Below are 57671 nucleotides of genomic sequence, written 5' to 3' on the forward strand. Positions count from 1 at the left end.
GGGAAGTGAGAGGTAAAGTTTGGTCGCTTTATCCTTCAACAAACCTGGATGGCTTCATAGTTTTATAATCGCAACTTGAGTTACTTAGTAGCACTTGCTTTCTTCACCACCAATTGCACCTCTACGGCCCCTGCCTTCGGCAAGCGTGGCTACACCGAGAACGGCAAAGCCTCTTATTATTCTGATAAACTAAAGGGAAACAAAATGGCCAATGGCCAGCGCTACCGGCCTGGCAAGCGCACGGCAGCCCACAAGAAATTACCCTTCGGTACCAAGGTTAGGGTCACTAACCCCAGAAACGGCAGGTCTGTCAAAGTCCTCATCACCGACCGCGGCCCTTTCACCCCCGGCCGCATCATAGACCTCTCCAAATCGGCGGCCCGCAAGTTAGACATGGTGAAAAGCGGGGTGGTGCCGGTGCAGATGAAGGTCTTGAAGGAAGGGAAGAGGTAAGTCTGTTTATCTTGATGGCTCTTTGTTTGTTCACGCCTTTTGCTGTTCCCTTGGCTTGGCTGCTTAGAGCTTGGATTTTAGTTTGTGCATGCCTTCCGGTGTTCCCTTGGCTTATCAGTTCGTTGCGTGAGTGCAAGTGCTGTATTGTTTCATCTTTGGCGGTAAGCGCTCACGGCCGCGGGGCCCCGTCTTCCCCTCTCGCACTGCCCTTTCGGCCTGAGAAGATATTCGCTCTTAGTTTTGCCTGTCCAGGGCCAAAAGCGAGGCGCGCTCAGGGAAGACTGGAACTGGGGAAAGTAGCAAAGAGTATTGGCTTAACGTTACCTCTAGTATTTACCCCTCCATAGCAGATACTCCCCCTTTGAAGGGGGCGAAGGGGGATGTTTACACCTGCCGATCACACGTATTGCTGACCGCCTGCTCCCAAGACCTCGTAGTGTCTACGCCCATGGCCGATAAATCACAAAGATCTACTGGCGGGATTTGATCCAGTCGTAAATCTCTTCCACGTCTGGTTTGCGGCAGAGTTCGGAGCCGGGGGTCATGGTGGTGGCGGTGCCGGTGGCCACGCCGTAGCGAACCACATCGGGCCAAGACCAGCCTTGGGTTAGTTTTAAGACCATGCCCCCTACCATGCTGTCGCCGGCGCCTACGGCACTCTCTGGTTTGACGGTGGGCGGCGTGACATAGTCAAAGCCGTCTTTGGTAGCCAGCATGGCACCACGGGGGCCCAGCGAGACTACCAGTATCTGGCTTTTCTCTTCCTGTAACACCTGGGTGGCCAGCTCTTCCTGTTCTTTGGCGGTGATTCTCTCTTTCCCGGCCAGGGCAGCCAGTTCGTTCAGGTTGGGTTTGAGCAGGTAAATGCCTTTTCCGGCGGCTTTCATGAGGCCTGCGCCGGAGGTGTCCACTACTAGCTTAAAGCCTTTCCGTAGCGCTATTTCGGCAATCTGGGCGTAGAAATCATCGGGGACACCCGGGCAGAGGCTGCCGCTGGCTACCACAAACTCGGGGGTTTCTTCCAGATCTTCCAACGCCTGTAGAATCTGCCGCCACTCCGGTTCAGAGATGTGGGGGCCCGGCATCCCGAAGCGGTATTGGTCGCCGGTGGCATTCTCAAACACCATCAGGTTTTCGCGAGTCCAGTTCTGGCACCTGAATTCCCGGTAACTTACGCCTTCGGCCCGCAATAGATGCCCGAGGCGTTCGCCCGCCCCGCCCCCCGACAGGTACCACGCGCAGGACTCGCCTCCCAGTTTTTTGATGGCCCTGGAAACGTTGATGCCGCCGCCGCCCGGTTCAAAGGTGGGTGCTTCGCAGCGCAGTTTCTTTTCTGGGGCCAGTTTCTGTACCCGGGTACTTTTGTCTAAAGCAGGATTGATGGTAATGGTGATGATTTTCATAGTAGGTCAATCAAGGGTGCTATTCTGAAAGGTAGGTTTCTCAGAAGGTATAAACGGGAAAGTCTGTTTTACGGCTACTTTTAAAGAAACAGGCCTAAAACAGACCGTTATGGAAAGCCATGGCCTGTCTCTTCAAAGAAAAGCCAGAAAGTTTGCGCCGTTCAAGCGTTCCCCGGCCGGGTGAAGTTTCTACTCAAAACAGCCAATCTTCAGATTGGCGTCACAGTTCTGCCGATGTAAACGGCATGACGAAGCCTTAGAAGGCGTTGCTTTTAGGTGAGTCTTTCCTGTTTTAGGGCTGTTTTCCTAAAGATAGCCCTAAAACAGAAGGCATTAAGCCAGTTTCACCTCCACGCCGTCTACCCACACGTGCTGCAACTGCAATTCCTGATCCAACACCACCAGATTGGCCGCGGCCCTAGAGATCAGTTGCCCTACTTTGTGTTCCAGTTTCAGAACCTGTGCCGGATACAGAGTAGCCATCCTGATGGCTTCGTCCAACGGCAGGCCTACCATGTGCACGGTATTCTGCACGGCCTGCAACATGGTCAACGCTGAACCAGCCAAACGGCCATCTTCCGTTTCGCAGCGGCCGTTGCGGTAATAGGCTTTGAAATTCCCGAAGTCGGTGAACGGAATGTCTGAGCCTACGCAGGCGGCGCAGTCAGAGACAAGCAGAAGTTTCTCGCCCAGCATCTTTTTGGCCAGGCGCACGGCGTACGGGTGGCAGTGCTCGCCGTCTACAATAATGCCCGTCCAGGCTTGGCCGTAATCCAGGGTTGCCGCCGCCAGGCCGGGCTGTTTGGTATCCAGGCCGCTCATGGCGTTGTAGAGGTGGGTGACGGCGGTTACCCCATTCTGGAAGAAGTGCAGGGCTTGGTCATACGTAGCCAAACTGTGCCCCGCCGAGAGCACGATGCCGCTCTCTACCAACCGTTGCAGCACGCTTTCCTCCACGCATTCCGGGGCCAGGGTTAGGTACGTGATCACATCCTTTCCGGCTTCCAGCAAGACATCCAGTTCTTCGTGCGTGGCCGTCCGGATGCAGGCGGGGTCATGGGCACCGGCTTTGCCGGGGTTGAAGTACGGCCCTTCCAGGTGCATGCCCAGAAAAACGCTGGGTTGCTGTTGCATGGCTTCCCGCACGGCCGAGATGGTTTCCAGTATCTTTTCCTGAAACGCCGAGATAACCGTAGGCAGAAAACTGGTGGTGCCAAACTGCAGGTGCGCGTCTCTAATGGTGTTCAGGCTCTCCAGCGTAGGGTATTGGGTAAAGTACACGCCCCCGCCGCCGTTCACCTGCAAGTCCACGAAACCGGGGCAGATGATGCCGCCTTTCACATCCAGTACGGGAACATCCGCAGGAATTTCATCGGCTTGGATGATGTCCAGAATTTGATCGTCTTCGATTAGAACCGCGTAGCCTTGGGCGGTGGTATAGCCAGAGTAGATGGTGCCGTTGGTAAGAGCAAAGCGCATGCGGGAGTTTTTTTTGTTTCGGGGCTAATTTGGGAAAAAGGGCCCAGAAACAAATGATTCACTTTTCTCTTTTCCGCCTCTTTTTCCAAAAATCGGTCTAAAACGGAGGGGTTCTTTTGCAGAATGCGGGGGCAACCACCAGGGGTGCCCCTACTTGATCCAAGCGAGGAATCATAACAGGGCGACGACCTGGTTTTGAGCCTATTTTCCGAAAATCAGGCCTAAAACGGGCTTACTTCTTTTGGCGGAAGTAGATGTTGTTGCTGATGGTTTCCAATTTGATGCTGGGGCCGCCGTTGTGCACGTTGCCTTTAAGTTGGTAACCCACTATGGGAGCTGCTTTCTGCTTTTCAGGGAGGTCAATGGCTACGTCTGAGTACACTTCGCCGGTGATGGTTTTGAGGGCCACAGTGGCGCCGTTCTGGTTTGACCAGTCCATGTCCACAAAGCCGCTGATGGATTTGGCGTTCACGGTGCCGCCGAAGCCGCGCAGTTCAATGTTTCCGTTAATGGTCTCCAGGGTAAGGTTTGCATGGCGGGGCAGGAAGATTTCATAGTTAATCTGGACGCAGGCGCCGTTGCTGGCTTTGCCTTTGGTGTAGTTCACGAAGTTCCGGCTGTAGCCCTCTGGGCAGTCTCCTGCTGTTGGAGAGCTGTTTTTGATGAGCTCTTCGTTCAGGCCGGCGGTGACGTTCAGTTGGTCTTGGCTTGCGTCAAAGGTGAGTTGAAAGGCTTCGTTCAGTTTACCGCCATTGATTTCATAGGTTACTTTCACGTAGGCTTCCTTTTTGTCCCAGGCAGTTACCTTTACATCGTTCCCGAACGTCAGTTTCAGGTTTACGTTGTTGGAGGCGGGCACGGCCAAGGTTTTCTCCACGGTTTTTCTCTGGGCGTGGAGGTTCCCTATGCCCCACAGGAGCAGGGCCATTGTCAATAGCTTTTTCATAAGAGAGAATGTATTTAGGTGAGGGTGGGCTTACTTTTTCTTCCGGATAAAGATGTCACTGGTAATGGACTGCACACTTATCTCCACGCCGCCACCGTTGACTTTGCCGGCAATGTCGCCGCCGCCGCCCACCAACGCCAATCCTTCGTCGTCGTTTTTGCTGCGCTGCATCTCCAGGTCAAAATCGGTGTAGATCTCGCCTTGCAGGGACTTAAGCTTGAAATTGGCTTTGTCTTTGGCGGGTAGGGTGATGTCAATGTCACCGCTCACGGTAGAAATAGCACTGGGCTTGCTCTGGTCTAGCGATGAAAAAACCACCTTGATGGAGCCGTTGGTGTTGTTGGCCACTACCGGCCCAGACACATTGGTTAAGGTTGCCTCTGAATTGTTCAGCTTCAATTCAACCTCGCCGTCTACATCAGAGATAGAGAGGTCGCCTCCTTCCCAGTTGGTTTCTTTGTACACCACCGCGGCATTTCTGGGGATTCTGATGAGGTACTCTCCGCTGGCCCGTGAAGCTTTGGCAATAGTGAGGGTGTTGTTGTTTTTGGTGACCGACAAGCCCAGATTGGTATTATCCTCCACCTGGTTGTAGAGTGGTTTCAGCCCTTCGGCCCGCTTGGGAGGAGCAATGTAATCCCTGGTTTCAATGATTACCTCGTCGCCGGTGTGCCCTACAATCTTCACGTTGCTGTTGAACATGGAAAGCTGCACCCGTTTGTCTTTGCCGTTGCCCAGTTTCACCTTGTAGGTGCGTGGGGCATCTTGTCGCCCGCTTTGAGAAGAGGCCGGAGCAGACGGTTTATGGGTGGCGGTTGCTTTTTCTGAGACAAGGCAGGCCATGGCAAGCATGAGAATGGCCCATGCCAGTACAAATGGTTTTTTCATAAAAGTAGACGTATATGCGTGGTTAGATAAGGGTTCCAAGGCCCTCTTGTGCTTTGTATTTTACAATAGGTAAAAGGTCTTCTTTGTGCATCAGCATCTCTAGCTGCGGTACGGCGGTTGCCTCTTTCAGCTTGACCACCATCTCAATGAGAGTGAGTTGCATGAGCGGTTCGGTCTGGGTGCCCAAGGCATGGATGAACGCTTTCCGGACTTCTTTGTGGTCTCTGAACTGGTAGAGTGCCTCGCAGGCGGCCAGACGCACGTTCAGGTTGCCGTCCTGGTTCATGGTTTTCACCAGCAGTTTGATCACCCTCTTGCTTTCCTGCGGCGTAAGCCCCTCCGTTTTGATTCCTTGTTTCACCAACTGTAACCGGTCACTCGCCGATGAACTTCTGACAGAAGAACCAGCCACCAGTACTTGTCTTGCCGGTTGTTTTCTGGAAGGAGTAAAGGCTTCTTCTTTAGGTTCTTGGTTTACGGTTTCAGGAGTGGTATTCACCGGGCGCTCTACCGGGGCAAAGGGTTCTGGTTTGACTTCCGGGACTTTCGGTTGCAGGGTGACTACCTGAGCATTGTTGGCAGCTACGTTTGCAGTCTGCTTAAAGTAATTCCCGGCCCAGAACGCCACTACCAGTAAACTGATGCTGGCGGCTATCTGCCACGAGTACGTCTTGAAGAAGTTGGTGTTCTTCGGCTTTGAGGCAACGCCACCGGCAGACATTGCCGGATTTTCTATCTTCTCAAACAGCCAGTCATCTGCTAAGAACTTATCTAGTTGCACGTCTTGCTCCTGGGTGTAGAACTGAAACTGTACGGCGTAGGCCTTCAGGTTTTCTGGCAACAATCTGGTCTGCCCGAAGAAGTCCTTCAGTTGGTCTTCCTCTTCTAAAGAGGTGTCGCCGCTGTAGTATTTCTCCAGTAAGGTTTCTATCTGTTCAAAGGGCATAGTTTTCCATTTTTAAAAGTCCGTCGCGCACACTTTTGCGGGCCCTGCTCAGCGCCACCCTAATGGCATTGACGTTGATTCCCGTTATTTGCTCAATCTCTTCGTAGGCGTAACCTTCCACATCGCGCAGGTGCAAAATCAGCCGCTGCTGCTCAGGTAAGAGTTTCAGGAGTTCCTGCACCTTGCTCACCTGGTCGGCGAGTTCGTAGCGCTGGTACGGGTTCGCCTCCAGCGAGTCCAGTTCCATGCCTACCACATCTACCATGTACTTGTGCTTTCGGCTTTTGAGCTTGTCCAGGCACAGGTTTTTGGTGATGCTCATGGCAAACGCCTCAATGCTGGCGTAGGCGTGGAGTTTGTGTTTATTGGCCCAGAGTTTCAGGAAAACGTCCTGCAAGATATCCTCGGCCTCCTCCTTGTTCTGCAACAGGAACAGCGCCATTCTGTACAGCTTCTGCTTGGCCGGGAGTACCCTGGTTTTAAACTCTTGTAAGTCCATTCAATAACAGAGACGACTGAGGGAGGAAGTCATTACAGCATTTTTTGAAAATAGTCCTGAGTTCTGAGTCTTGAGTCCTGAGTTAAGCAAAGAGAGGCTGTTTTGGGGGTGATTTCTGGAAAGCAGGGCAAAAACGTTAAAAGTAACTGAGATGGAATCAATTTGGGAAAATGACTCAGGACTATAGACTCAGAACTCAGGACTTTTCGTGAGACTTTTTGCAGGACTATTCTATAGACGAAACGCCTGTTGGTTTCTGGGTAAAATAGAAATAATAGGCTTAAAACGCAGTAATCCTGCTATAACGGAGCAGCTTGACAGGAGGGCAATTCTAAAAACTGTGGTTTTCCCATTCATAAGAACAGCCTTCTTCCGAAGTAATCTCACCTGTTTCCCGCTGTTTTTCACCAAAACAAGCCTAAAACAGATTACACCCACAGCCGCCGCACCAGGTAGCCAGACAAGGCGCTCACCCCGCCCACAACCCCACCAATGAGCACCGTGGCTGCCATCAAAATCCAGGGAGAGTTCACGGTAAACATGGCGGCTACGCGGCTACTCAGAACCCCATTGGTGACCAGGTGCCAGAAGAGTGCCGCGCCTAACCACGTGAGGCCAATGGCTAGAAAGCCCGAGAGAAACGCCTGCCCGCCGTACCGCGCTTTCCAGAAGGCCAGCCCGAAGCAGACCAAGGCAATGCTCCACCACGGCAGAAAAAACTGGGCCAGCAGGCTAACGAGAAGAATAAGGACGAAGAGCATGGTTAATTTTTGGTTAGAGTCCAGTGTACTGAGGTGGCCCCAGGCCGGTCTGCCCCCGAACGCAGAAACAGCAGCGGGTGCAGTTTCCCGGTTTGCCAGTCATTCAGCATATTGTCAAAGAAACGGCTGCCGGGGTTACCGCTCTGCCCACCCGGGTACACGCCCCAGGCCTGCACCTGCGGCCCCATCTGCACCACCATCCGCCACGACGGGCCATGGCTGTTATTGAGGGCATTAATGGAATTGGCACTTCCGCCGGCATACAATTGCTGCCCGAAGCCCGGGAGTTGCGCCATGTGCCGGATGTGCGAGTCCCGGGCGTTGCCCCAGCGCCATTTTTCGCCTCCTTCGCCCAAACTGTCGGTTACTTCTTTGAAAGTGGCATTCACCAAGCCAGCCAACGTCTCTCTTTGCGGTGTGGTCACGTTATCATACCAGCGGGCATTAGGCTCAGCCAAAAGCATCTGCACCAAGCGGTCGCGGGCGGGTGCTTTGAATCTCTCCGGCGGAAACTCATCATTCCAGATGGCGCGGGCCAAGGTTTGCCACCATTCCTCAAAAACCGAAGGAGCCATTTTATCTGGGTCATAGCGGTAGTCCCAGGCGGCTACTAATTGATAGTGCTTTTGCTGGGCGGCGGAAAGGGAGGCCTGATCTACCAGCTTCAGCATGATAGGCAATACGTTTTTAGGGACAAAGCTGTAATTGTCCATCTGCATCCGTTGGAAGGAATCTGGGGTGGCCTGGGTCATGGCCGAGAGGCGTTGGTTGATGTGGGCACTCCGCTCATACCCGGCAAAGCTGGAACCAAGGTAATAGGGATAATCCTTCGGGCTGGCCGGGGTTTGATTGGCCGAACTCACGTAGCCCCGTTGCGGATTGAGAACCTGCGGCACCTGATTCATGGGCACCCAGCCTTGCCAGTCATGCGCGGGATTGGAGCCGTCTAGCAGGAACTTGCCTTGTCCGGGCCACTTGAGGGGAAACTGTCCGTTGGAGACAAGGGCAATGTTCTGCGTATCGGCGTACACGAAGTTGAAGGCCGGAGCCGCCCAGGTAGTCAATGCTTGCCTGAACTCTGGGTAATTTTTGGCTCTGCTGATCTGGAGAAGGGTTTTCAGTTCATTCTGCGGGTCATGGGCCGTCCAGCGCAAGGCATGGCCCGTAGGCGTGTTTCCGCTCCGGAAAGCCGTTTCATGGGGCAGGTACGCCACCGGGCCGTGGTGCGTGTACAACACCGTATCTAAGATGTGTGGCCCGCCTTTTACCTTGATTTCCTCCACCACGCGCCGCACCGGTTTCCACTGATTGTCATGCCAATACTGCTGCCGTTTCTGGTCTCTGAAGTTGATTTCGTACCAATCCAGCACATCGGCGCCTACGTTGGTGATGCCCCAGGAAATGTGCTCGTTGAACCCAATGCCAACGCCCGGCGCACCCGGAATAACCACGCCGTACGTATTGATGCCCGGCGCATGCAACTGCACCGCGTGCCAGATGGAAGGCAAACTCAAGCCCAGATGCGGGTCTGAGGCCAACAGCGGATACCCACTGGCGGTACGGGCACCAATAATCGCCCAGTTGTTACTACCCAGGTTCTCGGGTTTCTGACGCTCCAAGGTATGAAAGGCCACGCCCGCCATAAACTCCGCCGGGGCGGGCGGAATAGGAAGCGGTTCAAAGTCTGCGCGCGTACCTAGCGGCACAATAGGTTCCTCACGGAAAGGGTAATCAGGGAATAGGTCTTGGGTGATGGCGGCTCCGTATTTGCGGAGGTTATTGGTCATGCGCAGATCGTCTGAGTACCCGGTCATGTCATTGGCCAACATCTTGAGCAATAGCGCAATCTTGAGGGTGCTCCACGCCTCTGGGGCATAATGCAGCAACTTGTACTCAAACGGATAGTCCTTCGGCGAAAGCTGGGAAATGTAGGCATTCACGCCTGCGGTATAAGCCTCCATGACGGCCCGGGTCTGCGGGTCGGCCAGCATCTTCGCCAAAGACTTTTTAGCCGAGGTCACCATGCCTATCCGCCGCTGGTAGCGATCCATCTCCAGGGTACGGTCACCCAAGATTTCAGACAATCGGCCAGCGGCCGCGTGCGTCATAAACTCCATCTGCCACAACCGGTCTTTGGCCGTGAGATAGCCCTGGGCATAATAGAGGTCATGGTCATTCTGCGCGAAGATGTGCGGCACCCGCAACGAATCGAACCTTACCTGCACCGGTGCCTGCAACCCTTCCAGGGTGAGTTCCTCAGACACAATATTATCAGTGCCGCTTCGCCAGAACCCCTCATACGGGCTAAGAAATGGCCCCAGCGCCGGTACAATCCCGTACGTGCGGTTTAGGGCATAGATGATGGAAAGAGTCAGGAAAACAGCAACAATGGCTTTGATCCATTTCATAGAGGCAGCGGTGGAATCTTTGTGTAAGATAGGTGCTTCTCCAGGCAATGGCAAACAGCTGCATTGAATGAATGTGTGATTGAATGATGGAGTGATTTGGATGATGTAGGGGCAATCCCTTGTGGTTGCCCTAAAGGTTAGCGGATTGGTGCTTTCTGCCGTTGCAGGACAGGTCGCGACCTGTCCGTACTTTTTCTGGAAAATAGCATGGGGAATGGAAGAGGGCAACCACAAGGGATTGCCCCTACATTTTCAAAATGAACAGACACAAAAAAGCCGGAATTTTGACTCCGGCTTTCTGACTTCAAAAGGAAAGGCTTACTGGTTGCCTTGGCTGTTCTGGCGGCGTTGACCGCCTTGGCCTTGTCCACCGCTGTTCTGTCTCTCTAATTGTTCGGCTAAAATCTTGGCAAATTTCTCTTGCTGGGCCGGGGTTAAAATGGCGTTGATTTCTGTGGCACGTTTCTGCGCTTCGGCTTGCATGGCGGCCCGGTCAGGACGTCCGCCAGCGGCACGCATTTTTTCCATGTCCTGCACCGAGGCCATTACAATCGCTTTGATTTTGGTGCTTTGGTCTGGGGTCAAATCCAGTTGTTTCTGGTAACGCTCCAGTTGCATGGCCGCTCTTTCTTCGGCAGAAAGTCTGGCGCGACCTTGTCCTTGACCTCCCTGGGTTTGCTGGGCAAACGCCGAGGTACCGGCCAACAGAGTAATGAACAGGAAAGCGAGTTGGGTTAATTTTTGCAGGGTTTTCATACGATGGATTTGTTTAGTGGGTTTACCTATTAGAGGTGGTTTTAGGCCTTTGGTTTAACAACCGTTTAAAAAAAGAAAAACTATCTGCTAGGCAATCAGGCAAATGGAACAGTTTTTGGGAAAAATGCCTTATTTTTAAGGATGTTTTTTGGAAACAATGCCAAAAACGCGCCATACTTTACAAACGGCCCTTTATATTTTTAATGCTTTTTGAATGAAACGTAAATTTTTGAGTATCCTGTTGCTGGGTGCCAGCTTAACGGCAGCTGCGCAGAGCAACAAAATTGAGTTCACGGAGTACGACCTGCCCAATGGCCTGCACGTGATTCTGCACCAGGACAAAACCACGCCTACGGTAGCCGTGACCATGATGTACCATGTGGGTTCCAAGAACGAGAACGCCGACCGTACCGGTTTCGCGCACTTCTTTGAACATTTGATGTTTGAAGGCTCAGAAAACGTGGAGCGCGGCAAGTACATCAACATGATCCAGAGCGCGGGCGGGGCCGTGAATGCCAACACTTCTTTTGACCGCACCTACTACTACCAGATTCTGCCGTCTAACCAACTGGCTCTAGGCCTCTGGATGGAAGCTGACCGCTTGCGGGCCGCTAAAATTGACCAGCAGGGCATAGAGACGCAGCGCCAGGTAGTGAAAGAAGAGAAGAAACAGCGCATTGACAACCAACCTTACGGTTCTTTGCTGGAGAATACCTTCGCTACGGCGTACTCGGTGCATCCGTACCGCTGGGTGCCTATTGGGTCTGCGCAGTACATAGACCGGGCATCGGCCCAGGAATTCGCGCAGTTTTACAAGACGTTCTACGTGCCTAACAATGCTACTTTGACCATTGCCGGTGACCTAGACATCAACCAGACCAAACAGTGGGTAGAGCAGTATTTTGCGGCTATTCCTAAAGGAACAGCCGCCATTCCGCGGCCTACGGTGGTGGAACCCGCCCAGGTAGAGGAAGGCCGCAAAGTAGTTTTTGACAACATCCAGCTACCGGCCGTGGTGCAGGCGTACCACATTCCGGCGCAGGGTTCTGAGGATTCTTACGCCATCAATATGCTCACTACCTTGCTTTCTGGTGGGCAAAGTTCCCGCCTGAACAAAGCACTGGTAGACAAGCAGCAGAAAGCGGTGACTGCGGCTTCTATCCCGGTGTCACTGGAAGATCCGGGCCTGTTTATCAACCTGGCCATTGCCAACCAGGGCGTAGACGTGCATGACCTGGAGCGCGCCATGGATGCCGAGATTGAGCGCGTGAAAAACGAGACCATCTCTGACCAGGAGTTCCAGAAACTGCGCAACAAAATGGAGACCGACTACATCAACGGCATCTCTACCCTGGAAGGCCGCACCGAAAAACTGGCCTCTTACCACGCGCTGTACGGCAACACCAACCTCATCAACACCGAGCTGGACAAAATTCTGGCCGTGACCAAAGATGACCTCATGCGGGTAGCCAAGAAATACTTCACCAAAGAGAACCGTGCCGTGTTGCATTACCTGCCCAAGGCGGCACAAGCCAGATAAATTTGGAGATTTAAAGATTTGAAAATGTGCCGCGCCTCTTTTCTCCTCCTGCCCTTCGCGGGAGCAGGGGGAATCTTCCCGAAGCGGTTTTTAGCCTTATTTTAAGAGTTACATGAAAAAATATATTTCGATTTTCTTTTTGGCGCTGGCGGTCTCTTTGGGCACCTCGGCCCAAACCACCAAGCAAACGCCGCCGCCTGCGGGCCCGGCCCCTACCATTGAGTTGGGCAAACACGAGTTCTTCACGCTTTCCAACGGCCTGAAGGTGTACGTGGTAGAGAACCACAACTTGCCTACCGTGGCCATGAGCCTGGTGCTGGATCGTGCCCCCGTGCTGGAAGGCGAGAAAGCTGGCCTTACCAGTGCCGCCGGGTATTTGCTGCGCACCGGAACCACCACCCGCACCAAAGACCAGTTAGACGAGCAGATTGACTTCATTGGTGCCTCTCTGAACACTTCTTCTTCCGGTGTTTCGGCCTCTGGCCTAAAGAAACACTTCCCTAAACTGCTGGAACTTACCGCTGATGTGGTGTTGCGCCCCAAGTTCACCCAGGAAGAACTGGACAAGTTCAAGAAGCAGATGGCCTCTAACCTGGCCTCGTCTAAAGACGATCCGGCTACCCTGGAAGGCAACGTGCAGCAGGCGCTTCTCTATGGCAAAAACCACCCGTACGGCGAAGTGCTCACGGAGAAAACCGTGAACAACATTGCGTTGGCCGATGTGCAGACCTACTACAATGCATACTTCAGACCGAACATAGGATACCTGGCCATTGTGGGAGACATTACCCCCAAAGACGCTAAGAAGCTGGTGAAGCAGTATTTTGGCAAGTGGAAGAAAGCCGATGTGCCGCAAAACACCTATCCGGCCCCGGCTCCGTTGGCGGCCAATCAGGTTGCCATCGTGGATCGTCCTAACTCGGTGCAGTCAAATATTTCGGTGGCTTACACGGTTGACTTGAAGCCCGGCAGCCCAGATGCCATCGCGGCCAGTTTGATGAACAGCATCTTAGGCGGATCTTTCGCCCGCTTAGATGCCAACCTGCGCGAGAAACACGCCTACACCTACGGTTCCAATTCCTCGCTCTCCAGTGACCGCCTTACCGGCCGCTTCAGTGCCTTCGCCAGCGTACGGAATACGGTAACGGATAGTGCTTTCACGCAGATCATGTTTGAGATGGATCGTCTGCGCAAAGAGCCCGTACCGGCGCAGGAACTGCAGAAAGTGAAGAACATGATCATTGGTTCTTTCGCCCGCTCTCTGGAGAACCCGCTTACCGCGGCTATGTTCGCCATCAACACCGCGCGCTACAACCTGCCCAAAGATTACTACGCCAATTACCTGAAGAACGTAGCCGCCGTGACGCCCGCCGATATCCAGCGCGTGGCCCAGCAGTACCTTCAGCCCGAGAAAGCCTATCTGGTAGCCGTAGGAAACGCCCGCGAGATCACCGATAAGCTGAAACGGTTCAATGCCAGCCAACCTATTGCCTATTTCAATGCGTTCGGGGAGAAAACCGAGGCTCCTATGATGTCCCTGCCTTCTGGCGTGAACGTGCAGACAGTACTGGCCGCGTACATCAACGCCATTGGCGGAAAGGCCAACGTGGAGAAAGTGAAAGACCTCACCATTAAGCGCACCATGAACATGCCCGGCGCGCAACTGGCGGTAACCGTACTCCAAAAAGGCGTAGACAAATCTTTGCTGACCGTGAGTTATAATGAAAACCAGATTAACCGTGTGGCCATTAACGGCTCCAAAGGCACCATCATCACCCAAGGCCAGGTAAAGGAAATGTCTCCGCCTGAGCTGCAGGATCAGAAGCTGGACAATTGGCTGAGCTTCCTGAACTATGACCAACTGGGCGTGAAACTCGCCTTGAACCAGGTAGAAAAGGTAGACGGCCGCGACGCCTACAAACTGGAGCTTACGTTGCCCAGCGGCAAGAGGGCGTACCACTACTTTGACAAGGAAACCGGCCTGAAAATACGCGAAGTGGCCACCGAACAGACCTCCGTAGGTACTGCCAGCCAAACCACCGACTTCAAAGACTACCGCGAGGTGAACGGCATCAGATTCCCGCACCAGATTGACCTGCACATTGGCAGCCAGGTGATTTCCTCTACCGTGCACAGCGTGGAGATCAACAAGAACCTGAAAGACGATGTCTTCAAACTGAAATAGATGTTCTTCCTTTTTTGTACCGTCCCCGTTTCCGGGCTCTTTTTCAGAAAAGAGCCCGGAAACGGGGACGGCCTTTTTAGGTCATTGCCGACGTGGAAAGTGCTTTTGTTTTTAGCCTGTTTTAGGAAAAACAGGCAAGAAACAGCCAATGGCACAGACACTCGCAGATTCTCCGGGTGCCCTAAGGTCTTTTAAGGGAGCGCAGGTGCGAAGCAACGAAAACGGGAAAGCAGATGAACTCTTATGCAGGAAAACGTTGGAAAGGGTTTTACTTCTGTGTCCTGAGTCTGGCTACTCGCCGCATCCCAAGTCACGAGACTAAAGCCGCGCGCCAGTAAACGCTTGACTGCCCTATCACTTGCCCCACAGCCCTCGCAGCGTCTTCCATACCTGCGGGGGCTGTGCCAATACCCATTCACTCACAACCGCTGTTTTAAACCTCTTTTCTGAAAATCACGGCCTAAACGCACCACTCCACCATAAACTCAGAACTCTGGACTCAAGACTCAGCACTACCTTCTATTGCCTGGCCCGGCTCATCAAGAAAGCCCGCAGTGCTTTGTCCAAAGGCTCATGCAGGTGGAACCGTTCGTAATGGATCTGCTTTTTGCGGGTGTCGGTTTCCAACGTACGGAGCCATTCCTGCAAGCGGGCAAGATACTCCGTTCGGTGGGTTTCAGAACTGACTTGAATGACCTGGCCGGTCTCCAGGTCTTGAAAGGAAACCTGGCCTTGGTAAGTGAACTCCAATTCGTTCTTCCCCATGAGGTGAAACAAGAGCGTATCTTTCTCGCGGGCGCCAATCTTGCGCAGCGCCTCGGTAATCTCTGAGGTCTGCTCGTACATATCCGTCACCAGCACCGTCACCTCTTTTTGCCGTTTTTTTGCGAAAACAGGCGCTAAACGATCAGCGGCCGGGAAATGGCCATTGGGTTTTACGTGCTCTAACTGATGGAAGAACCGCTGCAGGTGCTGGCTACCCTGCTGCGGCGCGAGCTGCACCACTTGATTCTCTTGTAGCAAGAACAGTCCCACGGCATCGCCCTGCTGCGTGGCTAAATAAGCTAAGGTCGCTACCAGATAGCGGGCATAGTCCAGCTTGGTCAGGTTCCCGTCTAGATGGCCCATGGAACCGCTGGCATCCACCACAAACCGCACGGCCACGCTGCTGTCCACCTCAGACTCCCGGATGTAGTACCGGTCTGACCGCGCGAACATCTTCCAGTCCAGTTGCCGCAAGTCATCACCGGGCTGATAACTGCGGTACTGCGCAAACTCAATCCCCGCGCCCCGCCTTATGCTTTGGTTCTGCCCCAACAGAAACCCATCCACCACCGCCTTCGCAATCAAGCGCAGGTCTTTGATAGCGGCAAACGTTTGTGGGTTTAAGAGACGGTGGGGCATTTCTTTTGATTCTTTGTTGATAAAATAGGTACTTCTTCGTCCCCCTTTGAAGGGGGTAGGGGGATGATTACTCGTGCTGATAATGGCGTTCCCGAGAATCAATTTTGCTTGCTGAATTTTGTAGCTGACCGCTCTTCAACTGCCTTGGTCATCTCCCTACCCCCTTCAAAGGGGGAAAAAATGCGTGCATCAAAACTAGGTTGGGGGGTTTGGTTTCCTTTCTGCTATCCAACTCTCCAAGGTTCGCTGCACGTTGCGATTTATTGATGATGAAGTCATGCATGACTTCATCATCAATAAATCGCAACGTGGTGAAGCCTAGTTCAGACAGTGCTTTGTCTCTTTCGGCATCTTCTTCCAATTTAAATTTATGCGAATAGCCGTCTACTTCAACAATCAACTTCAACTCCTTGCAAAGGAAATCGGCAATGCAGTTTCCAACTGGCCGCTGTCGCAGAAAGGAGACACCCAGTTTGCCTTTGCTCAACAACTCACCCCAAAGCCTGATTTCGGCTTTAGTAGAATCTGCCCGATGCCCTTTTGCCAGCGGTTTCAGCCTTTTATTATAGTGGTGATTGTCTGGCATGACAAGAATAGATTTCCATCTACCGCCACCCTTCCCTCGGCAGTTCCACTCCTTTCAGCAGTTCCTCCACCACTTTGTCGGTGGTAATGTTATCCGCCTCGGCGGAGAAGTTCACGAGAATTCGGTGCCGAAGCACCGGATAGGCCATGGTCTGCAAGTCTGGCAAGGTCACCGCGAAACGGCCTTGCAGCAGCGCACGGGCTTTGGCGGTGAGAATAAGTGCCTGCCCGGCCCGCGGCCCAGCTCCCCAGCGCACAAACTCCTGCACAAACGGCACCGGGCTCTCTGCCGGACGGGTGGCACGCACCACACGGGCCACGAAGGCCACCAACTCATCTGAAACAGTTACTTCGCGCACCAGACTTTGCAAGGCCAGAACCTCGGCACCGGACAATATAGGCTGCACGGTTTCACGCTTGCCGCCGGTGGTGTTTTTTAAGACGGAGATTTCCTCCAGTTCCGTAGGGTACTTGATTTTGATGTAGAGCAGGAAACGGTCTAACTGGGCCTCTGGCAAGGGATAGGTGCCGCTCTGCTCAATGGGGTTCTGTGTAGCAAGCAAGAAGAACGGGCGCGGCAGCGGGTAGGTTTTACCGGCGTAGGTTACCTCAAATTCCTGCATGGCCTCCAGCAACGCCGCCTGCGTTTTAGGCGGTGTCCGGTTAATCTCATCCGCCAAGACAATGCTGGCGAAGATGGGGCCTTCATTGAACTGGAAAAAGCGCTTGCCCGTGGTGTGGTCTTCCTCCAGCACTTCGGTACCCAGAATATCGGTGGGCATGAGGTCTGGGGTGAACTGGATGCGGCGGAACGGCAAGTCTACCGCACTGGCCAGGGTGCGCACCAACAGCGTTTTTGCCAGGCCTGGCACGCCTTCCAACAGTCCGTGTCCACCGGCTAGCAGCGTGATAAGCACCTCATCCAGTACTTCCTGCTGGCCTACAATGATTTTACTTATTTCCTGCCGAAGCGCGGGCAGCTTTGCTAACAGTTGGGTTACTTCTTGTGCAGTCACGGGGTGCGGAAGCTATGATTTTGGGTATTAAGTAAGCGATTGTTGGTGAATAATCTTTGCGTTTTAGGCCTGTTTCTCTAAAAACAGGCCTAAAACGCAAAGGCGGCTAATCTCTTACCTTTTCATTATGGCACGGAAGTTACGCCGTGCCTTCGCTTACAATTAGCAGTTTGGCATGGATTAACTTTAGCGTCATGCTGGCAATTTCCGTTTTGAGCCTGTTTTTAGAGAAACAGGCTCAAAACGGCATCAGCTGGTGAGCGCGTACATTAGGATATTCACCCCGAATTTGGTGTTATCCTCGGCGAGCCAACGCTTGTTCCTAAAGTCATAGTCCCACTCGCAGCCGTAGTCTTTGTTGCTGTACAAAACCGCAATGCGGCCGTTCACCTCGTAGGCTTTGAGGTAGTCATGCACCAGGTCATCGCCCCAACCATTCAACTCGAAGGAGGTGGTAGGCGGGCCTTCCTCAAACTTGAAAAAGGAACGGTACAGCGCATGGCTGTTCGGGATTTTACGCAAGGCCTTCGGGCCAAAACAGACGCGCATCTGCTCTTCAAACGACCGCGCGAAAAGCCCGTCAATGTCATGGTTGCAGTCATCCACGAACACGAAGCCGCCGTTCTGCACGTAGCGCTCAAAGTTGACCCGTTCCTTGGCATTGAATTGCACCAGTTTGTGGCCGCTCAGGTAGCAGAACGGGTGCCTGAACAACTCCGCACTTTCCAGAGAGATGACTTTCTCCTGTTCTACCACGGGCACGGTGGTGTACTCCACCAAGGAATGCAGTAGGTTAGAAGGCATCCGCTGGTCGGTGTCCCAGTTGCCGGAGCGGTATTGCAGGCGTACGAAGGTGAAAGGGGTAGGCATGGAAGGTACTACAGAAGGCCAGCCACAGATAAGTCTTCATCCAGCTCTTCCCAATGAATACCGATGCCGTTTCCTATCAAACGCCAGTTCATTCTCTGAGCCTCGGTGCCAGCTCTCAAGGCAGGAAACCATTCCAGCGGAACCCCTAACTCACGCCCGTCTGAGAGAAGAACATACATCTTGGCATCAGTAAACCAGACTTTCTGGGCTTGCGGAGATATATGCTTAACTAAAGTATTCATGCCACTTTTGCTCAAACAGAGCCTTATGTTCTAAAACTAATTTACGCAGTTCATTCAATTCCTTTGCGTTGAACTGGTACGAACTCGCCAACTCTACTGGGCTAAGCCAAAATTTTGCATGGGCTTCAGCCTTCTCTACGTGGATATGCGGTGGTTCTGATCCTTCATTGCTGAAGAAAAAGAACCTGTACCCCAGTATTCTTAAAATAGTTGGCATGCCAGATTAAAGCTGTAGAACAGTTTGAAATACAATCTCGTTTCTGGCCTGTTTTCCGCTAAACAGGCTCAAAACGGAAACCCCCTTTCCATAGGAAAGGGGGTTAAGTTGCTATTACACCGCGTCTGACAAACTGGTGAACGTGAAGTCCCTGATTTTCATGGGCGGCACCAGGTTACCGCCGATGCGCTGCGGTTTGCCCATGGCTTCCAGGTTGTTGAGCATGATCACGGGGCTTTCATTAAACCGGAAGTTTTTGACCGGGTGCTTGATCTTGCCGTTCTCAATGTAGAAGGTTCCGTCGCGGGTGAGGCCGGTGTAGAGCAGGGTCTGCGGATCTACGGCCCTGATGTACCATAAGCGGGTCACCAGAATGCCTTTCTGGGTGCCTTTGATGAGGTCTTCCAGGCTTTGGTTGCCCCCGGCCATGATGAAGCCGCCCGGCGAAGGAAGGCCTTTCACCCTTTTTTTCTCGGCCCAGAAACGGGAATAGGGAATATTCTTGATGACGCCCTTGTCAATCCAGGTCACTTTCTCGTGCGGACGGCCATCGCCAGACCAGGTAGAAGACGGAACCTCTGGGTTGGTAGGGTCTGAGGTGATGGTCACCCGCTCGTCAAACATTTTCTCGCCCAGTTTGATCTTGCCGCCGGGCCTGCTCAGGAAAGAGCGGCCTTCCTCGGCAGAGCGGGCATCCATGCTCCGGAACATGTTCTCCAGCAAATCCACGGCGGCGGTAGGCTCCAGAATGACGGTGTACTTGCCGGGCTCCACGGCTTTCGCGTTCATGGAGCTCAAGGCTTTCTGCGCCGCAATGTTTGAGGCCGCGGCCGCATCCAGCTTGCTTACGTCGCTCACGTCGCGGGTCACGTAGCCCGAGCCGGTGCCGTCTGCGGTGCGCATGGTCACGGAGAAGTCTACGCCTGAGCTTTGGGTATAGGCGAACAGGCCCTTGGAGTTCATCTTGGCACTGAACCCGCTGCGGTCTTCCCAGAAACCGGCGGCCGTCAGTTTCTGGCTGTCGGCGAGCTGCATGCTTTTCCCGGCGGCCTCGGCGCGGTACTCGGGGTTGATGTCATGGGTGGACTTGAACCAGGCGTTGCTGGGCAGATAGGTCTGTGGGCCGAGCAAGGGCACGTATTCCGGGCTCTCCGGGGCAATGCGGGCCACCTCTTCGGCACGGCGCACTACTTTCTCCAGCGAGGCATCGTCAAACTCATTGATGGTGGCCACCCCGCTGCGTTTCCCGAACCGGGATTCCACGGCCAGCGACATATTCTCTTCCTCGCCGCTGGTAGAAACCGTGCTGCGGGCGTAGCGGATGTTGCCGCCCTTGTAGCCGCTGAGGTTTACCTCGCACTCATCGGCTTTTGAATAGCTCAGGGCCTTTTTGAGGAGCGCCTGCGCTTGGTCTTTACTTAGTATTGCCATTTGATAGATACGTCTGATGTTGGTTGAAACTGCTTGATTGAGTTCTGAGTCTAGAGTTCTGAGTCCTGAGTGGGGGTGTTAACCCTTTCTTCTCGTTCTTTTTTGAGGTTAGGATAATGCTTTTCAGGATTTTGATGAGTTCTTGGCAATCGCTATGAATGCTGTCAAAAGAAGCGACTGAGATGATTTCTGAGTCTTTCATCAGTCTGAGCCAGTAGCTGGTTTCACGGGCTTCTTTCAGAGCTATGGTTAGCTTGTTTCTGAAATCTGCCCCAGATGGGCTGCCTAAGGCTTCCTCCACATTTGCACCAATGGAAGTTCCACTCCTCAATACCTGCTTTGTGAGAACATAAAACTCCCCCTGTTCTTTCTGCAGATGCTTGTACAACTTAATCATCCGCAGGGCGAAACTGTAAGACTTAGAAGCAATAATACTTTCAGCCATGAAAAACTTTTTTACTTTTTCAACTCAGGACTCAAGACTAAAAAACCTTTAGATTTTCCGTCCCGTGTTGATCACATTCACGCCATTAAACCGCGTGTGCGAAGAGCCGTGCGAAACGGCACTGACCTGGCTGGGCTGGCCTTTTCCGTCAAAGAACGAGCCGAACATGCGGTAGTCGCTCTCGTCGCAGACGGCGGCGCAGGAGTTCCAGAATTCCTGGGTGTTACTCTGGTAGGCCACATCTTCCAGCGGGCCCACAATCTTGCCGTCTTTGATCTCGTAGAACAGCTGCCCGCCAAACTGGAAGTTGTAGCGCTGCTGGTCAATGGAGTAAGAGCCGCGTCCCGCGATGTAAATGCCGCGCTTCACGTCCTTGATCATGTCGTCCACGCTCAGCTTCGTTTTGCCGGGGGCTAGCGACACGTTGGGCATGCGCTGGAACTGCACCGAGCTCCAGTTGTCGGCGTACGAGCAGCCGTGCGATTCTTTCTCCCCGATGATGTGGGCCTGGTCGCGGGTGGCCTGGTAGTTCACCAGCGTACCGTCTTTGATCAAATCCCAGCGTTTGGTTTTCACGCCTTCATCATCGTAGCCTACCGCGCCCAAGGAACCTTCCTGCACCTTGTCGGCGAAGATGTTGACCAGTTTGCTGCCGTAGGGGAAGTTCTTGGTTTTCCATTTGTCCAGCGTGGCGAAAGAGGTACCGGCGTAGTTGGCTTCGTAGCCCAGCACGCGATCCAGCTCCAGCGGGTGACCCACACTTTCATGGATAGTTAACCCCAGGTGGTTAGGATCAAGAACTAAATCGTATTTACCAGCCATTACCGATTTAGCGGTCAGTTTCTCGCGGGCTTGCTTGGCGGCCAGACCTGCATCGGCGACAATGTCAAAGTATTTGTCATAACCTACCAAACCGGTGCCGGCGGGGCCTTTCATGGTGGGGGCTTTCACGGTGAGGTACTCAAAGCCCATGCCCATGGGCGCGCTCAGCGCATCGCGGGTTTTGAACTTGCCGCTCGCTTTGTCTACGGCGGTCACCGTGAAGTTGGGCCAGATGCGGTGGATGTCCTGGTCAATGTAGGAACCGTCTGTGGAGGCGAAGTATTTCTGCTCGTTTATCTGGAACAGCGCCGAGTTCACGAAATTGGCCCCGTTGGCCAGGGCGGCGGCGTTGGCAGCTAGCAGCAGATCGGCTTTCTCGGTCACGGGCACCTCAAAGGCGTTTTTTTGGATGGGGGTTCTCCAGCTTACTTCGCCGTAGCCGCGCTGCGGAGCCAGCTGCACTGGTTCTTTCTGGAGTCTGGAATTCGCCTTGGCGATGGCCACGGCCTGCTCGGCGGCTTTGGCGATGCCTTTGTCGCTCACGTCTGAGGTGGCCGCGAAGCCCCAGGTGCCGTTCGCGATCACGCGCACGCCCACGCCGTAGCTCTCCGTGGTGCTGATGCCTTGTACCTGCTTTTCGCGGGTGAACATGTTCTGGGCCAGGTAACGGCCAATGCGCACATCGGTGTAGGTGGCGCCTTTGCTTTTGGCGGCGTTGAGGGCCACATCGGCCAGGCGTTTCTTCAGGGCCACGTCCACCGTCTCCAGGGCGCGGGCCGGATCAATCTCATGACCGAACGTGGGCACGTTGGAAAGCAAGAGCCCTCCTACGCCCATGGCGGTCAGTCCTATAAAATCACGTCTTTTCAAGGGGTTTGTTTGTTAGGTAAGCGAGAGTTTAAGGGAGCAGTGACATTTGCTCCATTAAGTTTAGGGGTTGTTTGGCAGGAATGCAAGAATTTCCGCCGGGAATTCACGAAAAGAGCTTTGCAGGGAACAGCCGAAGGAGCGTTTCGGCGCTGTTTTCAGGAAATAAGGGCAGAAACCGGTTTCTGCCGTTTTGTTACTGGGAGGATAGCATCTGGAAGGCCAGCAAGGGCAACCACAAGGGCTTGCCCCTACATCTGCAATCGTAGAGACCAGGTATGCCTGGTCTCTACGTGACTATAAATATGTATCTTGCGTTTTCAGCTTTGAAACAGAACTTTGGGCTGTGCCCGTGGTTTAGGCGCGGTCTACGCCGTTTGCCCCAAATTGGAGACTTTCTTTTGAGCCAGTATTGCTGAAAAGACGCCAGAAACAGGCGGAGTTTTCCAGCACTCCCTGGCTGGGACTTACGCGCAGCATTCGGTTCCCTTCCAGGGCAATAGTCAGTTCACCTTCCGGCGAGGCGGTTATCTGCCAGACGCGTAATTGCTCTTTTTGCGCGCGCACCAGTTCCTGCAGTTTCCGGTCTCTGAGGTTGCTGCCGGGCACCTGCGGGTCAAAGTCAGGGTTGGCCAAGGTTTGCGTATCTCTGGGAATTTCTACCTCTTCAAACCGAATGGCTACCGCGCCCGCTTCTTCCAGTTGCCAGTGGCAGGCCACCTCCAGCGTCCAGGCACCCACGTCCAGAATAAGCCCGGTCGCGTTCATGACATGCGCCTTCCCGAAGTGGAAGAACTGCACGTGTCCCAGCCGGGTAGTTTTGGTTAACGGCAGCCCCAGCAAATGCTGCATTTCGGGAAAGGTATTCTCGCTCATGGATTTACTCTTCAATACAAACGCGAAGATACCAATTTACCTGTGTTAGGAGTGATGTGTTTTAAGGCTAGTTTGGAAAAAGAAGGCTGAAAACAGGTGCACTCCGGCTGCTTTCTAGTATGGCTGCTAAGAGCATGTTTAAATTTCATCTTTGCGCTACAAACGACCATAAAAAGAACCTGCGTTCACCTTTTTCTCGCACCGTAGTGCTGCTACGCTGCGAGAAAAACGCTTCCGCAGAACCTTTCTCTAGTTAGTTGAGCCAGCAAACCTCAAATGTAAACAAGCTCTAAAGTGTATCTTGGGTAGGCGAGTTCTGGTGACCTGTATATTTAATATGGATAACCGGAATGAGTTTAGGTTATCTAAATAGTGATGCTTCATTGATGAGACTCATGATGCCCACAATTGCATTCTTTGTACTCACCGTTCAACAGGTAGTTGCTTGTTCATGCCTCAAAGCACCCTCTATCAAGGATAATTCACGCAAAAATCCCCTGCTGATCTGTTTAGGCCATATTCTCAGAAAAACAGCCCGCAAACAGACAAGCAGGGGATTCTTATTTTCAGCTACAAGGCTGAACGGTTACTTAGCCTTCTTGGTGTTTCTGTTTGACTGGATAGTGAAATTAGCCCCATCCTTCTTTAGCATCAGCTCCACGTCTTCGTCGGTGGTTGCCTGCACAATCCTCTTATACTTATCAAACAGGGCATCAGACTGCTTCTTACCATCCACGAACAGCCCGTTTTTGCTTAGTTTGAAGTCATAGTCGGCTTCAGCAGATTTGATGAGGCCGTCAGCGACCAGCGCAGACATCAATTCTTTCATCATGGCGTCATGTTTCTCGCGGCGCTCCTCGTGCTCTTTCATACGCACCTCATGCTCGGCCCGGCGTTTCTCCTGCTCCTGCAACCGTACGGCGTGCTCGGCTAGTCGGCGGTTGTGGTCTTCCATCCGGCGGGTGTGGTCTGCCATACGGGTTTCCTGGCTGGCCTGCAGTCTGGCTTGAAACTCCGCCTGTCTCGCGCTAAAGTCGTCTACTTTAGCCTCGTATTCCTTCATGCGGGCTTCGTACTCTTTCATCGCCTTCTTGTAGCGCTTGTTTCCGGCCCCATCGTCTGGCAAAGGAGCTAACGGCACCCCTGGCGGTACTGGCGGAACAGGTGCCCGCAACAGTCCTGGGGCGTGAGGCGCGCGCGGAGTTGGGGGCATAGGCGGCATGGGAGCAGGAGGAGCTGGTGGCGCGAAGCCTTCCCCGGTATGAAGGTCTTCCAGAGAGGCTTCTACCCGGCTCATGGCTCTACTCACTTCTTCCTCGGTTCTAAGCCTTTTCCCTATCTTGGTGCTAGCCAGTTGTTGTTGAATGCGCTCCTGGTATTTACCCAATTCGCTTTTAGGAATACGCTGGCCGTTCACATACACCTCCACTACCTTGCCTTTCTTGTTCTGCACAATCACCAACCCATCTTCCAACTGTTGCAGCGTGAGATCTTCTTCTTGTAGTTCCAGCTCTTCTTGGGGAGCAGCGGCGCTAAAAGAGGACTTGGCTGGGGCAGGTTGTTGTGCTGGTTCCTGGCTTTGGGTAGGGTTGGCAGGCACCGTGTAATTGGCCCAGGCGCTGGCAGAGAAGACCAGCACTCCGGCAATCACGGCACAGCTGGCCAAGAAGCCTTCAGAGAAAGAAGGCCGAAGGGTAGATTTCTGCACCAACCTGGTGATGCGGCCTAACAAAGACCTACTACGGTGCCCCGAAAAGGCAACGGCCAGGCGCGGAGGGGTTACATTCGTTTTCATGAGCAGTTCTTCTAAATTGGTTAAAGCGTAAGCGTAGGTGAGCGGATCACCGCAAAGGGCCAGGGCGAGGTCATCGCAGGCGTGTTCCCGCTCGGTGCGGGCGCAGTCAGAAATCCACCACACGGCCGGGTGAAAGAAAAACAGGGTTTCCACCATGCTTTGCAGCAAGTTCAGGAGATAGTCGCGGCGGTAGATGTGCGCCAGTTCATGCGCCAGAATGGCTTCCACCTGGGCGGTAGACAAGCCCGTTAAGGCCCCCAGCGGCAACAGGATCAACGGCTTAAAATGGCCTATCACCATGGGCACCTGCACCAAGGCAGATTCCGCTACCTGAACCAGTTGGTTCATTCCCAACGCAAGGGATAACTCCTGGGCTTTCTGCTGCCACCCTTCGGGCACCGCCCTAGTACGGTAAGACCTTAGCCGTTGCACGTACACCCAGCCGCCCAGCACGCGCAGCCCCATCAGCAGCATGCCCATCAACCACAGAATGACCACCGCCGGAAGGTGTTGGTTCAGGTACTCCTGCCCCTTCGTAAGGGCGTTCTCCCAGAACGAAGGAGGAGCCGTTTTCAGGACGATGGTGTGCAGGGACGGTTCAGAATTCATTACTGCCACTGTGCTCACTTCGCCTGCGGCGATGTTTGAACTGTAGAGCTTGCCGTACGTGACCACAGAGATGAGCAGCAGCGCCATAAGGCTACTCCAGGTGACCCAATAGCGGATGGTGGCGGAGTGCCGGTGCATTAACCTGAGCAAGACCCCCACCAACAGGGCCATCAATGCTCCTTGCCAGAGCGCGTGCAGGAGCGTGTACCCCAACGCGTGGGTCACCGCGGGCGGGAGTACATCATGAATCAGCGTGTGAGGAGTCATCTTCCAGTTTTTTCAAAAGGTGGCGGATTTGGTTTAATTCATCTGGGGTAGTGCGATGGTTGCCCAGGGCCTGCATGACCAGTTTCATGGCCGAGCCCCGGAAAGTGGTGTCCAGGAAACGGCCCAACAGGTGCTGCTGGGTTTCTTCCTCGGTGACGGCGGCGCGGTACACGTGGGAGCGGCTTTCCTCATCACGGGAAACCAGGTTTTTCTCGTACATGATTTGCAGCAGCTTGAGGGTGGTGGTGTAACCGGTTTCCTTTGCTTTGTTCTGTTCTTCGTTCACCAACCGCACGGTGCTGGGGCCGTGCTGCCACAGAATCTGCAGAATCTCCAGTTCGGTTTCGGTGGGTTTGATGGGGGCTGTATTCTCCATGCTTTCTCTTCTGGCCTCTAGTCTACGACTTATTTCGTAGGCAAGTATACGAAGCTTTTCGTAAAAAGAAAATAGTAACACGAAATTTTTCGTAGATCAAGATAAATTTATTCTTATTAACATGTAGTAAGCTGATTTAAAGCATTATCAATGGGAAAGACTGCATAAGGAATGGTCAATGACAGATAGCCTATAAAAGAAAACCTACCTGCGGGCCGTTCTGGAGAAAAAGCAGATGTCTACTTTTGAGCAGCCGTTTGGCTTTCTCTTCCGTACTTTACCCCATGAAGAAAATATTCCTGTTAGGGCTTTGCCTGAGTTTTCTGAGTTGCCTACCGGCTCTGGCCCAACGCTACAAAACCGCCGCCGGTCTGCGCATTGGCAATGATGAGTTTGGCGGCACCATCCAGCAAAAGATTTTGGAGAAAACCACCATAGAAGGAATTCTTACCGCCGCCCCCAGAGAAGTAGTGGGAACGGTTCTAGCCGAACAGCACTTCCCTATGCTGGGACAGCGCTTTAATTACTACCTGGGTGGTGGCGTACACGCCGGTCACCTGAAAGATTACGGCGCCATTTACGGCGTAGACGCCATTGTGGGCCTTGAGTACAAAGTAAACGGCCTCCCGTTCCTACTATCCGCCGACCTGAAACCAGCCATTCACCTGCGGCACGAGGAATGGTTCAACATGGGCGGCGCCTTTTCTATCCGCTACGTGATAATCAAGGAGAAACCACCCACTCCCGGGCAGATTATCAAGGGCATCTTCAGTCCTTCAGACAAAAAGAAGAAAAAGAAAAAAGAGGGTTCGTCCATCTTCAACTTCTAGCGGAGCAAGGTATTTCTGTTTTAGGCTTGTTTTCTGTAAAACAGACCTAAATCAGAAAACAGCTACCGTTTTTTAGGCGGTAAAGGTCACTTTACCGACCAGAGCAGAGATAGATGGCGCTGCAGTTGCGTACCTCCTGCTATCTCAGAGGGCAAAGGCATATCGCGCTTCTGCGCCCTTACGTATTCTTGTTATGCTCCCAGATTTAACCCCTGAACTAACCTTCCAGACCTCGCGCAGCAGCGGCCCCGGCGGCCAGAACGTGAACAAAGTAGCCAGCAGGGTAGAAGTGTGGTTTTCCATTGAAAACTCCGCCCTCCTGACACAGGAACAAAAAGACCTGCTCCTGGAAAAGCTCACGCCCCGTCTCAACAAAGAAGGATTTCTGCACCTGGCCAGCCAGGAAGACCGCAGCCAGTTGGCCAACAAAGAACTGGTGGTGCAGAAACTGTACGAAGTCCTGGCACAAGCTCTGCACCGCCCCAAGCCCCGCAAGAAAACCAGGCCCTCTAAAGCAGCCGTGCAAAAACGCCTGGTGGCGAAGCAAAAGCAAGGGCAGAAAAAAGCAAACCGCCGGGCGGGTGGCGGAGAGGAGTGAGCTGTTTGGGGGCTGTTTTTGCAAAAGTAGGCTTAAAACCGCGCTACTCTGGCAAGGGAATGCAGTTTGCTGTTGCTGGCGTAGCGGCGGGTTGATGCGGTGCCCTTATGCTGGGTTGTTGCATGGTTTCTCTCCGTGCGCTCACGGCCGCGGGGCCCCGTCTTCCCCTCGCGCACTGCCCTTTCGGCCTGCACAGTTTATTTCTCTTAGTTGGTGTTGGTCTATGGCCAAAAGCGAGGCGCGCTCGGGGAAGACTGGAATTGGGTAAAGTTGTAGAAATGATATCTATTCAAGCAGCGTGTTTCTTGTCAGGCAAGAAGAGGAAGTAGCCTTTAATTCGTTTTCTATAAACGAATAAGTAGCAAGACTAAATTAGTTTAAACTACCCCCTTTCTGTCCTCCTGGAAGGATCTTGGTGGCGAACGGTAATTACGCTTATTCAGAAGCTTTTCTAGTTCGCCCACAAGATCCTTTCAGGAGGACAAAATGATAAAATGTATTTGTGTTCAATTACCTATCAACCGTAATTAAGGGTGCGCATTGGAAGGAGATGGAAATGGTGCAAAACCCACCCCTGCCCCTCCTAGGAGGGGAATAGACCTTTGCAGGAGAAGGGAATGCGTGGCAGAGACAAGGCAGTGCCTGGTCTCTACAGGTACTTATTGAAACATTATCGAAAGTCACGGAAGTAAATCCGCGCCATAGTGCCATAGAGAAAGCGAGCTTACTTACTTTCCCAGTTCCAGTCTTCCCCGAGCGCGCCTCGCTTTTGGCCCTGGATAGACATCAGCTAAGAGAAAATACCTTCTCAGGCCGAAAGGGCAGTGCGAGAGGGGAAGACGGGGCCCCGCGGCCGTGAGCGCATACCGCCAAAGATGAAACAATACAGCACTTGCACCCACGTAACGAACTGATAAGCCAAGGGAACAGCATAAGGCATGCACAAACTAATATCCACGCAAAAGCGGGCAAGCCAGGGGAACAGCGTAAGGCATGCACAAACCTAATCATTCCACAAAAGCCAACACTAGGCAGAGGCTAAAGCACTAAAAGGAACCAATGGTGGCCTAAACCTTGTCCTTGGAAGGCAACTCCCAACTTGGCCTTTCCCCCTAAAAACTTAGTTGTATGCCGTTGGTGAGATTGTACAGGTAATTGGGAATGGGTACAATAGGCCGGTTCTCATACGTATGCGAGAAGTTGGTAGTAAGTTGGAAGCGGGAGTTTATCTTCATCACAATAGAGACGTCACCGCTGAACCGGTGCCGCCCCATGCCTGCCGCACGGTCATACCCCACCTGATAGTAGTGAATGGTGCTTAGTTCCAGAAACGGGTTCAGGGGTAACCGGATGCTGGCGTAATTAGAGAGCTTAGGAATATTCTTGTTGATGTACCGGTTTTCCTCCAAGTTGCGCCAACGCTCATGCTCGTACATGAGACCGGTGCCCAAGTGAAACTTAAGGTTCTCTTTGTGCACCACCGCAAACCTAATACCAGCCCCAGCCAACACTCTCAATTCAAGACCGCGGTTATAGTCATATTGCCCCTGGGTGAAAGCCTCGTAAGATAGGCGCGCCTTCCGACGGAAAGTGACGCGGCCGTGCACATAACCGGTTTCTATCTGGGTTTCACCTTTTAAGCGCACGTAATTATAGGAAGCCAGCAATAAGTACGTGTTATGCTCAGACACATAGCCAATATTCCCATTGCCGGTAAGCCCCAGGAAATGGTCGGTTTCCCCTTCTTTACCAATAGCACTATTGAAGAGGTTCAGGTTAACGCCTAATTTACCGGTAAAGTAATGGGAGGAATCTTTTTCTACCCTGGCTTTTTCCACATTCAGGATTTGGGCCGAGGCGGAGACAACGCAAAGAGAAAAGGAGAGGCAAAAGAGAAAAAGACGCGGAAAAGAAAGCATACGCAAAAGTAGTGACCCACCAGAACTGGCCTTGTGTCATTTCGAAATAAAAGAAGCTCCTAAGATAGTTTCTGCTCAAGGCAAAATACGCCCACCAGAAAATGCTTCTTTCCCGAAGGTATAAATTTAGAGGTAAACCACCAGCCACTTTAGGCTATAAATTGGATTTTCGGCTCAGAAACGGCCCCTACCTATTCCAGAAATTGGAAAAGCCGCCGCAAACTTTATATACAGAACAGGGGCTTTGAAAAAGAGGGCGTTTGTTTTAGGGCTGATTTTCTGAAAACAACTCTAAAACCAAACGCGCGCCCCTACTAGAATGTCTGTCACCACTGACCTTCTATGGCAGGTAGCCCTGGAAAAGTAATGATTTCACTCGCGGGACGCGAGCGAGTGGGCTGTTTTAGTGTACGCCAGTGAATTCTTTGATGGCATCACCTAAGTCATAGATGGGCACTTCGGTAATGGCCTGGGCCACAATGCTCACGCCTGCCGCCGACCGGTACCCGGCGGCACAGTGCACCACTATGGGCTTATCAACGGGAATCTCATCTATGCGCTCGCGAAGTTCAGGCAACGGCACGGTCACCGCATTAGCGAATATCGGTTTTTCCTTTACTTCGTTGCTGTTTCTCACGTCTACAATGGTAAAGGCCTCTGGGTTGGCCTTGAATTGCGCCAGATCCAGCAGCGGTACTTGCGCTGTACCCACCGGTGCCACGGGCAGGGCCCCGGAAATCAAGGGTTCATACCCAATGCTGGCGATTCTGCAAATCAATTCACGGATGGTTTCTTCGTCCTCGCCAATTAGGTAAAATCCTTCCTCGGGGCCTACAATAGAGCCTAGCCAGGTCTCAAATTGGGGGCCTTCCTGCAGGTTGATGGCTCCGGGCAAATGCCCTTGCTTGAACCTGTCCTGGGGGCGCGTGTCTATGATCAGGCAATCTTTATCCAGTTTATAGTTTTGCTCCAAAAAAGGCACCTGCTTCACCGATGTCTGGAATTTAGGCGCTCCTTTGCGGTTCAGGCGCACGTCATAGGCAAAATATTTAGGAACAAAGGGCAGGTCTGTGGTGAGAAAGGTCACAAAATCCTCTTCGGTCATTTCCTGCAAGGCGGGATTGGTCTGTTTCTCGTCGCCCATGGTGCTGCACTTGGCATCACTTAGGGCTTTGCCGCAGAGGCTTCCGGCCCCGTGCGCCGGGTACACCAGCACCTGGTCTGGCAGGGGCATGAGTTTCTGGCGGGTGGAGCGGTACAGTTGCCGGGCCAGTTCTTGGCGGGCAGACGCCTCGTGCCCTTCGTTTTCCCTCAAATCTGGTCGGCCTACGTCTCCTATAAACAGCGTGTCACCGGTGAAGACCGCGTGCTCTCTGCCGTTCTCATCGCGCAGCAGAAGAGAGAGGCTGTCTGGCGAGTGGCCGGGCGTGTTCAGGGCTTCTAAGGTGACATTTCCTATGCGCAGCGTATTTCCCTCGTCAAAGGGCGTATGCTTGTATTTTGCCCCGGCACGTTGGCTCACGTAAATAGGGACTTGCTTGGCCTCGGACAACTCCAGGTGCCCACTCACAAAATCGGCGTGCAGATGCGTCTCAATGATAGCGGTGATTTTGGCGTCATGAATCATGGCGTACTCTTCGTACTGCCGGGGGTCACGCGTGGGGTCAATGACCGCTATCTCAAAATCATCCATGATGATGTAAGAGAAATGGGCGAGGTTTTTGTCTTCAAATTGCTCAATCTTCATATCTCTAGCAGGTACGTATTCAAGACAGACATCGTTGGAGAGAAGGTAGGCGGCTTCTGCCCTCTCTGGCGGGCCCGTTTGTTTCCTTTTCTGCTTTATTTTAACCCCTTTGCGCTGGGCCCGTACGTTGATACCGTATGGTTCTGCCTAAGAGCATGTTTAAAATTTGTCTTTGGTGCTGCAACTGGCCATAGCAAGAACCTGAGAAAGCACTTTTATCACCTTCGTAGCGTTGCTACGAGGCTCAAAAACTGCTTTCTCAGAACCTTACTCTTGCCAGTTGAGCTTACCAATCCAAAATTTGATGCCGCAGCGATGGCCTGCCACCATGAGCATCCAACCCTTTAACACCCCTGACTTATGCAAGTACCCAACGGAACCCTGATAGCCCTGGGCGGCGGCGATGACGATGGTTTGCTACGCCTAATCCGGTCTGAGCTGTGCAGCAGCAATTCCCATATTGAGGTGATTACCACGGCCACCCTGGAACCCATGGAGTCTGGCCAGGCGTACAAAGAGGCGTTTGAAGAACTGGGCTGCCAAAGCGTGCGGTTCATGCACATTGACGAAGACAACGAACCCGACAAACCGGAATACCTTTCCCGCATTGCCAAGGCCGAGGTCATTTTCTTTACCGGTGGCAACCAGTTACGCCTGAAAGAGTTTCTGGCCGGTTCCCAACTGCACCAACTCATGCAGCGCCGTTACCAGGAAGAGGAAATTACCATTGCCGGCACCAGCGCCGGGGCCGCCGCCATGTCTGACCGCATGATCTATGAAGGCCATAGCTATCACTCCCTACAGAAAGGCGAGGTAAAGACCACGAACGGTCTTTCCTTCATCCAGAACGTTTTCATTGACACGCACTTCACCGAACGCGGCCGTTTTGGCCGTCTGGCCCACGTGGTCACCAAACGACCTGAGTTTATTGGCATTGGCTTGGGCGAGGAAACCGGCATCATTATTACCGGCGGAAACCACGTAGAAGTGTTCGGCAACGGGGTGGTCACCATCATGGACGGTTCCCACGTGCGGTATTCCAACTTAGACGAAGTAGAGGAAGGCGAGCCTATCGCTATTGAGAACCTGGTCATGCACCTGCTGGTGGAAGGCCACGAGTACTGCCTCTCTGACCGCCATTTCCGGAAGATTTCCCAACAGAAACGCAAAACCTCCAGCGAAACGTAAGCTTAGATGCGGCTTTCAGCCGAGTGACAATGGTAAACAAGGTTCGTTTTCAGGCTACTTTCTGAGAAACTGCCCTAAAACGCTAATCGCGATTATTAGGTGCACGCCTTATGCTGTTCCCTCGGCTTGTCCGCTCTTTGCGTGGGTGCAGGTGCTGTATTGTTTCATCTTAGGCGGTATGCGCTCGGGGAAGACTGGAAAGGGAAAGTGGTAAAGAGTATTGGCTCTAGTATTTAATTCTTCTAGTATTTACCCTTACGTTAGCAGATACTCCCCCTTTGAAGGGGGCGAAGGGGGATGTTTACACCTGCCGGTTCACGCGTTCCTATTTTCTTGCAAAGGCGTATTCCCCTCCTGGGAGGGGCAGGGGTGGGTTCTGCATCATTCTTAAGAATACATGGTTTAAGTTTTGAACTTGCCCTAACAATGACCGGAAGTTTGAACCTTCCGTAAGACGAAAGCCTTAAGCCTGCTTTTGCTGAGAAAGGGTCGGTTTTACACCATCTCCTATGCATAATAGCGCAAAAATCTTCTGATATACGATTTCCCTCTTCACGCAAAAAGGTGCGTTTCAAGGCTATTTTCTAAGAAGTAGACCTAAAACGCACCTTCGGTACTTTACAAGAGAGATGACCAGGATTACAGCCTGAACTCTTTCTGCAGTTCCATGTTGATGGCGACACCGGCTTTGGTGCCTTCGGCGGCGGCTACAATCACGAGTTGCATGTCACGGGCGGCGTCTCCGGCTACGTAGAGGCCGGGCACGTTGGTCTGTTGGTGCTTGTAGGTTCTGACCACGCCTTTGCTGGTGAAGTCGCACTGGAGTTGGCGGGCCAGGTCTGAGCGTTGGTCTGCACCGGTGGAGAAAAACATGACCTCGCGGTTCTCTACCTGTCCGTTCCTGAGCACAATGCGCTGCATGTGCTTGCCTTCGCCCTCTATCCGTTCAATACCGGCGGTGTTTATCTGCACTTTGTTGCGGGCCAGGAGCTCGCGGTCTTCGCGGGTGAGGCGGTTGGTGCCGTCTGTGAACAGCATCACGTCACTGCTCCAGGTTTTGAGGGACAGCGAGAGACCAATGGCATCGCGGTTTTTGCCGTAGGCCGCCAAGGGCTTGTTTCGGGACTCAAACCCATCACAGTACGGGCAATGGTGGATGCTGCCGCCGTAGAACGGTTCTGCCCCCGGTATTTTAGGCCAGCGGTCACTTACCCCCGTGGCCAGCAGCACCTTTCTGGAAAGATACACCTGGTCATGCTCATCGGTGGCTTTGAACAGGTCGGCCTCCTTGGTGATCTGCACAATGCGGGTATGCTTGAAGGCTACCTCGTACTTTTCCAGGTCTTCGCGCCCCAGGCGCAGAAACTCTTGCGGCGGGGTTCCGTCGCGGCTTATGAAACCGTTCATGTTATGGGCATAGTGGTTCCGGTATTCGCCGGAATCAAACAGGGCTACCTTTCGCATGCAACGCCCCAGCAACATGGCTGCACTTAGCCCAGCCGGGCCTCCGCCCACAATCAATACATCATACATAGATATCTATCGCTTAACCAGTCATGGCTAAACGCATCTGGCAAAAAAGGGATGGCTTCTTAGGTGCTTTTTTTCGTTAGCTTGCCTGGTTTCTGGCTCATAGCAGGATTCAGACACCAAAACTTATCGCTTGTACTTGCCGGGGCATTGAGATTTATAAAAAATATAGTGCTTATGCATAACATTATCTAAATATCAATTCAATTTTTCTATATTTGGTTAGCAAATTCACACGAACCAAATACACTTATCCTTAACTAGCAAACGCATGAAAAGTAGATTTTTAGCCTTACTGGGCAGTGCTGTGCTCTCAGCGGGCGTCGCCAACGCAGGGGGCTTCCAGGCCAACCTACAGGGGCAGAAGCAAATAGGCATGGGGCACGTGGGTACTGGGCTGGTCTTAGACCAGAGCAGCATTTTCTTTAACCCCGGGGCGTTGGCCCACCTGCGCCAGAATGGTATTCAGCTAGGGGTGAGTGCGTTGAATGCCAAGATTGCGTACCGAGCACCTGCCCCGGCAATCAATGAGTCTTACACAGACAATCCGCTCAGCACGCCTTTTCAGGCGTATGCTTCTTTTGGGAAAGAGGATAGCCCGCTCCGTTTCGGGATTGGGGTGTATACGCCCTATGGCTCTTCTGTGAATTGGGGCAAGTCATGGCAGGGGCGCTTTGGCCTGAATGAACTGACGCTCCAGGCCATCTTCATTCAGCCTACCATCAGTTACCGGGTGTCTGATAAGTTGGGCATTGGGGCTGGTTTTGTGTACTCTACCGGTAGCGTGAACCTGCAGAGAAGCATTCCGCTGACCACCCAGTTGCCTTCTGGTTATTATGCCGAAGGTGGGGTAGAACTGGACGGTGCGGCCAGCGGCTTCGGGTTCAACGTGGGGGTTTTCTTCCAGCCTACCGAAAAGCTTTCCTTGGGCCTTACCTACCGGTCTAAGGTAGAAATGGAAGTAAAAGAGGGCGATGTTACCTTCGCGCTTCCGTCTTCCCCGTTGGTGACCAGCCAGTTCCAGGCCACTCAGTTTGACGCCAAACTTCCGTTGCCGGCCAACATTACCCTGGGGATTGGCTTTAAACCCACCGAGGCCCTTACCATTGGCGTTGACGTGCAGCGCGTGGCTTGGAGTGCCTACGAATCTCTGCGCTTTGACTACAATGCCGCCGTACGCGGGGAGATGTTTTCTGAAAGTCTCCGCAACTATGAAGATTCTTACATTTACCGCTTGGGAGCCCAGTACCGGGTTTCAGACATCTTGACCGTACGGGCCGGTGCCTACTATGACAACTCGCCGGTAGAGGCGGGTTACCTTACCCCAGAAACCCCAGATGCTGATTCAAGGGGAGTTTCTGCCGGTCTAACCCTGGCCCTCAGCGAGAAAGTAGACCTTGACGCTTCTTTTCTGTACATCAACAAGAAAGAGCGCACCGATGACGCCAGCAAGTCTGGTGGCGTGCCTGGTACTTACAAATCTGTGGCGTATATCCCTGGCGTAGGCCTCAATTACAAGTTTTAATTTAAAGTAACATGAAGAACGTATTCTATAGATGGGGCGCGACCGCGCTTCTTTCCAGCGCTTTCCTTTTTACCGGCTGTGAACCTGAGTTTGAGGACGACATTACCGTTAGCCGCGGCGACTTAGATTTAAGCAAGTACGTAGCCGTAGGAAACTCGCTTACCGCCGGTTACCAGGACAACGGCCTTTATTTGGAGGGACAGGCCTATTCCTACCCAAATATTTTGGCCAATCAGTTCAGTTACGCGGGCGGAGGGCCATTTGCGCAGCCTCTGTTCTCGCAGGCGCAAGGCAACGGTTCTGGTTATTTACGCTTGGCAGGCTTCACTGCTACTGGTTCTCCACTTCTGGTGCCGGTGACAGATTTCCTAGCCACTGAATCTGCGACAAGCCCCTTTTTCAAAGATGAGTTCACTACTGAGGTACAAAACTTCGGGATACCCGGCATTAGATTATCTGACATTAAAACGCCTGGTTACGGCAGCGCACAGGGCAACCCGTATTTTGAGCGGATTACGCCAGATGCCAATCAATTCCAAACGTACCTTGCCCGTGTTTCTGCCAGTAACCCCACCTTCTTCAGCTCTTGGTTAGGCAACAATGACGTGTTAGGGTATGCTACCGCTGGTGGCTTTTCCGGGACTATTACCCCAGTGGCAACGTTTACCTCTCTCTACACAGAGTTAATCACGGCCATGACCGCTAATGGTGCCGAAGGCATTGTGGCTACTATTCCAGATGTACGGTCAGTTCCTTTCTTTACCACAGTTGGGCCAACCGCAAAACCGCTGCTGACCGCCGCTGTGGCGGCGGCCCAAGCCCAGGGACTTCCCATTACGGGTGTATCGGCGCTTACCAAGAATACTCCTGCCCGCATTACTATTACTCCGGCCTCTATCAAAGATGCGTCTGGCGGAAGTATCCTGCTCACATTAACGTCTAGCGCCTACCTTCCCTTGATTGGACAGCCAACCGGCAGATACTGGCGCGAACTGGCCGCTTCGCAAAGCCCAACCAACGCAGCGGCAACACTACGGGGCTATCTTACCACTTTCCAGATTGACACCACCAGAGCGTTTGGGCTAGACCCAAGAAACCCAGTTCCTAGTGCCTTTGTGTTAGATGACACGGAACAAGCGGAAATCAACACGGCTACTATTGCCTATAACAATGCCATCAAGGCGCAGGCAACGGCTAAGAACCTGGCGGTATTTGACGCTTATGAGTTCTTCAACTCTATCCAAGGCGGGTTCATGCTGAATGGCGTGGCGTATTCTCCGGCTTTTATTACCGGTAATCTCTTCTCTTTAGATGGTGTACACCCTACGCAACGTGGGTATGCCATTATTGCCAATAGAATGATAGAAGCCATCAATGCGAAATACGGTGCTACCATTCCCACCATTGATGTCACTCAGTTTAGGGCGGTGCTTATCCCGTAGTTTGGCTTTTACTTATGCTCTTGTGAAAAGACCAGCCGTAGGGCTGGTCTTTTCTGTTGGCGGCCAAGAATGCGTCACAATCCCCTAAAAAAATCCTCGCTCTTATCTTCGCAATAGCATAACTTCGTATACCATCTACCTTAACGCTGAAATTATGAAAAACTACCCCTTACTTCTTCTCTTATTCTGCTGCGCCCTCTTCTTCAACGCCTGCAGCGACGATGACGATGCAACTCCTAACAAAGAGGATATGCTAATGAACAAGCGTTGGCAGATTACGGCTCTGGATGTAACTCTCCCATTTGTTGGCCCCCAAGATTTATATGCAGGTTTTGAGAACTGTGAGAAAGATAGCTTTGTAGAATTCAGGGGTAACGGAGTTCTAGTGGTAGACGAAGGAGCCATCAAGTGCAACAGTTCTGGCCCGCAACAGGTTACTGGTTCCTGGAAGTTGGAAGGAGATGTGTTGACCATTATGGGTGCCGGAGCCTCTTTTGGCTTACCTGTCAATGACTTGGAAGTCACCATAACAGACCTGTCAAGCACCCGCCTTGATGGAGAATTCTCCCAAAGTATTATTGATGGTACAGTCACCCTGGAGACCATGTAAGGCTACTTACGTTTCATCATACTTTATTTTAAAACAGAAGAGGGAGCCTAGGCTCCCTCTTCTGTTTTAAAGGCGTTTTTAGAAATCTAGCCGTAAAACGTCTAAGATCCTTACCGCTGTTTTCCTTCCATCTAAATCTTGCAGGTAGCAAACTCGCTTCTTTTTAGAAAAACAGCCCCAAAACGCTTAGTGCGCCTGCAACCAATTTTCGCCGGTACCCAAACCCACTTCCATAGGTACAGTAAGCGGGAAGGCGTTTTTCATGAGTTCTTCAATCTTGGGCTGCACCACGGTTAGTTCGTCTTTGAGCACGTCAAATACCAGTTCATCATGCACCTGTAGAATCATGCGGCTGGCTAGTTGCTCGTCGCGCAGCCACTGGTCTATGTGGATCATGGCAATCTTGATGATATCGGCAGCGGTGCCCTGGATGGGCGCGTTGATGGCGTTTCGTTCGGCGTAGCCCCTAATGTTCTGGTTCCGCGAGTTGATGTCGCGCAGGTACCGGCGGCGGCCCAGCAAGGTCTCTACAAATTCCTGGTCGCGGGCCTGGTTGATGGCGCTGTCCATGTACTCCTTTACGGCCGGGAACTCCTGGAAATAGGCTTCTATGATCTCAGCGGCCTCGCGGCGCGGAATGGCTAGACGCTCTGCCAGCCCGAAAGCGGAGATGCCGTAGATAATCCCGAAGTTGATGGTCTTGGCCTTGCGGCGCATGTCAGAATCTACCTGGTCAACGGGCACGTGGAACACCTTGGCCGCGGTAGAAGCGTGAATGTCCAGGCCGTTTTGGAAAGCCTCTTTCATGGTGGCGTCATTGCTGAAGTGCGCCATGATTCTTAGCTCAATCTGCGAGTAATCTGCGGAAAGCAGCACGTGGTTCTCGTCCCTCGGCACGAAGGCTTTTCTAATCTCACGGCCTTTCTCCGTCCGGATGGGAATGTTCTGCAGGTTGGGATTGGTGGAGCTCAAACGACCAGTAGCGGCCACGGCCTGGTTGTACGAGGTGTGCAGGCGGTTGTCTTCGTTGCACACCAAAGCCGGAAGCGCGTCTACGTACGTACTCTTCAATTTGGTTAACTGCCGATGATCCAGGATCAGCTGCACAATCTCGTGCTCAAAAGCCAGTTTAGATAGAATCTCTTCGCCAGTGGCGTATTGGCCGGTTTTGGTTTTCTTGATTTTGCTTCCGCCCAGGCCCATACGGTCAAACAGCACCTCGCCCAACTGCTTGGGAGACCCGATGTTGAATTCCATACCCGCCAGGTGGAAGATTTTCTGCTCAATTTCCTGGATGCTGGTTTGCAGCACAATGGAAGACTCAGCCAGCGCCTCGGCATCAATGCTCACGCCTTCGCGCTCCATGTGGCCCAGCACGCGCAGGAGCGGGTTCTCCACCTCATTGAATAGGCGTTTCAGGCCTTGTTTCTCTAAAAGAGGGTCAAAGTAGTTCTTGAGTTGCAGGGTGATGTCGGCATCCTCACAGGCGTACTCGTAAATCTGAAGGGCGGGCAATTTGTCCATGGTGAGTTGGTTCTTGCCTTTGCCCAGCAGCGTCTCAATGGCAATGGGGGTATAGTGCAGGTACGTTTCCGCGAGCAAATCCATGTTATGGCGCATGTCGGGCTCCAGAAGGTAATGGGCCAGCATGGTGTCATAAAGCGGCCCCTGCACGTCAATGCCGTAGCGTTGCAGCACCACCAGGTCATACTTGATGTTCTGCCCGATTTTGGTGATGGTGGGGCTTTCCAGTACTTCCTTGAACTCCTGCACAATGGCACGGGCCGCTTCCTCATCTTTGGGCGGAACCGGGATGTAATACGCCTCGCCGGGCAGATAACAGAACGAGATGCCTACCAAACGGGCCGTGATGGCGTCAATGCTGGTGGTCTCAGTATCAAAGGAAACCTCTTTCTGCAGTTTCAAATATTTGAGTAGCTGCGCGCGCTGTTCTGGAGTGGTGAGCAGGTGGTATTCGTGCAGGGTAGTATCAATGGTTCTGCGGGTGCCGGTCACGTATTCGCCCCCGGCGGTCTCCCCAGCCACGCCTTCTTCGGGAGCCATGGTTTCTGCTACCGGCATCTCAAACAGCGAGGTTTGCCCCATGGGTTTGTCAGACTTGAAGCCTTTGCCTACGGTAGGTTTGTTGGGCACGGGCTTGGGAACGGCGGGCGAGGCGGTGCCCAACACGCGCGTGGCCAGTTGCCGGAACTCCAACTCGTCAAACAAGGCGGCCAGCTTGTCCATGTCGGGGCCATCATAGCGTAAGCCTTCTTCGTCGAAGTCAATGGGCACGTCCAGGTGAATGGTGGCCAGTTCTTTGGACATGAGGCCCTGCTCCGCGAAGTTCACCACGTTCTCTTTCTGCTTGCCTTTGAGCTCGTGTGCGTTCGCGATCAGGTTCTCCACCGAGCCGTATTTCTGGATGAGCGTTTTCGCGGTCTTTTCGCCAATACCGGGTATTCCGGGGATGTTGTCCACGGCATCGCCCTGCAGGCCCAGAATGTCAATGACCTGCTTCACGTCGCTGATTTCCCAGCGCTCCAATACCTTGGGTTTGTCAATCACCTCAATGGCGTTGCCCAGAAAAGCCGGTTTGTAGACGAACACGTGGTCGGTGACCAGTTGGTAGTAGTCCTTGTCAGGCGTCATCATGAAGACATCGTAGCCGGCTTTCTCGGCTTTGCAGGAGAGGGTGCCAATGATGTCATCGGCCTCAAAGCCGTCCAGCATCATACCGGGGATTCCGAACGCCTCCACAATCTTCTTCACGTACGGAATGGCGATGGAGATGTCCTCGGGCATGGCCTGCCGGTTGGCCTTGTACTCCACAAAGCTATCGTGCCGGAACGTCTTGGAAGGTCCATCATAGCAGACGCCAATGTGGGTGGGCTTCTCGCGGTTGAGCAGGTCTACCAAGGTGTTGGTGAAGCCCAGGGCGGCCCCGGTGTTCATGCCTTTGGAGTTGATTCTGGGGTTCTTGCTGAAGGCGAAGTGGGCGCGGTAAATGAGCGCCATGGCGTCTAGCAGAAACAGGCGTTTGTCTGGTGTACTCATAGGGTAGCGAAGGTACGGGCAAAGCCGCGGCTGTGCAACGGTGTCTTTTATATTACTGCCGTACCCGCAGAAAGTTTGCGAGGTTCGTTTCAAGCCTATTTTTGAGAAAACAGGCCCAAAACGGATGCAGTGGAAGAACCCAAGACCTCACAGGTTTTCAAAACCTGTGAGGTCTCTCCGCTTAACTGCGCAATTACGCCAGATCCAAAGACCTCGTAGTGTCTGCCAGACCTACGAGGGTCTACGCCAGTTCCGTTTCAAGCCTGTTTTCCCCAAAACACCCTTAAAACTGGTTCCTGCCGGAGCGCCGCAAATGCCTGACCGTTCCGGCGACAAGAATCTTTAGAACTAACCAATTTATTAGTTAGTTTTGCTTATAGACCAAACCTAGCGATTCCATGCCTAAATTTAGATCTGGGGTTCTGTACGGAGACGAAGTGCAGGACTTATTCAAGTACGCCAACGACCATAACTTTGCCCTGCCGGCGGTCAACGTCATCGGGACTAACTCCATCAACGCAGTGTTGGAAACAGCCAAGGCGGTAAATTCTCCGGTCATTATCCAGTTCTCCCAAGGCGGCGCGCAGTTCTACGCGGGCAAAAGCCTGAGCAACGACGGCCAAGCCGCTTCCATTGCCGGTGCCATCTCGGGCGCGCACCACGTGCACCAACTGGCCGAAGCCTACGGCGTCACCGTAGTGCTGCACACCGACCACGCCGCCAAGAAACTGCTGCCCTGGATTGACGGCCTTTTAGATGCGGGCGAGAAATTCTACGCCCAACACGGCAAGCCTTTGTTCAGCTCCCACATGCTGGATTTGTCTGAGGAACCGATTGAAGAGAACATCGAGATTTCTGCCAGATACCTGGAGCGCATGGCCAAAATGGGCATGACCATTGAGATTGAACTGGGCGTAACCGGCGGCGAGGAAGACGGCGTAGACAACTCAGACATTGACAGCACGCACTTATACACCCAGCCAGAGCACGTAGCGTATGCCTACGAAGAACTAAACAAAATTAGCCACAGGTTTACCGTTGCCGCTGCTTTCGGGAACGTGCACGGTGTTTATAAGCCCGGTAACGTAGAACTTCGCCCTGAAATCCTGAAGAATTCACAGGTGTACATCCAGGAGAAATTCGGGACGCAGGAAAACCCGGTGTACTTCGTGTTCCACGGGGGTTCCGGTTCTGAGAAAGAGAAAATCACCGAAGCCATTGAGTACGGTGCCATCAAGATGAACATTGACACCGACATGCAGTGGGCGTTCTGGGACGGCATCAAAAACTACTACGAAGGCAAAAGAGACTACCTCCAAGCCCAGATTGGCAACCCTACCGGCGAAGACAGCCCGAACAAAAAGTACTATGACCCCCGCGTCTGGTTACGCGCCGGCGAAGAGACCTTTGTTACCCGCCTGAAAGAAGCCTTCCAAGACCTGAACTGCCTCAACCGCAACGCGGAATAATGTGCTAATTTTTCAATGTGCTGATGTGCTATCACATCGTGCAAAATAAAACAGAGAAGCCGATCCAGTTGGATCGGCTTCTCTGTTTTAGGGTCGTGTTATTCACAAATATTTGGCCCGAGCAGGTTTCACAACTTTCCCCAGTTCCAGTCTTTCCCGAGCGCGCCTCGCTTTCGGCCTTAGATTGGCAAAACTAAGAGCAAAGAACTGTTCAGGCCGAAAGGGCAGTGCGCGAGGGGAAGGCAGGGGCCCGCGGCCGTGAGCGCTTAGCGGAACAGGTGAAACAATACAGCACTTGTACCCACGCAACAAACGGACAAGCCAAGGGAACAGCAAACTACATGCACCAAACCAAAAAAGCGTTTTAGGCTTACTTTTAGCAAAGATCGCCTAAAACGCTTTCTATATTCTTAAGAACAGAGTTTCCTTCTAATTACAGCATCTTTACCATTCTGAACCGGCTCCGCCGCCGCCAAAGCTACCGCCGCCAAAGCCACCGAAACCACCGCCGCCGCCTCCTCCAAAGCCACCACCACCGCCCCCAAAGATGCCGCGGCCGCCGGAGAAGTCTCCGAAGATAACCGGTGGGAAGAACGGCCCGCCTAAAGTGCGCATGCCTCTGCGGCCACCCCGTCCGCCACCGCCTTTACGGCTAATGATGAAGATGAGAATCATGATGCCAATGATAATCCAGAGCATGGAAAAGCCGCCTTCACCCTCACCTTGCGGTTTAGGGTCTGCTTTGTATTCGCCACTGGCCACGTCAATGATGAAACTGGTGCCTTTGTCTAAGCCCGCGTAGTAGTTGCCTTGCTGGTACTCGGGTTTGATGGTGTACTCAGTGATGCGTTTGGCAATGGCGTCTGGCACCACACCTTCCATGCCGTAACCGGTGGCAATGAACACTCTACGTTCATTTACCGCGGTAAGAATGAGAATACCGTTGTTCTTGCCTTGTTGCCCAATGCCCCACTGCTCGGCTAGCTTAAAGGCGTAATCTGAGATGTCATAGCCACCAATGGACGTGATGTTGACCACGGCAACCTGGGTGGAGGTACTGTCATTGTAGTTGACCAGTTTTTGCTCCAGGGCCTGTTCTTCTTCGGGAGAAAGGATGTTGGCCAGGTCATTGACCAGGCGCGGCGGGGAAGGACGCGGCGGAAAGTCCTGCGCCAGCGCTAGTCCTGCCCAAAGCCACAATACCCCCAGAAGCCAGATAGATTTTCTCATTTAGTTGCGGTTCTCGTCCAGGTTTCTACCAAAGGAGATATCATCAGACAGCTCATTGATATCTTTATGGTCTCCGGCATACGGGAAGTAGCTTTTCAGTTGCTCGCCCGCCATGGTGATGCCTTTTTTGAGGCCTTCGGCGTACATGCCTTCCTTGAAGTCTGCAATGACGCTTTTGTTGATGTTTACCCAAAAATCCTTCGGCACCACGGCGTTGATACCCGCATCGCCTAACACGGCGAACTTGTGGCTCTTCATGGCTACGTAGAACAACACCCCGTTGCGCAGTTTGGTCTGGTGCATGTGCAGGTAGGCAAACACCTGGGTGGCCCTGTCCAGCACCTCGCCTTCGCAGGTATCCTCAATGTGCACCCGCACCTCGCCCGAGGTGTTGCGCTCAGCTTCCTGAATGGCCTCTACAATAATGGCTTCGTCTGCTTCAGTGATGGTATCGCGGGGCATGGTGTGGGGAGTTCTGAGTCTTGAGTGATGAGTCCTGAGTCAATAGGAACTTCTGTTTAGGGGCTGTTTTTGTAAAAACAGCCCCTAAACAGAAGTTAATGTCTTGCTACTTGATACGTGCTACCAATTTAGAACTGTACCGTAGGGGCATTTTGGGCACCGGCAGCAGCCTCAAAGTAGCCTTTTTTCTCAAACCCGAACCAACCAGCGAAGAAATTACGCGGGAATGCCCTAATGTAGGTATTGTAGTCCTGCACGGTGGCGTTGAATTTCTGCCTTTCCACCGAGATGCGGTTTTCTGTGCCCTCCAACTGCGCCTGTAGTTCCAGGAAGTTCTGGTTGGCTTTCAGGTCTGGGTAGGCTTCGGCGGTCGCCATTAAGCGCGACAGCGAACCGCTCAACTGGCCTTGCACCTCCTGGAAGCGCTGGATGTTCTCGGGCGTCAACTGGTCGGCGTTCAGTTGGATGCTGGTGGCTTTGGAGCGGGCTTCTATAACTTGGGTAAGGGTTTCCTTCTCAAAGTTGGCGGCTCCTTTTACGGTGTTTACCAGGTTAGGCACCAGATCTGCGCGGCGTTGGTAGGAGTTCTGCACCTGTGCCCACTGGCCGGAGACTTGCTCGTCTTTCTGCACCATTTCATTGTATCCGCAGGAACTCTGGGACACCAGAATCACGAAGCCCACCAGGTAAAGCAATAGTTTTTTCATAGTTCAGTTGTTTATTCAGAATGGAAGGTAATGCACATGCGTAACAGTAGCCGTAGCAACCTCTATACGTAGTAACGGCAGAAAATGTGCGTTTTTACCGCAATTTCCTGAAAACGGGCCTAAAACACAACTTCTGCCACAGCTACCCAAGTGCTTTTTTAAAGGTACGAAGGTTCTGGTTAAATATTCAAAAAAGGCTATTAATAATTTAGGTTATATCCTTTTAAGTCGTTTTCCTGTTTCCCCAATGTGCAGGAAAACCACAGGAATTGCGTAGCTTGTGATGAAAAGCCTTCTTTTAAAGTAGTATGAAAGCAGTAATTCCGGTGGCTGGCATGGGGGCTCGCTTACGGCCCCACACCCACACCCAACCCAAGGCACTGGTTCCTGTTGCCGGCAAAGCCATTCTGGGGCATATCATTGAGCATTTACAGGCCGCGGGCATCACGCACTTTGTGCTGGTAATAGGCTACTTAGGCGAGAAGATCATGCACTACGTGCAGCGCAAATACCCGCACCTTGACGTTGAGTTTGTAGTGCAGCAGCCCCGCGAGGGCCTGGGCCATGCGCTGTGGGCCGCCCGCGAGACGTTCCGGCACGAGAAAGACGTGCTCATCCAGCTGGGTGACACCATTGTAGACGTAGACATGCAGCAGCTCTTCACGCCTGGGCACACCATGCTGGCCGTAAAACCAGTGAAAACCCCTACCATGTTCGGGATTGCCGAAATGGACAACGAGGGCTTTATCACCAAAGTGATTGAGAAACCCAAGATTCCCAAATCGAACTTCGCGCTGGTGGGCCTCTACAAAATAGCGCACCCGGCCAAATTAGCCGAAGCCCTGGAATACATTGTGACCAATAACATCCGGACGCAGGACGAGCACCACCTCACCGATGCCCTCATGCACATGATTCAGCACGGCGAGAAAATGGTGTCTTTGCAAGTAGACCAGTGGTTTGACTGCGGCCGCAAAGACACGCTGCTCCAGGCCAACGCCACCCTGCTCAACCGTCCCGAGTTCCGGCGCGCCGGGTACCCCGAGTTTCCCAATACCATCATCATTCCGCCGGTGAGCATTGGCAAAGGCGTGCAGATCTCCAATTCCATTGTGGGGCCCAACGTGGCCATTGGCGAAAGCGCCATCCTCAACTACACCATTGTGCGCAACTCCATCATTGGTGGCTACGCCGAGATTGGCTACGCCGTGCTGGAGGACTCGCTGGTTGGCTCAGACTCCGCTTTGAAAGGCCTAAGCCAGCGCCTGAACATTGGCGACAGTACTGAGATTGATTTCAGCCATTGATTCTGCGTAGCACGTATCAGGTAGCAAGACTTTCGGCTAAAACAGATTTACTAACTTACAAGGGTGTTCGTATGGGAAATTCATCTTGCTACCTGATACGTGCTACCTGTGATACCAAAAAATGAACAGAATCACCCAACTTTTCAACATCCAATACCCCATCATCCAGGCCGGCATGATCTGGTGCAGCGGCTGGGAACTGGCCTCGGCGGTGAGCAACGCCGGTGGGCTGGGCCTCATTGGGGCCGGTTCCATGTACCCAGATACGTTGCGTGAGCACATTCAAAAATGTAAAGCTGCCACAGACAAACCCTTCGGGGTGAACGTGCCGCTGCTGTACCCAGATTTGGACGAGCATTTCAGGATCATCATGGAAGAGAAAGTGCCGGTGGTGGTGACTTCGGCGGGAAACCCGAAGACCTGGACGAAGAAACTACAAGACAATGGCGCCAAGGTTATCCACGTGGTGAGCAACGTCAAGTTCGCGCGCAAGTGCGAAGAAGCGGGCGTAGACGCCATTGTGGCCGAAGGGTTTGAAGCCGGGGGCCATAACGGCCGCGAGGAAACCACCACGTTCTGCCTTATCCCGCTGGTGCGCCAGGCGGTGAATCTGCCGTTGATTGCCGCCGGTGGCATTGCCAACGGGGCGGGTATCTTTGGGGCCTTAGCTTTAGGGGCCGAGGGGGTACAAGTGGGCAGCCGGTTTGTAGCCAGCGTGGAGTCCAGCGCGCACCAGAGCTTTAAAGACCGCGTGGTTTCTGCCCAGGAAGGAGACACCGAACTTTCCTTGAAGCAACTCACGCCCGTGCGCCTGCTCAAAAACAAATTCTACCAAGACGTAAAAGCCGCCGAGCTGCGGGGAGCTTCTAACTTAGAGTTGGCTGAACTACTAGGTTCCCGCCGGGCCAAGCGCGGCATGTACGAAGGGGATCTGGAGGAAGGCGAACTGGAAATTGGTCAGGCGGCGGCCATAGTGAAAGACATTAAACCTGCCGGAGACATTCTGCGCGAGATGTGGGAGGAATTTGAGGCGGCGAAAGCACGGTTCTGCGGAGAGTGGCGGTAACACGCTCCCCTATAAAAGTAATTTTCTCCTTTTATCATCCTGAAAGGATCTTGTGAGCAAACTAGGAAAGCGTTGTAGTAAACGCTATTACCGTTCGCTCACAAGATCTTTCCAAGAGGACAAAAAAGAGTAGTATGCAATACATGTATTTTAATACCCTCCTGTTGCATCTACTCCGTATAGTTAAACATGACTAGTATCAAAGAATATATAACCATTGATAAGGATGTGCTAGCAGGCCAAGCTGTCTTCAAAGGGACAAGGGTTACCATTGAAACATTGTTTGCCCATCTGGAAAAAGGTGTTTCTTTGGACGAGTTCCTAAAAGATTTTCCATCAGTTAAAAAGGAGCAGGCGGTCGCGGTATTAGGCATTGCGGAAAACTGGTGACGTCCAAAAATATTGAGAAGCTGTATGAAACTGCTGCTTGATGAGAACTTACCCAAACGCCTAAAACTCGACTTCCCGGAACACGAAATCTTTCCGGTAAGTGACAAGGGCTGGAACGGGAAAAAGAACGGAGAACCCAGGCAATTACTCCTGACGGAGCGCTTTGACGGCCTGCTTGCTTTTGACAAGAACCTACAGTTTCAGCAAAATTTCAAGAAGTATGCCGTTCCTTTTTTTGCCCTGAATGCTCCAGGCAATACGTATACTACGCTGAAGACGCTTGTACCCGCTATCAGAGAAACCCTGCGTGACCCTTTAAAAGCAGGTTCAACCATAATCAACGCTTAAATTGCCCCAGAACCTCCTCACCGCCGCCCTTGCCCAACACGTCTCGCTTACGCCCGAGGAGGAATCGGCATTTCTGGCCATCTGTACCGCGCAGCAAGCCAAAAAGAAGGAATACCTGTTGCGTACCGGTGAACCCAACCACGTCCTCTACTTCGTGCAACGCGGGTGCCTTAGGTCGTTCATCATAGACCAGGCGGGCAAAGAGGTGAACCTGGAATTTGCGGTGGAGAACTACTGGATCAGTGATGTGGCGTTCAACAAACCCGCGCTTTTGTCCATTCAGGCCCTGGAAGCTACGCAGTACGTGCAGATCAACAGCAATGCCTTTGACCAACTCACGCAGGAGCATCCTGTTTTCAACCTGTTTTACAGAAAACTGCTCCAAAACGGGTACTTCGCGTTCAAGAAACGGGTGCTCTCTGGCATGACCCAAACGGCCGCCGAGAACTACCGCGATTTCCTGCTCAAATACCCAGACCTGGGGCAGCGTATTCCGCAGTACCACATTGCCTCTTATTTGGGCATCACGCCGGAGTTCTTCAGCACCATCAAATCTGAGGGGCTGGATCTCTACCTGCAGGCCATTTCTTAAACTACCTTATTCTTTTTGGCTGCTCCTCTCCCGACCTTTGTATGGTGAATCTGAGGCGGCGGCAGCGTTGTTTTATAGGCCCCTGCCCCCAACAGTTCACCCCCCCTTTTTCACGCCAAAAAGCAACATCCGTGGAGAGACGAACTTTCATAAAAACCGTTGCAGGAGGAGCAATCGCGATGACTACTTTACCCGCATTCAGAAAATTTACCGAGGATTTGACGCCTCAGGATTATACCATGCCGGTGCTCTTCATTGGGCACGGCTCGCCCATGAACGGCATTGAAGACAACGAGTTCAGCCAGCGTTGGAAGAAGATGGCGCAGGAGATTCCCACGCCCAAGGCGGTGCTGGTGGTATCGGCGCACTGGTTTACCAAGGGCACCAGAATCACGGCCATGGACTTCCCGCAGACCATCCATGACTTCGGCGGCTTCCCGCAGGAGTTGTTCGCGGTGCAGTACCCTTCGCCCGGCGATGCCGCCCTGGCCAAAGAAACGGCTTCCTTGATTAAAAGCGCGGAAGTGGAACTTGACCATGACTGGGGATTAGACCATGGCGCCTGGACTATCATCCGGCACATGTACCCCGAGGCCAACATTCCGGTACTACAGCTCAGCATTGACTACACCAAAGGCCCCGCTTACCACTATGAACTGGCCCAGGAACTGACCGCGCTGCGCAAGAAGGGCGTCTTAATTGTGGGCAGCGGCAACATGGTGCACAACCTGCGCATGGTAGACTGGGAACTGATCAACGGCGGCGGCTATGACTGGACGCACACCATCAACGAGAAATTCAAAGAGCTCATCCTCAACCGTGACCACCAGCCGCTCATCAACTACCAGACCCTGGGCAAAGAAGCCTTACTGGCGATTCCCACGGTAGAACATTACCTACCGCTTCTGTACACCTTGGGCTTACAGGGGAAAGACGAGGAGGCCTCGTTCTTCAACGACAAGATGGTGGGTGGTTCTTTGACCATGACCTCCGTAAAAATTGGTGCCTAACTTTCTGGCGGAGCCTGCTCTATAGTAAGATAAGCCGATCTGTTTCAGGCCTATTCCGCTGTAAACGCCTTAAAAACGCTTGTTGCCAGAACCTTTATTCTAGGGGAGCCTAGCTGTTGGCTCATTGGTCATAAGCGATGATCATGAGCTATAAAATAAAAAGAGGCCGGAGCGTTTCCGGCCTCTTTTCATGAAAACAAGGTCAAACTAGATATGCTAACCCAGTTTCCCACTCACGGATACAGCAGGTACTTCTTGCGCATCTCTTTGTACGCTTTCAGCCCCGGCTCCCACGTCTTCCGGATCTCTGCCTCGGGCATACCCGCCATGATCTGCTGCCGGAAATCGGCCACGCCGGCCAGTCGTTCAATCACACCCATTTGTTTGCTGTACGAAGAGTCAAAGAACCGCGCTTTCTCTGGATACGCTTTGTAGAGTTCTATCATCCAGCTTAAATTGATCTGGCGCTTTTTGCGCAGTTGCTCCACGTCATAGGTACGCAAGTCCAGGCCGTAGCAGACCTCGTTCATGTGCAGCGGGGTTTCGCTCATGCCTTGGATGCTGACGGGGGTAAAGGTGAAGTCGTATTTGCCTTTAAGGGCTGGTGCGCCTAAAACGGCAAACGGCATGTGCGTGCCGCGCCCCTGGCTGATGATGGTGCCCTCAAACAGACACAGGCTGGGGTACAGCATCACAGATTGCGGCGTGTTCAGGTTGGGCGAGGGGTTCACCGGCAGTACGTACGGCATATCATGGTGGTAATTGGCCAGTTTGATGATGCTGAGTTTGTTTAGTTTCAGGCCTTTCTCCATCCAACCTTCGCCGTTCACCATTTGGGCAAACTCGCCTACCGTGAGTCCGTGCGCAATGGGGATAGGGAACTGCCCGATGCCCGATTTGTACTTCATATCCAAAATGGGGCCATCAATCATGTACCCGTGCGGGTTGGGCCGATCCAGCACCATCATTTCCACGTTGTGCTCGGCGGCGGCTTCCATCACATCGCGCAGCGTGTTGATGTTGGTGTAGAAGCGCACGCCTACGTCCTGAATGTCATAGATGAGCACGTCCACGCCCGCCAGGTCTTCTTTGCTGGGCTTTTTCTTTTTGCCGTACAGCGAGATGATGGGAAGGCCGGTTTTCGCGTCTACCTCGTCGCCCACGTGCGCGCCGTTGCTGGCATTTCCTCTAAAGCCATGTTCCGGCCCGAATACCTTCACAATCTGAATCCCCGCTGCCAACAAACTATCCACGCTGGGCTTCCCGCCGATGGTGGAAGATTGGTTTACCACCATGGCTACTTTCTTGCCCTTCAGGTACGGCACGTATTTCTCGGTCTGGTCTGCCCCGGTGATAAGGCCTGGTTTGGCTTTGGCCGAGGGGGAACTGCTTTGCGCAGGAGTAGTGGTTGTGGGCGCAGCCGATTTGGTGCAGGAGCCGTTCGCCAGGATGACTGTAAGCAGCCCGAGCGACAGGAGAGATAGCAAGGATTTATTCATGGTTGGAGAGAGGTTTAGCTTGATACGAGCAATGAACTGAAGGATAGTAGCTAAGGTAGTGAGTTATCTGCTTCTTGGGAAGGATTCTAAGAAAATTTAAAAAGTAAGTATTCTATAGTATGAAAGCTCTACCGGTATCCCGCTAGCCTTTTATAGCCTTTGCTTATTACAAATGAGTATCTTTGTTCTAAAAGTATAAATGCCTAATCTATACATTATAGCAGGTTGTAATGGGGCCGGAAAAACGACGGCTTCCTTTACTGTGCTGCCCGAGATGTTAGATTGCCGGGAATTCGTGAATGCAGATGAAATTGCCCGGGGGCTTTCCCCGTTTCAACCGGAAAAGGTTGCTATAGATGCGGCAAGAATCATGTTGCAACGAATACAGGAACTGCTGAAGAAAGGAGAAGATTTTGCCATAGAAACAACCCTCTCTACTAGAAGCTATGCCCAAACCATCAAACACGCAAAGGAGCTAGGTTACCGCATCACACTTATCTACTTCTGGCTCAGCACCCCTGAACTGGCCATTGAAAGGGTTAAGGCAAGAGTAGCAGAAGGAGGACACAACATTCCGGAAGAGGTAGTCCGTAGACGATACAGGAAAGGGATTTACAATTTATATGAATTGTTCATTCCATTGTGCCATTACTGGATGTTGATTGATAACTCTCAAACCCCGTATACTGTGATTGCCGAAGGCATAAAGAATGAGGAGTTTACCGTTTACGTTCCTGAAACCTGGATCATGCTTAAAGAAAAGCACTAATGGAAAAAGAAAATTCAAATACTGAAGAACTCAAAAATAAGATTCTGAAAGGCCTTGACCTGGCTTTCATAAAACTGATACAGGCTAAACAAAAGGTTGATGGAGAATTAGTGTTCTCAAAAGATGGCAAAATAATTCGAGTGAAGGCGTCTGATCTTTAAACGCAATTCTCTTTCTTAAAACCAAAAGAGGCCGAAAACATACGTTTCCAGCCTCTTTTCTATAAAATTGCTTTAAACCAGCAGACTATTCTTTGTCAATCAACTCCACGCTACGCTTCACAAACGCTGTAAGAGCAGCACCAGAAAGCATGTTCTGCGACAGCAACGCCAGGTCATAGGCCTGTTTAGCAATTTTCTCACCGCGCGCATCGTCGCCTTTCAGGATGCGGTGGTTGATGGGGTGGTTGGCGTTGATGGTCACGTTGTACATGTCGGGTAGGTTGCCCATCATCATCATGCCGCCACCGCCGCCCATGCGGTTCATGTCTTTCATGCGGCGCATGAACTCAGGCAATGTGATAATCACCGGCTGGTCATCTACGCTTAAAGCCTCCACACCCACGGTCATGCTCTGGTTGGCGATGGCTTTCTCAAACAACTCCTTTAAACGCGTGGTCTCGTCTTCCGACAAAACGCTTTCCGGCTTGGCGTCGGTCTGGATCAGTTTGTCGATCGTGTCGGCGTCTACGCGTTTTAGGGTTGTTTTCTCCAATTTCTGCTCTAACTGGCCAATGAAGTGCGGGTCAATCATGGTGTCCAGCTTCACCACGTCATAGTTGCGGTTCTGGGCGGTCTCAATGAAGGCGTGCTGCTTCTCGGGGTCAGTGGTGTACAAGATCACCAGGTTGCCGTCTTTGTCGGTTTGGTTGGCCTGTACCAGGGCGCGGTATTCCTCTAGCGTAGAATACTTGCCTTCGGTGTTCTGCAGCAGCGCGAAGTCTTTGGCTTTGTCGTAGAACTTGTCGTCTGACAGCATGCCGTACTTCACGAATACCGAGATATCGTTCCACTTCTCTTCGTAGGCGGTGCGGTCTTTTTTGTAGATCTCGTTCAATTTATCGGCCACCTTCCGGGTGATGTAGGTGTTGATTTTCTTCACGTTGGCATCGGCCTGTAAGAAGGAGCGGCTTACGTTCAACGGAATGTCCGGGGAGTCAATCACGCCGTGCAACAGCATCAGGAACTCCGGCACCACGTCTTTCACCTCGTCGGTGATGAACACCTGGCGGCTATAGAGCTGGATTTTGTTTTTCTGGAAATCGAACTCATTCTTCACCTTCGGGAAGTACAGGATACCGGTCAGGTTGAACGGATAATCCACGTTGAGGTGAATCCAGAACAGCGGGTCTTCAGAGAACGGATACAGTTCTTTGTAGAAGTTCTTGTAATCCTCATCGGTTAAATCTGAAGGAGATTTTGTCCAGATGGGGTTCGGGTTGTTGATGGCCTCCCCGTTGAACTCCACCGGAATGGGCAGGAACTTGCAGTATTTGTTCAAAATAGTCTGCAGACGGGCCTCTTCCAAAAACTCCTCAGAATCTTCGGCGATGTTCAGGATCACATCCGTTCCGCGCTCGGTTCTGGTTCCGTTGGTGATGGTGAACTCCGTAGAACCGTCACAGATCCAGTGCGCAGGCTCCGCGCCGTCTGCGTGTGACAAGGTGTCAATCTCCACGGTGCCGGCCACCATAAACGCCGAGTAGAACCCAAGACCGAACTGCCCGATGATTTGGCTTTTGTCGGCGTTAGAGTCTTTGTAGCGCTCCACAAACTCAGTGGCGCCCGAGAAGGCAATCTGGTTGATGTACTTCTTGATTTCTTCGGCAGTCATCCCAATCCCGTTGTCAGAGATGATGATCTGCTTTTTCTCTTTGTCTACCTTCACGGTCACCTTCAGCTCGCCCAAATCGCCTTTCAGCTCACCAATGCTGCTGAGGCTTTTGGCTTTCTGGCTCGCATCCACGGCGTTGGACACCAACTCACGCAAGAAAATCTCGTGGTCTGAGTACAAGAATTTCTTGATGATGGGGAAAATGTTCTCGGTGTGAATCGAAATCGTGCCTTTTTCTTCCATTTCCTTATCTATAAAATAATGATGTGTGTTGCCGTTTTGTGAAAGAGCCTTGGCAAAAGCTGTTCCAGCAAAGGCAAAAGTGACAGGATGGCAGAAATTAAGACGAATGATTGAACGCACGGCCCTCCTGAGCATTCAAGATGAATTGAGGGCAATCCCTGGTGGTTGTTCTTCGCGCGTTATTGCTATCGTGCCTGACAAGGGCAACCACCAGGGATTGCCCCTACAACTGCAGTAGATTTCCAGCCGAAATTTGGAATATTACGTTATATTTGTGGATAACTGTTTTTCGTGTGCGAATTCTTCGGAACATAAGTGCCTACCTCTTGCTCCTGCTGTTTATGCGGGTGATGGTGCCTGACAAGGTACTGGTGGCTCTGCACGCCCACACGCACACAGAGCACAAAGCCCACGACGAGAACCGGCCGCATGTAGATAACAAGCACACGCACTGTCCTACGGCGGAGTTATTTGACACACCGTTTCAGTCTTCTGAAAACGCGGTAGCCTTTACCGCACCAGTGCCCCTTGTGGATAGCTACCAGGCTGGCTCTGCTTTTGTCTGGAAGTTCAGCTATCCGCATACCGCCTCTCCGCGCGGCCCACCCGCCAAGTACCTTTCTTAGCATTTTCCTTCGGGATGAACTGCCTGGCTTTTCCATGTTCGGTTGTTTTAGGGCTATTTTCCTGAAAACAGGCCAGAAATGACCGTCTACCCCCGAAGAACGTTTGGAGGACGCTCCTCCTGTTTTTCCATTCTTTTTTCTTACTGAGTTGCGCAAATACTTAAACTATTGTGTGCTGCTACTTCTGTGCGTAAGGTTGGCTATGGCTGACACATTCGCGCAAAATGGCCCTGTGCCTGTCCTTTCAGATGCCCCGTCTAATGAAGATTGCGGCATCACCCTATCGGGCAAGGTGACAGACCATGAAGACCGCAGCCCATTGATTGGGGCCACCGTGGTACTGGAAGGCACCCCCCACACCAGCATCACTGATGCCAACGGTCACTACCATTTCCATGACCTGTGCCCCGGCACGTACCGGCTGGTGGTGTCTTACATTGGCTACACGCCTGAACGGCTGGCGAAGCTTGTTCGGTCACCAGAGGTAATCAACTTCCGGCTGCACCCAGACGCCCTGCAACTACATTCTGTGGAGATCAAGGTAGCACGGCAGCGGGAACAGCTTACCCAGGCCACCAGTCAGCTAAGCGGACAAGACCTGAGGCAGACGCATGGACAGTCACTGGCCCAGTCTTTGGAACGAATAACGGGGATTACCACCATCCAGACCGGGCCCAGCATTGCCAAACCCGTGATCCACGGCATGCACAGCAACCGCGTGCTAGTCATGAACAACGGCGTGCGCCACGAGGCCCAGCAATGGGGTTCTGAACACGCGCCCGAGATTGACCCGTTTGTGGCGTCTGAACTGACCGTGGTGAAAGGGGCTGCCGGCGTACGCTACGGGGCCGATGCCATTGGCGGCGTGATTCTGGTACAGCCCAAACCACTGAGAGATTCGGCCGGAACCAGTGCCGAGCTGAATTTGGTAGGGGTGAGCCACAACCGTCAAGGCGCGGTGTCTGGTATGGCAGAAAGCAACCCGGCGGGTATCCCTTCGCTGAGTTGGCGTTTGCAAGGCACGCTCAGAAAGGCAGGCAACAGCAAAACCCCAGACTACTATCTGGCCAACACCGGCTACCAGGAGCAGAACTTCTCGGCGGCCGCTGGCTGGACGCGGGAGAAGTACGGGGTAGATGCGTATTTCAGCCGTTTTGACACCAAGGTAGGCGTGTTCTCGGCCTCGCACGTGGGCAACCTCACCGATATCCGCAACGCTCTGCAACGGGAGCGCCCGGAACCAGAGGCTGACTTCACCTATGCCATTGGGGTGCCGTACCAGAACGTGACGCATGACTTGCTGCGCCTGCACGGGTTTTATCGCACCGGGCCTGCCAGTCGGTTGCTTTTCACCTACGCCCGGCAGTACAACCAGCGCGAGGAATTTGACGCCCACGGTGACCAAAGCAGACCCGGGCTTCGGTTTGAGATTACCACGCACAGCAGTGAGGCCCTCTGGGAACATCCGCTTATCTGGAACCTGAAAGGGAGCATAGGGGCCACGTACCAGTACCAGTTCAACCGGTACGAGGGAAGGTTCTTTGTGCCTTTCTTTCAGAGCCACACCGGCGGGCTGTTCTGGATTGAGCATTGGGAGAAAGGCAAGTGGCACGTAGAGGCAGGCCTTCGGTACGATTACCGGTACCTGCAGGCCAAGCTGTACCGCAAAGACACGCCGCAGAGAACCGGCCAGTCTGCGTTGGACAACGAGCTGCTCACACCCACGCATCGGTTCCAGAACCTGTCTGGTACGCTGGGCGCCATCTACCACTTCGGGCCGCACCTGGACTTGAGCCTGAATGCTTCTACGGCTTGGCGTTCGCCTACCACCAGCGAACTGTACAGCAACGGCATTCACCACGGCACCGGTACGTACGAGTACGGTAACGCTGCTTTGGGTGTGGAGCGGGCGTACAATTTCATGGCTACGCTGGCCTACGTGCAGAACAAGCGCCTGAACGGCGAAATAAGTGTGTACCACAACTACCTAGACAATTACATCTACCAGGAGCCCGACACGGTGCCTACCCTCACCATTAGGGGGGCTTTCCTGACGGCGCGGCAAAAACAAACCAATGCCACCTTCTCCGGCGTAGATGTGAGTGCGTCTTACCAGTTGGCGGATCGCCTGCTTTTCGCCACCAAAGCGTCTCTGGTGCGGGCCTATAACCGTACTGCTAATGAGTACCTCATCTGGATTCCTTCTGACCGCTACGAGAACAGCCTGCGCTATTCTGTAGACCGGCTGGGAGCCCAAGGAGTATTTGCGCAAAACTTTATTTCTGTCAGCGGCCTGGCCGTGCCCCGGCAGCGCCACATCCCAGACCATTACCTGGCCCGGGATTACGCCATGCCACCGGTCGGCTATTTCCTGCTGAATGCCGAGGCCGGCACCACCCTGCACTTCGGGCAACAGCAGATAGAGGTAGGCCTGATTGGCCGCAACCTCTTGAACACCGCCTACCGCGATTACCTGAACCGTTTCCGGTATTACGCCGATGAAATAGGCCGGTCTATTACCCTACGGGTGAGTATCCCGTTGAATTTCTAACCAGACTTTTCACTTGATTAAAATTGAGATCCCTATGAAATTATTTCTGAAACCTTCCCTCGCCCTTTTGTTCGCAGCTTCGGTATTCATGGCTTCTTCCTGCAGCAACGACGAAGACCCAGCGCCTACCAATGAGGAAGAACTGATCACCACCTTGCAGTTAACCATGGTGCCACAAGGCGGCGGCACTACCGTAACCGCCACTTACCGTGACTTAGACGGTGACGGAGGCCAAGCGCCAGCCGTTACCGGAGCCCAGTTGGCCGCCAACAAGACGTATGCCGTGACCGTACAGGTACTGGATGAGTCTAAAACCCCCGCCGAAGACATTACCGAAGAGGTAGAGGAAGAAGGCGATGAGCACCAATTCTTCTACGTGGTTTCCAGTGGCCTGAACCTATCTGTGGCGTACAATGATACTGACAGCAACAACCGACCGGTAGGCATTCACACCAGAATCACCACTACTACTGCCTCTGCCGGTAACCTGCAAGTGGTTCTGAAACATCAGCCAAACCTGAAAAGCGCCACCAGCACCATCAATACCGGCGAGACAGACGCAGAGGTAACCTTCCCGGTCACCATCCAGTAAGACGGCAAACTTCCATAGGTAGAAAGGGCTCCGACGCGCGTCGGAGCCCTTTCTGTTTTAGGCCTCTTTTCTGAAAAAGAGACAGAAGCCTAGGTCTTATATTCCAGCACCTAAAGTATCTAACCCGTAGAGGCCAGGCACTGCCTTGTCTCGGGCACACATTGCTTTCCAAGGTTAGTTTATTCTGCGGGTGCAAACAGCCTCCCTTCGCCCAGCGTTTTTAGGCTGTTTTAAGGAAAACGGGCTGGAAACGCTAAAACCTGTGAGGTCTCCAAGACCTCACAGGTTTAGAATGAACTGCCAGTCTCGTGACTTGGGAGGAAGCGTGTCTCCAGACTCGCCGGGAACCACCGCCGGGAGGGCGCGTAACAGCAGTGACTTAGAATTCTGTTGATTATCTATCTACCCTAACTAGTTACAACCCTCCCCAGTGGCTTTCTTTCTG

Annotated in this window: 51 protein-coding genes; 21 read left to right on the top strand and 30 right to left on the bottom strand. The window is 52.8% G+C overall.

Going from position 1 to position 57671, the window contains the following annotated elements; translation table 11 throughout:
* The first annotated feature begins 75 nt into the window (after window positions 1-75).
* A complete protein-coding gene (locus HHO50_RS15685; protein ID WP_181307188.1) occupies window positions 76-453 on the top strand; it encodes a septal ring lytic transglycosylase RlpA family protein in 378 nt (125 codons plus the stop codon).
* A 470-nt stretch (window positions 454-923) separates the two neighbouring features.
* Here HHO50_RS15685 and HHO50_RS15690 read toward each other — a convergent pair whose 3' ends face one another.
* From HHO50_RS15690 to HHO50_RS15730, 9 genes are all read right to left on the bottom strand, one after another.
* Window positions 924-1856, bottom strand: a complete 933-nt coding sequence (locus HHO50_RS15690) for a 1-phosphofructokinase family hexose kinase (protein ID WP_181307190.1) — start codon at window positions 1854-1856, stop codon at window positions 924-926.
* A 333-nt stretch (window positions 1857-2189) separates the two neighbouring features.
* The gene (nagA, locus tag HHO50_RS15695) at window positions 2190-3335 is read right to left on the bottom strand and encodes an N-acetylglucosamine-6-phosphate deacetylase (RefSeq protein WP_181307192.1); all 1146 of its coding nucleotides are present in this window, start codon (window positions 3333-3335) and stop codon (window positions 2190-2192) included.
* Between the two features lie 232 nt (window positions 3336-3567).
* Window positions 3568-4281 (bottom strand): hypothetical protein, encoded by a 714-nt coding sequence (locus HHO50_RS15700; protein ID WP_181307194.1) that lies wholly within the window; start codon window positions 4279-4281, stop codon window positions 3568-3570.
* 30 nt (window positions 4282-4311) lie between these two features.
* Complete coding sequence (locus tag HHO50_RS15705) at window positions 4312-5169, bottom strand: DUF4097 family beta strand repeat-containing protein (protein WP_255478773.1); 858 nt, start codon at window positions 5167-5169, stop codon at window positions 4312-4314.
* A 22-nt stretch (window positions 5170-5191) separates the two neighbouring features.
* Window positions 5192-6115: a HEAT repeat domain-containing protein gene (locus HHO50_RS15710; protein ID WP_181307196.1), complete on the bottom strand. Its 924-nt coding sequence runs from the start codon at window positions 6113-6115 to the stop codon at window positions 5192-5194.
* Complete coding sequence (locus tag HHO50_RS15715) at window positions 6105-6614, bottom strand: RNA polymerase sigma factor (protein WP_181307199.1); 510 nt, start codon at window positions 6612-6614, stop codon at window positions 6105-6107. Before HHO50_RS15715 ends, HHO50_RS15710 begins: the two co-directional genes overlap by 11 nt.
* Window positions 6615-7042: 428 nt before the next feature.
* Window positions 7043-7375: a hypothetical protein gene (locus HHO50_RS15720; RefSeq protein WP_181307201.1), complete on the bottom strand. Its 333-nt coding sequence runs from the start codon at window positions 7373-7375 to the stop codon at window positions 7043-7045.
* A gap of 2 nt (window positions 7376-7377) precedes the next feature.
* Complete coding sequence (locus HHO50_RS15725) at window positions 7378-9783, bottom strand: penicillin acylase family protein (protein ID WP_181307203.1); 2406 nt, start codon at window positions 9781-9783, stop codon at window positions 7378-7380.
* A gap of 318 nt (window positions 9784-10101) precedes the next feature.
* Complete coding sequence (locus HHO50_RS15730; RefSeq protein WP_181307205.1) at window positions 10102-10539, bottom strand: hypothetical protein; 438 nt, start codon at window positions 10537-10539, stop codon at window positions 10102-10104.
* 214 nt (window positions 10540-10753) lie between these two features.
* On the opposite strand from HHO50_RS15730, the gene HHO50_RS15735 reads away from it, so the two are divergent.
* Both HHO50_RS15735 and HHO50_RS15740 read left to right on the top strand, forming a co-directional pair.
* Complete coding sequence (locus HHO50_RS15735; protein WP_181307207.1) at window positions 10754-12079, top strand: pitrilysin family protein; 1326 nt, start codon at window positions 10754-10756, stop codon at window positions 12077-12079.
* A 112-nt stretch (window positions 12080-12191) separates the two neighbouring features.
* On the top strand, window positions 12192-14264 hold the full coding sequence (locus HHO50_RS15740) for an insulinase family protein (RefSeq protein ID WP_181307209.1): 2073 nt from the start codon (window positions 12192-12194) through the stop codon (window positions 14262-14264).
* Window positions 14265-14783: 519 nt separating this feature from the next.
* Here the strand turns inward: HHO50_RS15740 and HHO50_RS15745 are convergent.
* The 12 genes from HHO50_RS15745 to HHO50_RS15800 form a co-directional block, all read right to left on the bottom strand.
* Window positions 14784-15668, bottom strand: coding sequence for a DUF58 domain-containing protein (locus tag HHO50_RS15745; protein ID WP_181307211.1), 885 nt, complete (start codon window positions 15666-15668; stop codon window positions 14784-14786).
* Window positions 15669-15816: 148 nt separating this feature from the next.
* A complete protein-coding gene (locus HHO50_RS15750) occupies window positions 15817-16254 on the bottom strand; it encodes an endonuclease domain-containing protein (RefSeq protein ID WP_181307213.1) in 438 nt (145 codons plus the stop codon).
* A 19-nt stretch (window positions 16255-16273) separates the two neighbouring features.
* Window positions 16274-17269 (bottom strand): MoxR family ATPase, encoded by a 996-nt coding sequence (locus HHO50_RS15755; RefSeq protein ID WP_181307215.1) that lies wholly within the window; start codon window positions 17267-17269, stop codon window positions 16274-16276.
* Between the two features lie 249 nt (window positions 17270-17518).
* Window positions 17519-18139 (bottom strand): DUF4159 domain-containing protein, encoded by a 621-nt coding sequence (locus tag HHO50_RS15760; protein WP_181307217.1) that lies wholly within the window; start codon window positions 18137-18139, stop codon window positions 17519-17521.
* A gap of 8 nt (window positions 18140-18147) precedes the next feature.
* The gene (locus HHO50_RS15765; RefSeq protein ID WP_181307219.1) at window positions 18148-18381 is read right to left on the bottom strand and encodes a DUF2442 domain-containing protein; all 234 of its coding nucleotides are present in this window, start codon (window positions 18379-18381) and stop codon (window positions 18148-18150) included.
* Entirely contained in the window at window positions 18365-18598 is a 234-nt protein-coding gene (locus tag HHO50_RS15770; protein WP_181307221.1) for a DUF4160 domain-containing protein, read from the bottom strand. The genes HHO50_RS15765 and HHO50_RS15770 overlap by 17 nt, the downstream gene beginning before the upstream one ends.
* A 114-nt stretch (window positions 18599-18712) precedes the next feature.
* A complete protein-coding gene (locus tag HHO50_RS15775) occupies window positions 18713-20029 on the bottom strand; it encodes a TldD/PmbA family protein (RefSeq protein ID WP_181307223.1) in 1317 nt (438 codons plus the stop codon).
* On the bottom strand, window positions 20013-20474 hold the full coding sequence (locus HHO50_RS15780; RefSeq protein ID WP_181307225.1) for a four helix bundle protein: 462 nt from the start codon (window positions 20472-20474) through the stop codon (window positions 20013-20015). The genes HHO50_RS15775 and HHO50_RS15780 overlap by 17 nt, the downstream gene beginning before the upstream one ends.
* Before the next feature lie 48 nt (window positions 20475-20522).
* Window positions 20523-22166 (bottom strand): TldD/PmbA family protein, encoded by a 1644-nt coding sequence (locus HHO50_RS15785; RefSeq protein WP_181307227.1) that lies wholly within the window; start codon window positions 22164-22166, stop codon window positions 20523-20525.
* A 354-nt stretch (window positions 22167-22520) separates the two neighbouring features.
* A complete protein-coding gene (locus HHO50_RS15790; RefSeq protein ID WP_181307229.1) occupies window positions 22521-23039 on the bottom strand; it encodes a hypothetical protein in 519 nt (172 codons plus the stop codon).
* A gap of 586 nt (window positions 23040-23625) precedes the next feature.
* A complete protein-coding gene (locus tag HHO50_RS15795) occupies window positions 23626-25710 on the bottom strand; it encodes a M56 family metallopeptidase (protein ID WP_181307231.1) in 2085 nt (694 codons plus the stop codon).
* Window positions 25685-26086 carry a BlaI/MecI/CopY family transcriptional regulator gene (locus HHO50_RS15800; protein WP_181307233.1) on the bottom strand — a complete coding sequence of 134 codons (402 nt, stop codon included), beginning with the start codon at window positions 26084-26086 and terminating at the stop codon, window positions 25685-25687. Before HHO50_RS15800 ends, HHO50_RS15795 begins: the two co-directional genes overlap by 26 nt.
* A gap of 284 nt (window positions 26087-26370) precedes the next feature.
* Here HHO50_RS15800 and HHO50_RS15805 point away from each other — a divergent pair, with 284 nt between their 5' ends.
* Both HHO50_RS15805 and arfB read left to right on the top strand, forming a co-directional pair.
* On the top strand, window positions 26371-26916 hold the full coding sequence (locus tag HHO50_RS15805) for a hypothetical protein (RefSeq protein WP_181307234.1): 546 nt from the start codon (window positions 26371-26373) through the stop codon (window positions 26914-26916).
* 193 nt (window positions 26917-27109) lie between these two features.
* Window positions 27110-27514, top strand: coding sequence for an alternative ribosome rescue aminoacyl-tRNA hydrolase ArfB (gene arfB, locus HHO50_RS15810; protein WP_181307235.1), 405 nt, complete (start codon window positions 27110-27112; stop codon window positions 27512-27514).
* Between the two features lie 1112 nt (window positions 27515-28626).
* Here arfB and HHO50_RS15815 read toward each other — a convergent pair.
* Together HHO50_RS15815 and HHO50_RS15820 are read right to left on the bottom strand one after the other, a co-directional pair.
* Window positions 28627-29352 carry a DUF481 domain-containing protein gene (locus tag HHO50_RS15815; RefSeq protein WP_181307237.1) on the bottom strand — a complete coding sequence of 242 codons (726 nt, stop codon included), beginning with the start codon at window positions 29350-29352 and terminating at the stop codon, window positions 28627-28629.
* Between the two features lie 484 nt (window positions 29353-29836).
* Complete coding sequence (locus tag HHO50_RS15820) at window positions 29837-31180, bottom strand: rhodanese-like domain-containing protein (RefSeq protein ID WP_181307239.1); 1344 nt, start codon at window positions 31178-31180, stop codon at window positions 29837-29839.
* A gap of 360 nt (window positions 31181-31540) precedes the next feature.
* Between HHO50_RS15820 and HHO50_RS15825 the strand changes: the two genes are divergently transcribed.
* On the top strand, window positions 31541-32368 hold the full coding sequence (locus tag HHO50_RS15825) for a cyanophycinase (protein ID WP_181307241.1): 828 nt from the start codon (window positions 31541-31543) through the stop codon (window positions 32366-32368).
* A 639-nt stretch (window positions 32369-33007) separates the two neighbouring features.
* Here the strand turns inward: HHO50_RS15825 and HHO50_RS15830 are convergent.
* Complete coding sequence (locus tag HHO50_RS15830) at window positions 33008-33901, bottom strand: NAD(P)/FAD-dependent oxidoreductase (protein ID WP_181307243.1); 894 nt, start codon at window positions 33899-33901, stop codon at window positions 33008-33010.
* 268 nt (window positions 33902-34169) lie between these two features.
* Here HHO50_RS15830 and HHO50_RS15835 point away from each other — a divergent pair, with 268 nt between their 5' ends.
* The 3 genes from HHO50_RS15835 (at window position 34170) to HHO50_RS15845 (ending at window position 37475) form a co-directional block, all read left to right on the top strand.
* Window positions 34170-35423, top strand: coding sequence for an OmpP1/FadL family transporter (locus HHO50_RS15835; protein WP_181307245.1), 1254 nt, complete (start codon window positions 34170-34172; stop codon window positions 35421-35423).
* Between the two features lie 11 nt (window positions 35424-35434).
* Window positions 35435-36865: an SGNH/GDSL hydrolase family protein gene (locus HHO50_RS15840; protein ID WP_181307247.1), complete on the top strand. Its 1431-nt coding sequence runs from the start codon at window positions 35435-35437 to the stop codon at window positions 36863-36865.
* A gap of 154 nt (window positions 36866-37019) precedes the next feature.
* Window positions 37020-37475 carry a hypothetical protein gene (locus HHO50_RS15845; RefSeq protein WP_181307249.1) on the top strand — a complete coding sequence of 152 codons (456 nt, stop codon included), beginning with the start codon at window positions 37020-37022 and terminating at the stop codon, window positions 37473-37475.
* Between the two features lie 186 nt (window positions 37476-37661).
* Here HHO50_RS15845 and polA read toward each other — a convergent pair whose 3' ends face one another.
* Complete coding sequence (gene polA / locus HHO50_RS15850; RefSeq protein WP_181307251.1) at window positions 37662-40532, bottom strand: DNA polymerase I; 2871 nt, start codon at window positions 40530-40532, stop codon at window positions 37662-37664.
* Window positions 40533-40930: 398 nt separating this feature from the next.
* Between polA and fbaA the strand changes: the two genes are divergently transcribed.
* Window positions 40931-42001, top strand: a complete 1071-nt coding sequence (gene fbaA / locus HHO50_RS15855; protein WP_181307253.1) for a class II fructose-bisphosphate aldolase — start codon at window positions 40931-40933, stop codon at window positions 41999-42001.
* A 444-nt stretch (window positions 42002-42445) separates the two neighbouring features.
* Here the strand turns inward: fbaA and HHO50_RS15860 are convergent, their stop codons facing one another.
* The 3 genes from HHO50_RS15860 to HHO50_RS15870 form a co-directional block, all read right to left on the bottom strand.
* The gene (locus tag HHO50_RS15860; RefSeq protein WP_181307255.1) at window positions 42446-43231 is read right to left on the bottom strand and encodes a YgcG family protein; all 786 of its coding nucleotides are present in this window, start codon (window positions 43229-43231) and stop codon (window positions 42446-42448) included.
* Window positions 43232-43693, bottom strand: a complete 462-nt coding sequence (locus HHO50_RS15865; RefSeq protein WP_181307257.1) for a TPM domain-containing protein — start codon at window positions 43691-43693, stop codon at window positions 43232-43234.
* A gap of 128 nt (window positions 43694-43821) precedes the next feature.
* Window positions 43822-44400 carry a LemA family protein gene (locus HHO50_RS15870; protein ID WP_181307259.1) on the bottom strand — a complete coding sequence of 193 codons (579 nt, stop codon included), beginning with the start codon at window positions 44398-44400 and terminating at the stop codon, window positions 43822-43824.
* Window positions 44401-44708: 308 nt separating this feature from the next.
* Here HHO50_RS15870 and HHO50_RS15875 point away from each other — a divergent pair, with 308 nt between their 5' ends.
* The 6 genes from HHO50_RS15875 to ygiD all read left to right on the top strand — a co-directional run bounded on the left by HHO50_RS15875 (window position 44709) and on the right by ygiD (window position 49113).
* Window positions 44709-45707: a sugar phosphate nucleotidyltransferase gene (locus HHO50_RS15875; RefSeq protein ID WP_181307261.1), complete on the top strand. Its 999-nt coding sequence runs from the start codon at window positions 44709-44711 to the stop codon at window positions 45705-45707.
* A gap of 121 nt (window positions 45708-45828) precedes the next feature.
* Complete coding sequence (locus HHO50_RS15880; protein ID WP_181307269.1) at window positions 45829-46773, top strand: nitronate monooxygenase family protein; 945 nt, start codon at window positions 45829-45831, stop codon at window positions 46771-46773.
* 189 nt (window positions 46774-46962) lie between these two features.
* Window positions 46963-47163, top strand: coding sequence for a DUF433 domain-containing protein (locus HHO50_RS15885; RefSeq protein ID WP_255478775.1), 201 nt, complete (start codon window positions 46963-46965; stop codon window positions 47161-47163).
* Window positions 47164-47187: 24 nt separating this feature from the next.
* Window positions 47188-47511, top strand: a complete 324-nt coding sequence (locus tag HHO50_RS15890; protein ID WP_181307271.1) for a hypothetical protein — start codon at window positions 47188-47190, stop codon at window positions 47509-47511.
* Window position 47512: 1 nt separating this feature from the next.
* Window positions 47513-48103 carry a Crp/Fnr family transcriptional regulator gene (locus HHO50_RS15895; protein ID WP_181307273.1) on the top strand — a complete coding sequence of 197 codons (591 nt, stop codon included), beginning with the start codon at window positions 47513-47515 and terminating at the stop codon, window positions 48101-48103.
* Between the two features lie 179 nt (window positions 48104-48282).
* Window positions 48283-49113, top strand: a complete 831-nt coding sequence (gene ygiD, locus HHO50_RS15900; protein ID WP_181307275.1) for a 4,5-DOPA dioxygenase extradiol — start codon at window positions 48283-48285, stop codon at window positions 49111-49113.
* A 233-nt stretch (window positions 49114-49346) separates the two neighbouring features.
* Here ygiD and HHO50_RS15905 read toward each other — a convergent pair whose 3' ends face one another.
* A complete protein-coding gene (locus HHO50_RS15905; RefSeq protein WP_181307277.1) occupies window positions 49347-50612 on the bottom strand; it encodes an exo-beta-N-acetylmuramidase NamZ domain-containing protein in 1266 nt (421 codons plus the stop codon).
* Window positions 50613-50811: 199 nt separating this feature from the next.
* Here HHO50_RS15905 and HHO50_RS15910 point away from each other — a divergent pair, with 199 nt between their 5' ends.
* Both HHO50_RS15910 and HHO50_RS15915 read left to right on the top strand, forming a co-directional pair.
* Window positions 50812-51381: a zeta toxin family protein gene (locus HHO50_RS15910; protein WP_181307279.1), complete on the top strand. Its 570-nt coding sequence runs from the start codon at window positions 50812-50814 to the stop codon at window positions 51379-51381.
* Window positions 51381-51542, top strand: a complete 162-nt coding sequence (locus HHO50_RS15915) for a hypothetical protein (protein ID WP_181307281.1) — start codon at window positions 51381-51383, stop codon at window positions 51540-51542. The genes HHO50_RS15910 and HHO50_RS15915 overlap by 1 nt, the downstream gene beginning before the upstream one ends.
* A gap of 85 nt (window positions 51543-51627) precedes the next feature.
* On the opposite strand, the gene htpG is transcribed toward HHO50_RS15915, so the two are convergent.
* The gene (gene htpG / locus HHO50_RS15920) at window positions 51628-53457 is read right to left on the bottom strand and encodes a molecular chaperone HtpG (protein ID WP_181307283.1); all 1830 of its coding nucleotides are present in this window, start codon (window positions 53455-53457) and stop codon (window positions 51628-51630) included.
* Between the two features lie 293 nt (window positions 53458-53750).
* Here htpG and HHO50_RS15925 point away from each other — a divergent pair, with 293 nt between their 5' ends.
* The 3 genes from HHO50_RS15925 (at window position 53751) to HHO50_RS15935 (ending at window position 57226) form a co-directional block, all read left to right on the top strand.
* The gene (locus tag HHO50_RS15925; RefSeq protein ID WP_181307285.1) at window positions 53751-54083 is read left to right on the top strand and encodes a hypothetical protein; all 333 of its coding nucleotides are present in this window, start codon (window positions 53751-53753) and stop codon (window positions 54081-54083) included.
* Window positions 54084-54285: 202 nt separating this feature from the next.
* On the top strand, window positions 54286-56634 hold the full coding sequence (locus HHO50_RS15930) for a TonB-dependent receptor (RefSeq protein ID WP_181307288.1): 2349 nt from the start codon (window positions 54286-54288) through the stop codon (window positions 56632-56634).
* 34 nt (window positions 56635-56668) lie between these two features.
* Window positions 56669-57226 (top strand): type 1 periplasmic binding fold superfamily protein, encoded by a 558-nt coding sequence (locus tag HHO50_RS15935; protein ID WP_181307290.1) that lies wholly within the window; start codon window positions 56669-56671, stop codon window positions 57224-57226.
* Window positions 57227-57671: the final 445 nt, after the last annotated feature.

This window comes from Rufibacter sp. XAAS-G3-1, assembly GCF_013623775.1.
Lineage (GTDB): Bacteria > Bacteroidota > Bacteroidia > Cytophagales > Hymenobacteraceae > Nibribacter.

Bases quoted from the DNA above. Each gene is read 5' to 3' on its own strand.
- HHO50_RS15690 (WP_181307190.1), bottom strand. From the start codon at position 1,856: ATGAAAATCATCACCATTACCATCAATCCTGCTTTAGACAAAAGTACC.
- nagA (WP_181307192.1), bottom strand. From the start codon at position 3,335: ATGCGCTTTGCTCTTACCAACGGCACCATCTACTCTGGCTATACCACC.
- HHO50_RS15700 (WP_181307194.1), bottom strand. From the start codon at position 4,281: ATGAAAAAGCTATTGACAATGGCCCTGCTCCTGTGGGGCATAGGGAAC.
- HHO50_RS15705 (WP_255478773.1), bottom strand. From the start codon at position 5,169: ATGAAAAAACCATTTGTACTGGCATGGGCCATTCTCATGCTTGCCATG.
- HHO50_RS15710 (WP_181307196.1), bottom strand. From the start codon at position 6,115: ATGCCCTTTGAACAGATAGAAACCTTACTGGAGAAATACTACAGCGGC.
- HHO50_RS15715 (WP_181307199.1), bottom strand. From the start codon at position 6,614: ATGGACTTACAAGAGTTTAAAACCAGGGTACTCCCGGCCAAGCAGAAG.
- HHO50_RS15720 (WP_181307201.1), bottom strand. From the start codon at position 7,375: ATGCTCTTCGTCCTTATTCTTCTCGTTAGCCTGCTGGCCCAGTTTTTT.
- HHO50_RS15725 (WP_181307203.1), bottom strand. From the start codon at position 9,783: ATGAAATGGATCAAAGCCATTGTTGCTGTTTTCCTGACTCTTTCCATC.
- HHO50_RS15730 (WP_181307205.1), bottom strand. From the start codon at position 10,539: ATGAAAACCCTGCAAAAATTAACCCAACTCGCTTTCCTGTTCATTACT.
- HHO50_RS15735 (WP_181307207.1), top strand. From the start codon at position 10,754: ATGAAACGTAAATTTTTGAGTATCCTGTTGCTGGGTGCCAGCTTAACG.
- HHO50_RS15740 (WP_181307209.1), top strand. From the start codon at position 12,192: ATGAAAAAATATATTTCGATTTTCTTTTTGGCGCTGGCGGTCTCTTTG.
- HHO50_RS15745 (WP_181307211.1), bottom strand. From the start codon at position 15,668: ATGCCCCACCGTCTCTTAAACCCACAAACGTTTGCCGCTATCAAAGAC.
- HHO50_RS15750 (WP_181307213.1), bottom strand. From the start codon at position 16,254: ATGCCAGACAATCACCACTATAATAAAAGGCTGAAACCGCTGGCAAAA.
- HHO50_RS15760 (WP_181307217.1), bottom strand. From the start codon at position 18,139: ATGCCTACCCCTTTCACCTTCGTACGCCTGCAATACCGCTCCGGCAAC.
- HHO50_RS15765 (WP_181307219.1), bottom strand. From the start codon at position 18,381: ATGAATACTTTAGTTAAGCATATATCTCCGCAAGCCCAGAAAGTCTGG.
- HHO50_RS15770 (WP_181307221.1), bottom strand. From the start codon at position 18,598: ATGCCAACTATTTTAAGAATACTGGGGTACAGGTTCTTTTTCTTCAGC.
- HHO50_RS15775 (WP_181307223.1), bottom strand. From the start codon at position 20,029: ATGGCAATACTAAGTAAAGACCAAGCGCAGGCGCTCCTCAAAAAGGCC.
- HHO50_RS15780 (WP_181307225.1), bottom strand. From the start codon at position 20,474: ATGGCTGAAAGTATTATTGCTTCTAAGTCTTACAGTTTCGCCCTGCGG.
- HHO50_RS15790 (WP_181307229.1), bottom strand. From the start codon at position 23,039: ATGAGCGAGAATACCTTTCCCGAAATGCAGCATTTGCTGGGGCTGCCG.
- HHO50_RS15795 (WP_181307231.1), bottom strand. From the start codon at position 25,710: ATGACTCCTCACACGCTGATTCATGATGTACTCCCGCCCGCGGTGACC.
- HHO50_RS15800 (WP_181307233.1), bottom strand. From the start codon at position 26,086: ATGGAGAATACAGCCCCCATCAAACCCACCGAAACCGAACTGGAGATT.
- HHO50_RS15805 (WP_181307234.1), top strand. From the start codon at position 26,371: ATGAAGAAAATATTCCTGTTAGGGCTTTGCCTGAGTTTTCTGAGTTGC.
- arfB (WP_181307235.1), top strand. From the start codon at position 27,110: ATGCTCCCAGATTTAACCCCTGAACTAACCTTCCAGACCTCGCGCAGC.
- HHO50_RS15820 (WP_181307239.1), bottom strand. From the start codon at position 31,180: ATGAAGATTGAGCAATTTGAAGACAAAAACCTCGCCCATTTCTCTTAC.
- HHO50_RS15825 (WP_181307241.1), top strand. From the start codon at position 31,541: ATGCAAGTACCCAACGGAACCCTGATAGCCCTGGGCGGCGGCGATGAC.
- HHO50_RS15830 (WP_181307243.1), bottom strand. From the start codon at position 33,901: ATGTATGATGTATTGATTGTGGGCGGAGGCCCGGCTGGGCTAAGTGCA.
- HHO50_RS15835 (WP_181307245.1), top strand. From the start codon at position 34,170: ATGAAAAGTAGATTTTTAGCCTTACTGGGCAGTGCTGTGCTCTCAGCG.
- HHO50_RS15840 (WP_181307247.1), top strand. From the start codon at position 35,435: ATGAAGAACGTATTCTATAGATGGGGCGCGACCGCGCTTCTTTCCAGC.
- HHO50_RS15845 (WP_181307249.1), top strand. From the start codon at position 37,020: ATGAAAAACTACCCCTTACTTCTTCTCTTATTCTGCTGCGCCCTCTTC.
- polA (WP_181307251.1), bottom strand. From the start codon at position 40,532: ATGAGTACACCAGACAAACGCCTGTTTCTGCTAGACGCCATGGCGCTC.
- fbaA (WP_181307253.1), top strand. From the start codon at position 40,931: ATGCCTAAATTTAGATCTGGGGTTCTGTACGGAGACGAAGTGCAGGAC.
- HHO50_RS15860 (WP_181307255.1), bottom strand. From the start codon at position 43,231: ATGAGAAAATCTATCTGGCTTCTGGGGGTATTGTGGCTTTGGGCAGGA.
- HHO50_RS15865 (WP_181307257.1), bottom strand. From the start codon at position 43,693: ATGCCCCGCGATACCATCACTGAAGCAGACGAAGCCATTATTGTAGAG.
- HHO50_RS15870 (WP_181307259.1), bottom strand. From the start codon at position 44,400: ATGAAAAAACTATTGCTTTACCTGGTGGGCTTCGTGATTCTGGTGTCC.
- HHO50_RS15875 (WP_181307261.1), top strand. From the start codon at position 44,709: ATGAAAGCAGTAATTCCGGTGGCTGGCATGGGGGCTCGCTTACGGCCC.
- HHO50_RS15880 (WP_181307269.1), top strand. From the start codon at position 45,829: ATGAACAGAATCACCCAACTTTTCAACATCCAATACCCCATCATCCAG.
- HHO50_RS15885 (WP_255478775.1), top strand. From the start codon at position 46,963: ATGACTAGTATCAAAGAATATATAACCATTGATAAGGATGTGCTAGCA.
- HHO50_RS15890 (WP_181307271.1), top strand. From the start codon at position 47,188: ATGAAACTGCTGCTTGATGAGAACTTACCCAAACGCCTAAAACTCGAC.
- ygiD (WP_181307275.1), top strand. From the start codon at position 48,283: ATGACTACTTTACCCGCATTCAGAAAATTTACCGAGGATTTGACGCCT.
- HHO50_RS15905 (WP_181307277.1), bottom strand. From the start codon at position 50,612: ATGAATAAATCCTTGCTATCTCTCCTGTCGCTCGGGCTGCTTACAGTC.
- HHO50_RS15910 (WP_181307279.1), top strand. From the start codon at position 50,812: ATGCCTAATCTATACATTATAGCAGGTTGTAATGGGGCCGGAAAAACG.
- HHO50_RS15915 (WP_181307281.1), top strand. From the start codon at position 51,381: ATGGAAAAAGAAAATTCAAATACTGAAGAACTCAAAAATAAGATTCTG.
- htpG (WP_181307283.1), bottom strand. From the start codon at position 53,457: ATGGAAGAAAAAGGCACGATTTCGATTCACACCGAGAACATTTTCCCC.
- HHO50_RS15930 (WP_181307288.1), top strand. From the start codon at position 54,286: ATGGCTGACACATTCGCGCAAAATGGCCCTGTGCCTGTCCTTTCAGAT.
- HHO50_RS15935 (WP_181307290.1), top strand. From the start codon at position 56,669: ATGAAATTATTTCTGAAACCTTCCCTCGCCCTTTTGTTCGCAGCTTCG.